A 57,671-nucleotide genomic window follows, 5' to 3' on the forward strand; every position below is an offset into this window, starting at 1 on the left:
TCAGCAGCACCGCGCCGCAAACCAGTGGTGATGTCAGCGTGCTGGCCACCGATGTGGCGGGCAATGACAGTCCGTCCGCGATCACCGCCTATGTGGACAGCACTGGCCCAGTGGCCCCGGCTGCGCCAAGCGTGGTCGCTAACCCAGATGGCACCTTGAGTGTCTCCGGTACCGCCGAGCCGGGCAGCACCGTCACGGTCACCTTCCCGGATGGCAGCACCGCCACCGGGTCGGTGGCCGCCGATGGCAGCTACGGTCCTATCAGCAGCACCGCGCCACAAACCAGTGGTGATGTCAGCGTGCTGGCCACCGATGTGGCGGGCAATGACAGTCCGTCCGCGATCACCGCCTATGTGGACAGCACTGGCCCCGTGGCGCCGGCCGCGCCAAGCGTGGTCGCTAACCCCGATGGCACCTTGACGGTCTCCGGTACCGCTGAGCCTAACAGCACCATCACGGTCACCTTCCCGGATGGCAGCACCGCCACCGGGCCGGTGGCGGCCGACGGCAGCTACGGTCCTATCAGCAGCACCGCGCCACAAACCAGTGGTGATGTCAGCGTATTGGCCACCGATGTGGCCGGCAATGACAGTCCGTCTGCCATTACGGCGTATGTGGACAGCACTGGCCCCGTGGCGCCGGCTGCGCCAAGCGTGGTCGCTAACCCAGACGGTACCTTGACGGTGTCCGGTACTGCCGAGCCTAACAGCACCATCACCGTCACCTTCCCGGATGGCAGCACCGCCACCGGGCCGGTAGCCGCCGATGGCAGCTATGGTCCGATCAGCAGCACCGCGCCACAAACCAGTGGTGATGTCAGCGTGCTGGCCACCGATGTGGCGGGCAATGACAGTCCGTCTGCCATTACGGCGTATGTCGACAGCACTGGCCCAGTGGCCCCGGCCGCGCCAAGCGTGGTCGCTAACCCAGACGGTACCCTGAGCGTCTCCGGTACCGCAGAGCCTAACAGCACCGTCACTGTCACCTTCCCGGACGGCAGCACCGCCACCGGGTCGGTGGCCGCCGATGGCAGCTATGGTCCTATCAGCAGCACCGCGCCACAAACCAGTGGTGATGTCAGCGTGCTGGCTACCGATGTGGCGGGCAATGACAGTCCGTCTGCCATTACGGCGTATGTGGACAGCACTGGCCCAGTGGCGCCAGCTGCGCCAAGCGTGGTCGCTAACCCCGATGGCACCTTGAGTGTCTCCGGTACCGCGGAGCCTGGCAGCACCATCACGGTCACCTTCCCGGACGGCAGCACCGCCACCGGGCCGGTGGCCGCCGATGGCAGCTATGGTCCGATCAGCAGCACCGCGCCACAAACGTCCGGTGATGTCAGCGTGCTGGCCACCGATGTGGCCGGCAATGACAGCCCGTCCGCGGTCACCGCGTATGTGGACAGCACCGCGCCAGTGGTGCCAGCTGCGCCAAGCGTGCTGGTGAATGCCGATGGCACCTTGAGTGTCTCCGGTACCGCCGAGCCTAACAGCACCATCACCGTCACCTTCCCGGATGGCAGCACTGCCACCGGGCCGGTGGCCGCCGACGGCAGCTACGGTCCTATCAGCAGCACCGCGCCACAAACGTCCGGTGATGTCAGCGTGCTGGCCACCGATGTGGCGGGCAATGACAGTCCGTCTGCCATTACGGCGTATGTCGACAGCACTGGCCCCGTGGCGCCAGCCGCGCCAAGCGTGGTCGCTAACCCAGATGGCACCTTGAGTGTCTCCGGTACCGCCGAGCCTAACAGCACCATCACGGTCACCTTCCCGGATGGCAGCACCGCCACCGGACCGGTGGCGGCCGACGGCAGCTACGGTCCTATCAGCAGCACCGCGCCACAAACCAGTGGTGATGTCAGCGTATTGGCCACCGATGTGGCCGGCAATGACAGTCCGTCTGCCATTACGGCGTATGTGGACAGCACTGGCCCCGTGGCGCCGGCTGCGCCAAGCGTGGTCGCTAACCCAGACGGTACCTTGACGGTGTCCGGTACTGCCGAGCCTAACAGCACCATCACCGTCACCTTCCCGGATGGCAGCACCGCCACCGGGCCGGTAGCCGCCGACGGCAGCTATGGTCCTATCAGCAGCACCGCGCCACAGACCAGTGGTGATGTCAGCGTGCTGGCCACCGATGTGGCGGGCAATGACAGTCCGTCCGCGATCACCGCCTATGTGGACAGCACTGGCCCAGTGGCCCCGGCTGCGCCAAGCGTGGTCGCTAACCCAGATGGCACCTTGAGTGTCTCCGGTACCGCCGAGCCGGGCAGCACCGTCACGGTCACCTTCCCGGATGGCAGCACCGCCACCGGGTCGGTGGCCGCCGATGGCAGCTACGGTCCTATCAGCAGCACCGCGCCACAAACCAGTGGTGATGTCAGCGTGCTGGCCACCGATGTGGCCGGCAATGACAGCCCGTCCGCCATCACCGCCTATGTGGACAGCACCGCGCCAGTGGCGCCGGCTGCGCCAAGCGTGGTGGCTAACCCCGATGGCACCTTGAGTGTCTCCGGTACCGCGGAGCCTAACAGCACCATCACCGTCACCTTCCCGGACGGCAGCACCGCCACCGGGCCGGTGGCCGCCGATGGCAGCTATGGTCCTATCAGCAGTACCGCGCCGCAAACCACCGGTGATGTCAGCGTGCTGGCTACCGATGTGGCCGGCAATGACAGCTCGTCTGCCATCACCGCCTATGTGGACAGCACCGCCCCTGTCGCGCCAGCCGCGCCAAGCGTGGTCGCTAACCCCGATGGCACCTTGAGTGTCTCCGGTACCGCCGAGCCGGGCAGCACCATCACCGTCACCTTCCCGGATGGCAGCACCGCCACCGGGTCGGTGGCCGCCGATGGCAGCTACGGGCCGATCAGCAGCACCGCGCCGCAAACCACCGGTGATGTCAGCGTGCTGGCTACCGATGTGGCGGGCAATGACAGTCCGTCCGCGGTCACCGCCTATGTGGACAGCACTGGCCCCGTGGCGCCGGCTGCGCCAAGCGTGGTCGCTAACCCCGATGGCACCTTGAGTGTCTCCGGTACCGCGGAGCCTAACAGCACCATCACCGTCACCTTCCCGGATGGCAGCACCGCCACCGGGCCGGTGGCCGCCGATGGCAGCTATGGTCCGATCAGCAGCACCGCGCCGCAAACCACCGGTGATGTCAGCGTGCTGGCTACCGATGTGGCCGGCAATGACAGCTCGTCTGCCATCACCGCCTATGTGGACAGCACCGCCCCTGTCGCGCCAGCCGCGCCAAGCGTGGTCGCTAACCCAGATGGCACCTTGACGGTCTCCGGTACCGCCGAGCCTAACAGCACCATCACCGTCACCTTCCCGGATGGCAGCACTGGCAGCGCCACCGTGGCCGCCGACGGCAGCTACGGTCCTATCAGCAGCACCGCGCCACAAACGTCCGGTGATGTCAGCGTGCTGGCCACCGATGTGGCCGGCAATGACAGTCCGTCTGCGATCACCGCGTATGTGGACAGCACTGGCCCAGTGGCGCCAGCCGCGCCGAGTGTGTTGGTGAATGCCGATGGCACCTTGAGCGTCTCCGGTACCGCCGAGCCGGGCAGCACCGTCACTGTCACCTTCCCGGATGGCAGCACCGCCACCGGGCCGGTAGCCGCCGATGGCAGCTATGGTCCGATCAGCAGCACCGCGCCGCAAACCAGTGGTGATGTCAGCGTGCTGGCCACCGATGTGGCCGGCAATGACAGCCCGTCCGCGGTCACCGCGTATGTGGACAGCACTGGCCCCGTGGCCCCGGCCGCGCCAAGCGTGGTCGCTAACCCAGACGGTACCTTGACGGTCTCCGGTACCGCCGAGCCGGGCAGCACAATCACCGTCACCTTCCCGGATGGCAGCACCGCCACCGGACCGGTGGCCGCCGACGGCAGCTATGGGCCGATCAGCAGCACCGCGCCACAAACGTCCGGTGATGTCAGCGTGCTGGCCACCGATGTGGCCGGCAATGACAGCCCGTCCGCCATCACCGCCTATGTGGACAGCACCGCGCCAGTGGCGCCGGCTGCGCCAAGCGTGGTCGCTAACCCAGATGGCACCCTGAGTGTCTCCGGTACCGCCGAGCCTAACAGCACCGTGGTCATCACCTTCCCGGATGGCAGTCTTGCAACGGCTCTAGTGGCCGCCGACGGCAGCTACGGGCCGATCAGCAGCACTGCGCCGCAAACCACCGGTGATGTCAGCGTATTGGCCACCGATGTGGCGGGCAATGACAGTCCATCCGCGGTCACGGCGTATGTGGACAGCACCGCGCCAGTGGCGCCAGCCGCGCCGAGTGTGGTGGTTAACCCCGATGGCACCCTGACGGTGTCCGGTACCGCCGAACCGTTCAGCACCGTGACCATTACCTTCCCGGATGGCAGCACCGCCACCGGACCGGTGGCCGCCAATGGCAGCTATGGGCCGATCAATAGCGCCGTTACTCAACCCACAGGGGATGTGACGGCAACCGTTACTGATCTGGCGGGTAATATCAGCGGACCTGGCGTGACCAGTTACATCGATGTTATTCCTCCATCTGCCACGGCAATAATCAGTGCCGTAGTGACAGATACAGGAGAAAGTAGTAGTGACTTTGTAACCAATGCCTCTGCCTTGACGGTACAAGTCACCTTGATAGGCAGTTTGGGGATTGGGGAACGTGTCCAGGTCTCACTGGATAACGGCGTAACATGGCATGATGCCAGTTTCGTTAGTGGCAATCTGTATTCATTTGATAACTCAGCCGAAAACTTGGCGTCGGGTTCATATACCTTCGTGAGCAGAGTGGTTGATGCTGCAGGTAATGCCAGTGCCAGCAGTGATCGGTTGGTGATCATCGATACTCAGGCTCCAGCGACCAGCATTACGATTGATAGTATTAATAGTGATACTGGAAATGGTAGTGACTTTATCACCAGCGATAATACGCTCATGTTACAAGGTAGCCTGGGTGCAGCGCTTAATGCTGATGAAAGTGTACAAATCAGTCTTGATAATGGAGCAACCTGGTTTACAGCTAATGTCAGTGGCACAAGCTGGAGTTATGATAACAGTGCGAGCACATTGCTCGACGGTACCTATGATGTACAGGTTCGTGTCATCGATCTTGCTGGCAATATCGGGCAGAGCGCCAACCAAACAGTCATTGTCGATACGGTAGCTCCAAGCGCAGCAACCACTATTACTCTTGATGCCGTCAGCAGCGATACCGGCAGCGGTAGCAATGATTTCCTCACCAATGACAGTACCCTGATGTTCAGCGGAACGTTGGGTAATGCGTTGGCAACCGATGAGTCTGTGCAGATTAGTCTGGATGGGGGTAATACCTGGCTTAATGCAGACGCCAGCGGTACAACCTGGAGTTACGACAATACTGCAACCTCATTGGTTGATGGTAGCTATGCGCTTCAGGTAAGAGTGATTGATGCTGCAGGTAATGTGGGGCAAACCGCCAACCAGAGCCTGACCATTGATACTCAGGCCCCTTCTTCCAGTGCGACGGTGACGATTAATACTATCGGCCTGGATCTGGGGTTAAGTAATAACGACTTTATTACGCTTGATCGTACCCTGTTGTTTAATGGCAGCCTGGGTGCCAGCTTGGCTAGCGATGAAACTGTGCAGATCAGCATTGATGGTACCAATTGGTTTAACGCATCAGTTAGCGGAACCGATTGGAGCTATGACAATACCGCCAATCCGCTGAGTGATGGCAGTTATAACGTCCAAGTCAGAGTTATTGATACGGCGGGCAATATTGGTCAGACAGCAAGCCAGACGGTGGTGATCGATCGGATTGCGCCTACTGCGACGGTAACCATCAGCGATATCACGTTGGATACCAATAGTAGCAATGACTTTATTACCAGCGCTCAGAATTTGGTCATCAATACCACACTGATTGGCACACTGGGCAGTGGTGAGGTGGTACAAATCTCCCTCGATAATGGTTTGAGCTGGAATATAGCAACCGATATGGGGGGCGGTGTCTACAGTTTCGATAACAGCGCAACGACCTTGGCAGAAGGCACTTACACCTTATTGAGCCGGGTCTCGGATATTGCGGGCAATGTCAGTTCAGCCAGTTCGCAAACGCTGATTATTGATACCACAGCCCCGACTACGAGTAATAGCATCGCCATCACAACCTATACCGATGCCAATGCCCCACTAGTAGGGTCCTTTAACGGTAACACGAGCACCAATGATACGGCTCCAGTATTAAACGGTAGCGTTGATGGGTTGACTCCTGGAGATACTGTACGGATTTATGAGGGTGTAACCCTGTTGGGATTAGCGGTGGTGGTAGGAAACTCCTGGAGTTACCAGCTAAGCGCTTTGACACAAGGTGCCCATAATTACCATGCGGTGATCTCTGATGCTGCGGGCAATGAAGGGACAACATCTGGGGTATTTACCTTCACCGTCGACACCATTGCACCTTCGGCAACGACCACTATCTCCATCGATAGTATCACCACCGATAGTGGCACTGTGGGTGACTTTAATACCAACGATAATACGCTGGTCTTTAGTGGCACTTTAGGTGCAACACTGGCGGGCGATGAAGGTGTTCAGATCAGCCTGGATGGTGGTTTAAGCTGGTTGAATGCCAATGTCAGTGGTACAAGCTGGAGTTTTGATAACAGCGCCAATACCTTGGCCGATAGTAGCTATGGTGTTCAGGTCAGAGTGGTTGATGCTGCGGGGAATATTGGGCAAACCGCCAGCCAGTCAATAACGGTAGATACTCAGGCTCCTAGCAGCAGTACGACTATTAATATTGCTGAGATTTCGTTGGATACCGGTATTAGTGGTAGCGATTTCTTGACCGCCGATAATACGTTGTTCTTCTACGGTACCTTAGGTCAACCTTTGGCTGGGAATGAGCGTGCAGAGATCTCATTCGATAATGGCTTAACTTGGTTTGTGGTAAACACTACCGGCAGCAGTTGGACATACGATAATACCGCCAATATCTTGCCTGATGGCAATTATGATGTTCTCGCGCGTGTGATTGATACTGCCGGGAATATCGGTCAAACCACCAGCAGAACCATGGTAATTGATAGTGCCGGACCTGTTGGCAACTCTATCGAGATCACAACGATCGTGCCAGATAATGGCACCAGTAATAGTGACTATGTGACCGATAGCGGTAATTTGGTCTTTAATGGGTTTATCACAGATCCTTTAGAACCCAATCAGCGTGTTGAAATCAGTTTTGATAATGGGGCGACTTGGTCAACAGCGGTCACAGTTGGTACCAATTGGAGTTATGATAACTCAGCCAATTTATTGGCTGATGGTACCTACAATGTGCAAGCACGCATTATTGATACTGTTGGTAATGTTGAGCAGACCGTTACTGAGATAGTACAGATCGATACCCTGGCACCCGTCAGTGTTGTCAGCATTACCAGTATCAACGCTGATACGGCTGCTATCGGGGACTTTATTACGACTGATAATACCCTTACTTTTAGTGGGCTACTGAGTAGCGCTCTAGGTGTTGGAGAGGGTGTACAGATCACTCTTGATGGCGGAACTACCTGGCACAATGCCACAGTCAGCGGCACCACTTGGAGCTATGACAACACTGGATCCACACTCAGCGACGGTGACTATACAGTGCAGGTTCGTGTTGTAGATGTCGCTGGTAACATCGGCAGCACTGCCAGCCAACTGGTGGTGGTTGATAGCACCCAACCCGCGGCATCTGTGGCTATAACCAGTATTAGCGACGATACAGGCACGAGTATTAGTGACTTTATTACCCGTGATCAAACATTGCTGTTCAATGTGACCCTTACGGGCTCACTGGCGAGTGGCGAAAACGTTCAGGTCTCATTGGATGGCGGTACCACCTGGCATAACGCCTCACTGGTCAGTGGCAATACTTATCAATATGACAACAGTGCAACGACTCTGGCTGAAGGCAGTTACACCATTGAAGCCAGAGTGGTGGATAGTGCAGGCAACAGCAGCACTGTTGCTACCCAAACTGTGATCATTGATGCCTCTGGCCCGACGACTGGCAACAGTATTGCCATTAGCGACTTTTCCGATGATATATTCCCTGCTCAGGGGAATTTTACCAGCGGCGCAAGCACCAATGATACGACCCCATTACTTAACGGTACTGTCAGCGGTCTGCTAGCGGGTGATATTGTTGAGATCTACGAAGGCAGCACGTTGCTGGGTCTGGCAAATGTAAGTGGTGGTAGCTGGAGTTACCAACTTGGCACCCTCAGTGAAGGTAGCCATACCTATCATGCGGTGATTGTTGACAGCAGTGGTAACAGTGGCACCGCGTCAGCCGACTTTAACTTGATAGTCGACACCATTGCACCGAGCGCCAGTAAAACCATCACCATTGGGGCAATCAACAGCGATACCAGTATTGGTAACGACTTTATTACGGCAGACAATACGCTGATCTTCAGCGGTGTATTGGGTAGCGCGCTTGCCAGCGATGAAGGCGTTGAATTCAGTATGGATGGTGGAATAACTTGGCTCACGGCAACCGTCAGTGGGACCACCTGGAGCTATGATAATACGCTGAATGCCATGAGCGATGGTGTCTATAATCTGAAAGCCAGGGTGGTAGATGCGGCAGGCAATGCTGGCGAGACTGCCAACCAGGTTATGGTGCTGGATACTGCGCCCCCAAGTGCTAGCGAAACCATCACCATCGGCAGTATCTCCACAGATACGGGTAGTAGCACTACGGACTTTAACACCAGCGATAATGCCCTGATATTCAGTGGCAACCTAGGGACTACCCTCGCCAGTGGTGATAAAGTGCAGATCAGCCTCGATGGTGGCACTACTTGGCTGGATGCTAACGTCAGTGGAACTACCTGGAGCTACAACAATACCGCCAATACCCTGGCTGACGGCAGCTATAACGTTGTGGCCAGAGTCGTGGATACGGCGGGCAATATCGGCCAGAGCGCAAGCCAGACTGTGGTGATCGATAACAGTATTCCGACCTCAAGTGCGGTCATCAGTGCGATTACCACCGACTCCGGCACCAATGGTGATTTTTTAACCAATGATCAGTCTCTTGTTGTTACTGCAACGCTGACCGGTACGCTGAGTAGCGGTGAGAAGGTCCAGATCAGCTTGGATGGGGGATCGAGTTGGAATGATGCGACTTTAGTCAGCGGTAGCACTTATGCCTATGACAATAGTGGCAATACGCTGGCCTCCGGCACCTACAGCTTTATAGCCAGAGTCATTGATGTCGCAGGCAATGCAACAACAGGTATTAGCCAAACGGTGGTGATCGATGTCACCGCACCAGCTGTGACGGCTATTGCCATCACGGCATTGACGACAGACACTACCTCCGCGTTGGTCACCGGAGCCGGCAGTACCACCAACACTGCAACTGACAGTGATTTTACTACTCGCGATACAGCACTGACCGTGAGTGGTACCTATAGCGGAACATTGACAGGCACAGAAACTCTACAGATCAGTAGTGATAATGGCGCCACCTGGACTAATGTGACCTTCAACAATACCACTCTTACCTGGAGCTATGTGGATCCTGTTGCCAGGACCAGTGCAGTCACCTATCAGGTTCGGGCGATAGATGCTGCAGGTAACGTTTCAAGCGCTACAGCCAGCCAACTGGTGAATGTTGATACGGTTGCACCAACAGACAGTATTATCGCTCCGGTGCTGACAGCAGCTAATGATAGTGGCGTGCTTGGCGATCGCATCACCACCAATACCTCATTGACCTTTAGCAGTGCGAACAGTCGTAATGGCGAAGCGGGTGCCAAATTGTCGCTGGTCAACGACGTCAATGCTGATGGTATTTACTCTGAGGGGATTGATACCATTCTGGCGACCACCACTGTTGCAGGTGATGGCAGTTGGTCTATTACTGCCAGCGGTTTGTCTGGCAACTATCATCTTGCCTTTATGCAGACCGATAACGCAGGCAACCGCACCCGTCTGACTGGCGTCACGGATGTGAGTGTCGTGGCTGCCGACGATGCCACGACCAGTAATACCACTTGGGGGGGCAGCACCGCTGATTTTGTTACCGGTGCAGCAGCAGCCACCCTGAACAGTAACGGTCAGTGGTCGTTCCTGCAAACCGTGGTAGGTACACTGAATGTTGCCATTTACAACGCGACCAACTTGACCACTTATACCTCGACTACACTTACTGGCTCAGGTGGCTTCATTACCAGCGGAACCTTTGCCGACTATCAGAGAAGTGGTTACGCTGGCGTCATAGCGGAAAGTACAGATTTTACGTTTCAAAATTTCTGGAGCACCGCCAATGGCACTAGTTATAGCCGGACGGCACTCTCTGCCGGTCTGGTTTACTATGGTGCGGTGGTCGCCTATGACAAGACCGGTGACGGCTTCTTGGACTTCGCCTTTGGTGATAACTTTGGTGACTCAATCACCTTTGCCACCAATACCAATGGCACTCTGAGCGCCATGAATGGAACGGGTCGCCCTACCGGCATCCCTACAGTCAGTGGTTACGCTGAGGTCTCCAATGTCGATTTGAACAACGATGGTAAGGTGGATATCGTTGAACATACCAACGCCAATGGTAACTTCGCGTTAACTACCTTTATGAATGACCAGACCACAACCAACACCTTCACTCTGACCACCATCGCTGGGGTATTCAACACGCCTTCAGCGGGTAGCAGTGGTGTGCCGATCTCCATGACCTGGGCCGATTTTAACGGTGACGGTTATATGGATCTTTACCTGAATACCGGGCGTAATGTCAGTAATACTGCCGATAGTAACGCTAGCCGTATTTACTGGAATAACGGTAGTGGGGTGTTTGGGACCAGTGCAGGTACGGCGGGAGGATCTGCCACCTACTTCTCTGATACGTTAAAGGGTGGCGCATCACTGGCTATTGACTGGGATCACGATGGCAAGATGGATGTGATTGAACTGCCAGCCTATGGGGTCACCGGTTCGCCGGTCTGGTATCAAAACCAAGGGGCTGGCTTGTTTAAAGCTGGGGCATCACTAACCGGAGCGACCACCTACGGTACGCTTAATGGTGCGCTGTCAGTGGACTATAACTGGGATGGTGCCGTGGATCTGCTGCTGTATCGCAATGGCGGTGCCACGGTGTTTGTCCAGAATACCAATACGGTTGCCAGCGGTAGCAGCTTGCATCTGCGGATCCTTGATCCTAACGGCTTGAATATTTACTACGGTAATACCGTTCAGCTCTATGATCAAACTGGTGCCTTGGTCGCCTCGCACATCATTAACGCGCAAACGTTGATGGTCAATGATAGTACGGCGATCGTCAATTTCTATGGGCTGAATGCCAGCAACACGTATACGGCGGTACTGGTTCGTAGTGTTAATGGCACGTCCACTGATGTCGGTGGTGCGGGAAGCCTCGGCAGCAATACCGTTGAGAATATCAATACCACTTGGGCGGGTCTCACTGCGGGTGATGCCACCCATTCCTACGTACTCTCTGCTGAATCTGGCAGTAACAGCGCAAACGGTGTGTTTGTCGGTACTGGCTATAATGACACCTTCTTTGCCACTGCTGGAACAGATACCTATAACGGTGGTGGCGGTTGGAGCGGTGGCCACTACGCAGCCCCGGTCTGGAGTGCAACGGTGGGTGAAGATACCGTTGATTTCAAACTGGCTGGCAGCACCGGGGTCACCGTTAACCTCAATACCGCTACCGCGCAGAATACCGGCTTCAATACGGCAACATTTACCGGTATTGAAAGCTTGCGAGGTAGCAGTGGTAACGATGACTTCACCGCTAGAACCACAGCGGGTGTTGATAATGTCTTCGAAGGGCGTGGGGGGAATGATACCTTTACTGTGACAGGTGGGGGACATACCACGCTGGTTTACAATATGCTCAATAGTAGCGATGCCACTGGTGGGAATGGCAGTGATACCGTCAATGGCTTCACCGTGGGCAATGTCACCAGTAGCGCCTCGGCAGATATTATTGACCTGACCTCTTTACTGACCAACTACACCGGGACATCTCATGTTTATCTGGATGCCACTACTGGGAAATATGTGCTTGACCTAGCTTCCCAAGGGTTAACCAACTATATCCAGGTCAGTAATGATGGAGTCAATACCATCATCAGAATTGATACCCAAGGCACCGGTAACTTCGCCAGCGGTAATACGTTACTGACCCTCAATGGCGTCGTCACAGATCTGCCAACCTTGCTGGCTAATAACCAACTGTTGCATGCCACCCCAGTCACCGTGTTTGATGTGGTCACCGTTAATAGCCAAAGCACCAGCGATACCACACCGATCATCACCGGTATTTTACCTGTCGCCTTGGCTGCGGGATCCTATCTGGAGGTACGGGTTAATGGTGTGACTTACAGCTCGGCGACGGGAGACGTGGTGGTCGATCCATTGAATCAAACCTGGTATTTGCAAGTCAGTAACAGTAACGCTCTGGCAATCGGCAATTATGAGGTCTCCACGGCAATTGTTGATAGCAGCGGCAGCATTACCGGCTACGATCTCTCCTCTAGCGAGTTGGTGATCACCGCCCCTGCCAGCGTGACCTTCGGTGGTTCCGGTAGTGCCAGCAACAAGGCCACCGCCATGACCATTGGTGAGAACGGTGTCTGGCGTATCTTCTCCAACGATACCGTTTACGACAGTGTCGGCAGCACCAATAGCACATTAGGCAGCTATGCCAGCCAATCCATCACTATCGCTGGCCAGCAGACACAGAGCGTGACCTTTGTGGACTATAACCGCGATGGCTATATGGATATCTACGGCATTGACCAGTCTTTTGCCGATGGCCAAACCTCCTGGACCTATAACGGCACCACTTATACTGGGTTCCAACTGGTGGGTGGCAGCGGAACTAATAGTGCCATTAGCTATTCTTGGTTTGGCGGGGTGATGGCCTACGATAAGACAGGGGATGGTTATGTTGATGTCGTGTATGGCGATAATACACCGGATGATGCTGAAGCTGGAGGCGGTTATGACAGCCAGTTTGTCAGGAACACCGATGGTACCCTGAGTGGTTTTGTCAAGGATCGCAACTATGTCTACACCAACACCGGGGCACCAACTCCGACTAATACCCTGAACGCGCAGCCGGATAAAGAGTTGTCTGGCGTGGATATCAACAATGACGGGACTATCGATATTGTTTACCACAGTTCCGTCGATACCAACTACCTGACCGCTGCCAAAACAACCACCAGCAATAATGCCTACCGTCTGGTGGTAGTGCAGAACAGCGGTAATGGTGCTTTGACCAGTACTCAGGTCATAGACAACGTGTTCTTCAACGAAGAGAGTCTAACAAGTTATACCTCATCAATGACCTGGGCCGACTTTAACGGTGATGGCTATCTTGACCTCTTCCTGGGGCGCGGACGTACCACGTCGGCAGGGGGCGTCGCCGACTCGAATGAGAGCCGTATTCTGTATAACAACGCAGGTACGCTGGTGAGCGCAACGAGCGGAGGCTTTGCCACCACTTATCTGGGGGATACTCTGGCTGGGGGGGCTTCAATCGCCGTAGACTGGGACGGTGACGGGCGTATGGATGCTATCGAACTCCCACGTTTTGACAGTACCGGGACGAATCCTATCAATCTGTATACCAATAACGGTGCAGGGAGCTTTACCAGAACCGCGTTGGTCAACTACGCCTCCGCAAGTACCACCGGGGCATTAGCGCTGGATCTGGACTGGAATGGTTCGCAAGACTTGCTGTACTTTGGTAATACAACGGGCTATATCAGTAACCCCAACGCCATAGCTGCCGGGACCAGTCTGCACTTCCGCTTGTTGGATGCCAATGGGATCAACGCCTTCTATGGCAACACCATCCAGTTGGTTAACTCTTCCGGTGCGGTGGTGGCAACACAGATCATCAACCCACAATCTGGTCTACAGACCAATGAGAGTTCGGCGCTGGTGGATTTCTATGGCCTGAGCAGCAGTGAAACTTACAGTCTGGTTATACTGGGTAATGTCAACGGAGTCTCCTCTGATGTCGGTGGTATCAGTGCGGTGGGCTCAAATACCATTGAGAATGTCAACACTACCTGGGGCGGATTTAAAGCAGGGGAGGCGAACAGCGCTTATGTCCTGACGGCAGAGTCCAGTAGCAATGTCGCGAACGCCAACATTGCCAATGGCATCATCGGTACCGGCTATAACGATACCTTCTTCGCTACCCAGGGTAATGATATTTACAATGGCGGTGGCGGTACCGAAACCATCTCCGAGCAGAAAATCTGGAGCAATACCGGCGGGATGGATATTGTCGACTATAAACTGGCGGGCAGTACCGCGTTAACCATTAACCTGAGCAGCGGGGTAGCGCAGTCAACCGGTTACAATACCGCCACCTTCAAGAATATCGAAGGGCTGGCGGGGGGATCGGGTAATGATACCTTTACCGATAACTCCTCCAATAACCAGTTTGAAGGCCGTGGCGGTAATGACACCTTTAACTTGACCCAAGGAGGAAAAGATACCCTGTTGTATAACATCATTGACAACTTAAGTGGTACCGGTGGCAATGGTAGCGATGTCGTTAACGGTTTCAAGGTTGGGACCTATGAAGCGACCACCAACGCTGACCGTATTGATATCAGTAAGCTAATGGTCGGTTACTCCGCCGATGCAGATGGTCAGGCACACTATATCAACGGTGTTGCTACTATCGATAGCGGCGATAATATCAGTAGTTTCCTGAGTGTGAGCATTTCAGGCAATAACACTCTACTGAGTATTGACCGCGATGGTGCTGGAGGAAGTTATAGCCCAACACTGTTAGTGACCTTTAACGATGTGAATACCGATCTGGCAACATTGTTAGCCAACCACCAGATCATTGTATCGTAGCAAATAAAAAACAGTCTGAGCGGTGCAAGTGCCCGCTCAGACTGTAATCTCATTGATTCAAGGCTGGTCTGGCAGAAATTAGATATAAACATCACAGCATGTTACCCAGACGAAAAATAATACGTCTATGAGTTCCCCGCGACATTATCCGATATCCGTCAATATATACTCCCAAAAAGTAGTCTAAGATTATAGACTGATTCATTGATAAGTGACCTTGCTTGATTGTATGGAAAATGCTCATCTTATTGTGCCAGAGTCTGTATGGCTTTATGCCGAATAGCTTAATATATTGTGGAGGTCGGTAGCGTATTGGTCATCGGGGGATAGCGATTAATAAAAGTAATCCATTCTCACATGGCTTACTGGTTCAGGGCTTAAGTCTGTCTCAGATGAGTTAACGTGAGACTATTTTAAGGCGGCAAGATGAATAATGATGAGTTAGCGGTTTTATACGCTAATGTTCAGCAAGACATACCAGATGACCTTCAGGCGCTGAGGCGGGCATTTTCTTTGCCGAAATTGAGTTATATCGATATTTCACGCCAGGAGCGACTAACAAAAATGATGATTCGCTGGCCATTGTTGTCAGAACTGTCTGAGTTGTCAGCGTCGGCAAACAAAACCGGGAGTGCTTGAGTTATGCCAGTAATTGCGCTGCAAGGGGTGCGTGGTGGTATTGGTACAACGTCAATAACGGCAGCACTGGCTTGGGCATTGCAACAGTTGGGGGAGTCCGTGCTGGCGATTGATCTGTCGCCGGATAATTTACTGCGTTTGCACTTTAATACGCCAGTTGAGCTCAACCGTGGTTGGGCGCGGGCCGAGCTGGAAGGTGTGGCGTGGCAGCAGGGGGCAATGCGTTACTGTGAAAATCTCGACTTTTTGCCCTTTGGCGGTTTGAATTTGGCGGAGCAACGCAGCATTGTTCAACAACAAGCTGAAGCGCAGCAGCGCTGGCGAGACTTTTTAGCGCAAGTGCGCGCTTCGGGCCATTATCGCTGGATCCTGCTGGATATACCTGCCGGGAATACCCCGGTCATTGAACAACAGTTGGCCCTGGCGGATACGGTATTTCAACTCATGAGTCCCGATGCTAATTGTCATGCGCGCCTCTATCAGCAACCGATGCCAGTAGCCTGTCGTTTTCTGGTTAATGGTTACTCCGCAGCCAGCTTGTTACAGCAGGATCTGCATCAGTTGTGGCTGCAAACCCTGGAGGGGCTGTTACCGCTGGTGATCCATCGTGATGAAGCCTTGGCCGAAGCGCTGGCGGTGAAGCAACCACTGGGTGAATATCGGCCAGAAAGTCTGGCGGCCGATGAAGTGTTGACCCTGGCCAACTGGTGTTTGCTTAATCTACAGGATTCGGCGCAATGAGCCGGGTAATGGGCTGGTTGTTGGTGCCGCCGGTTTATCAGCGGATGCAAGGGCGTTATCGCTCTTATCGTCGTGCGGGGTCATCTGCATTCAGCGCGTTTTTTACCACGTTGCTGGTGGCATTAGGCTGGCTGTTATTGCGGTTTGAATCACCCGCTTGGCAAAAAATACGCGCGGCACGGACCTATTGGTTCCCCCATATTTCCCCTTACCGGCCACGCCCGGCAGATATTGTGCGTTATTTGCTGCAGGTGGCGTGGTTGTTAATCATACGTAATAGCCCTTCGACGATGGGGCGTTATGTTTCTTATTTTTCTAATGGTTGGCGTAAGTTGAAACTGCGCTACGCTAATGGATTGCGTCGTTTACCTCGGCACCTGAAGTCTGCTGGGGTAGAAGAGCGTTCGGCGCAGCGTATTAATCGACTGAGCCAACCGGTACGGCGCTGGCTGTTTATTTTTGCCAGCGTGGTAGCTGGGTTGTTAGCCCTACTCTGTATTTCGCAACCTTTCGATTATTTGACCCAGTTGGTGTTTGTCCTCTTACTCTGGGGTATCGCCATGGTGGTGCGGCGGGTACCCGGCCGTTTCCCCAGCCTGATGCTCATTGTCTTATCCCTCACGGTTTCTGGCCGTTATATGTGGTGGCGTTACACCTCTACCTTGAACTGGGATGACCCCCTCAGCCTGATTTGCGGCCTGCTGCTGCTGCTGGCAGAAACCTATGCCTGGATAGTGCTGGTTTTGGGGTATTTCCAGACGATTTGGCCGTTACACCGCCAACCGGTGGCGATGCCGGACGATATCAGCACCTGGCCGACCGTGGATATGATGATCCCCACCTACAACGAAGATTTGAGCGTCGTCAAACCTTCTGTTTATGCGGCGTTAGGTATTGACTGGCCGAAAGAGAAACTGAATATCTACATTCTTGATGACGGCAATCGCCCTGAGTTTAAACAGTTTGCCGAGACGGTCGGGGTGAAGTACATCGCACGTCCTACCCATGAACATGCTAAAGCTGGCAATATCAATCACGCCTTGCGTTATGCCACCGGTGAATTGGTCACCATCTTCGATTGCGATCATGTGCCAACCCGTTCATTTCTACAATTGACGGTGGGGTGGTTCTTTAAGGATAAAAAGTTGGCGATGTTACAAACGCCACACCATTTTTTCTCGCCGGACCCGTTTGAACGCAACTTGGGGCGTTTTCGCCAGACACCCAATGAGGGCACGCTGTTTTACGGTCTAGTGCAGGATGGTAACGACATGTGGGATGCCACTTTTTTCTGTGGTTCTTGCGCCATCTTACGACGTAGCGCCTTGGATGAAATCGGCGGTATCGCCGTTGAAACCGTGACGGAAGATGCGCATACCTCACTGCGCCTGCATCGTAGTGGGCATACCTCAGCTTATATTCGTATTCCGCAAGCGGCGGGGTTGGCGACAGAAAGCCTGTCTGCCCATGTTGGCCAACGTATTCGTTGGGCCCGTGGTATGGTGCAAATTTTCAGGTTGGACAACCCGCTGCTAGGCAAAGGGCTGAAGCTGGTGCAGCGATTATGTTATGTCAACGCGATGTTGCATTTCCTGTCTGGTATCCCACGTTTGATCTTCCTGACCGCGCCTTTGGCGTTTTTGTTATTTCATGCCTATATCATTTTTGCGCCGGCATTGATGATTGTGTTGTATGTGGTCCCCCATATGGTTCATGCCAGCCTGACGAACTCGCGTATTCAGGGGAAATATCGCCACTCTTTCTGGAGTGAAATCTATGAAACCGTGATGGCCTGGTATATCGCCCGGCCAACCACGGTGGCATTGTTTAACCCACATAAAGGTAAATTCAATGTGACGGCTAAAGGCGGGTTAGTGGACCATGACCATGTGGATTGGGAGATCAGCCGCCCGTATCTGATTCTGGTGATGTTTAATTTTGCCGGTCTGCTATTTGGGCTTTGGCGGTTATTTTACGGCCCACCCAACGAGACGATGACGGTGTTTATCAGCTTGGTGTGGGTGGTCTATAACACCATTATTCTGGGTGGTGCCATGGCGGTAGCGGTGGAAGCCAAACAGGTTCGGCAGTCACACCGGGTGGAGTTGAGTATGCCAGCAGCGGTCGTCCGTGCCGATGGGCACCTGTTCCCTTGTACATTGAACGACTATTCGGATGGTGGAGTCGGGGTGAAAATGCGCGTGTCGGACCCGTTTAAAGAGCAGGAGCCGGTCACATTGTTACTCAAACGGGGCCAACAGGAATTCACTTTCCCTTGTGTAGTGACCAGAGCTAATGGCCTGTATGCCGGTTTTCGCCTGTTACCTCTCTCTACGCAACAAAATATCGAATTTATTCAGTGTACTTTTGCCCGTGCTGATACCTGGACACTGTGGCAGGACGAATATCCAGAGGATAAACCGACAAGCAGTTTGCGTGATGTTTTGCTATTGGGACTCCACGGTTATCAGCATATGGCGGATTATGCGCCACCGGTTATTCGCAAAATTTTGGTCGGCTTCACCTCATTGGCTCTGTGGATAATGTCATTTATTCCTCATGGCGTAGAGGGCAGTCGGGTTGCAGCAGAACAGGAAACAGTGGCATAGGTTGTGTGTCCAAACCGCGAGTTTGGCGAACTGACTACAACATTGATGATGATGAGACGATGACAAAAAAAATAAATTGGTTCACCGCATTGGCCTTAGGCATGAGTACATTGTCTCTGGCTGAAACTGTCACTGCACCTACCCTGACGGAGCAACCGCCAGTCACCACGACGGTGGTAGGGGATGCGGCCATCATTCCGATGAGTGCATCCATCACACCTGCACCCAATGTGCCAGTCCGTGATGCGAAACTCTTGTTTGCCGATGTCGCCCCACCGCCGGGAACATTTGCCCTACAAGGGACTCGTCCTGAAGGGCTGATTGAGTTTGGTGTGCGCAGTGATGAAGTGGTTTCACAGGCGATGCTGGATCTGGAGTTTACCCCTTCTCCTACACTGCTTCCGCTGGAGTCGCAGGTAAAAGTCTATCTGAATGATGAGTTGATGGGGGTTGTTGCGATTGCCAAAGAGCAAATGGGTAAGTCTAATCGTATCCAGATGCCTATTGACCCGCGTTATATCACCGATTTTAACCGTATACGCTTAGAGTTTCTCGGCCGTTATCAAGGCTCTTGTAAAAATTTGGCGAATACTTCGTTATGGTTGGATGTGAGTCAAGCTAGCTCGCTGAACCTGCGTTTTCAGACCTTGCCACTGGACAATGAGCTTTCTCATTTCCCGCTACCGTTCTTCGACAGCCGGGATAATCGGCCATTAACCCTGCCGATGGTCTTTGCCAGCCAACCCGATTTGGCGCAACAACGTGCTGCCGGGATCCTCGCCTCCTGGTTTGGTGCCAAGGCGCAGTGGCGCGGTCAATCATTCCCGACGTTGTTTAATCAGTTACCTGATCAGCACGGGATTGTTTTTGCCACCAATCAACAGCGCCCGGATTTCTTGAAAGATTTGCCGGCGGTGAATGGCCCTACGGTGGAGATGATTAATCACCCGGATAATCCTTATGTGAAATTGTTGCTGGTACTGGGGCGTGATGACAATGATTTGATTACGGCGGCGCAAGGCATTGCTCAGGGCAGTATTTTGTTTCGTGGCCAGAGTCTGACGGTGGATAAAGTAGAGCAACTGCTCCCGCGTCAGCCTTATGATGCACCAAACTGGGTGCGAACGGATCGGCCAGTGAAATTCAGTGAATTACAGCAATTTGCAACTCAGCTTCAGACTGCTGGCCTTGAGCCAGGGCCAATCACCCTGTCACTCAGTTTGCCACCTGACCTGTACCTGCTTCAAAGCAGTGGCATTGAGATGCAACTGAAATATCGCTATACACCGCCATCACTTCAAAATGGTTCGCGCCTGGATATCAGTATCAATAACCAATTTGTCCAGTCCTATCCCCTATTATCCGAAAACAAACAGGGTTCGCAGCTATTACGTTTACCACTATCGCAGGGGCTGACTGATAACGCTAAGGAGGTCAGTATCCCGGCACTGAAACTGGGAGCGACCAATCAACTGCGTTTTGACTTCGATTACCTGACGTTGTTGTCCAGTGGTGAAGAAGGTCGTTGTGAAAATTATTCGTTGGTGTTGAACCGTGCGGTGATCGATGGTGACTCAACCATCGACTTTTCTGGTCATCACCACTTTATTGCCATGCCTGACTTACGTGCCTTCGCCAATGGCGGTTTCCCGTTCAGCCGTTTGGCTGATTTATCACAGACCTTGATACTGGTGAACAAACAGCCGCAGCCTGCACAGGTCAGTGCATTGCTTAATGCGTTAGGCAATATCGGGGCGCAAACCGGTTACCCGGCATTGGCCTTTACATTGGCCGATGACTGGTCACAAGCCAAAGATAAGGATGCCGATATTCTGCTGATTGGTACCATTCCACCAGAACTGCGGGATGACAGCAAAATCAATCTGTTGGTGGACGCCACCTTGAGCTGGGTAAAAAGCCCGGTACGTCAGTTACCGCTGTCAGAGATGGCGATACAACAGGGTGATGTGGCAGCTGAGAGCAAAACCACCATTAGTTCATCCAGTGCCATGTCGGCAATTATTGGCGTGCAATCCCCGTTCCATGCTCAACGTAGCATTGTGGCTTTGCTGGCGGACAGCCCGCGCGGTTATGAATTATTAAACAATGCGCTGCTCGACAGTGGCAAACGTGATGCGGTATTGGGTTCGGTGGCGGTGATCCGTGAGTCGGGCGTCAATAGTCTACGTGTCGGCGATATTTACTATGTGGGCCATTTGCCATGGTGGCAGCGCATTTGGTATGCCCTGTCGACACACCCCATATTGCTGGCTGTGATGGCGGCCATTGTGGTGATCATCGTGGCGCTGTTGCTGCGGCGTGGTTTGAGGGCTTTCAGCCGTCGTCGTTTGGCACCTGAAGATAGGGATTGATGGCCATGACGGGAGGTTGCCTGCAACGTCTGCTGTCTGGTGTATTGCTGCTGTGTGCCGTCAACACAGCAACCGCCTGTGAATGGCCGGCCTGGCAGCAATACCGGCAGTTTTATATCAGCGATGATGGGCGGGTGATTGATCCCAGTAGCCCAAATCTGGTGACTACCTCAGAAGGGCAAAGCTACGCCATGTTCTTTGCTCTGGTGGCTAATGATCGGGCAACGTTCGATAAACTGCTGAAATGGACGGAAAACAACCTGTCTGCTGGCTCCCTGACGGCCCATCTGCCGGCCTGGTTGTGGGGGAAGAACGATCAAAATCATTGGCAGGTGTTGGATAGTAATTCCGCGTCGGATGCGGATTTGTGGCTGGCTTATGACCTGCTGGAGGCCGGGCGCTTGTGGAAAAACCATCATTACCAACGTATGGGCAGGTTACTGCTGCAACGGGTTGCTGGTGAAGAGGTGGCAGATATTCCCGGTTTGGGGAAGATGCTGTTACCGGGCAAGGTGGGTTTTGTCGCTGAAGAACGTTGGCGGCTCAATCCCAGTTATTTACCGCCACAACTCCTGGCACGTTTTGCTCGCTTTAATGGGCCCTGGAAAGCGATGAAGAAAAGTAACCAGCGCTTGTTGTTGGAGACTGCGCCACAGGGTTTTTCACCCGATTGGGTGATTTGGCAAGCTGACAAAGGTTGGCAAGCGGATGAGGTTAATCCCAATATGGGCAGTTATAACGCTATCCGCGTTTATCTCTGGGCGGGCATGTTGGCAGATGAAGACCCGCATAAAGTGGCACTAGTGAAACAATTCCAGCCGATGGTGCAGATGACCACCCAGCTTGGTGTGCCACCCGAGGAAACGGATACCGCTACGGGTAAAACCACGGGTTATGGCCCGGTTGGCTTCTCTGCCGCGCTACTCCCGCTGTTAGCCACCCAGCCTGCGGTACTGGCTCAACAACGCCAGCGTCTAGCGGATCCATTACCGAGTGATGCCTACTTTAGTGCTTCTTTGATTCTGTTTGGCCAGGGTTGGGATCAACAACGTTATCGTTTTAATCGTCAGGGTGAACTTCTACCCTCTTGGGGCAGCAAATGCGTAACTACAGACTAGGCTGGCTGAGCCTATTACCGTTAAGCCTGGCCCTATTGCCGCAGGTGCAGAGCGCGGAAACTGTTGCGCCTGAGCAGTGGCTGCTGGAGCAGGTACGTATCGGCGAAGCGAGTAATAAAGATGATTTGGTCAGTCAGTCACTTTACCGTCTTGAGCTGATGGCGCCGGATAATCCGGAGGTGATCGCCGCACGTGTACGTTTGGCATTGCGCCAGGGTAATCAGGCATTGGCGCAGCAATTGCTGACTAAACTGAAACAGGCGGCACCACAATCTGCGGTTTACCACCAGGCAGAAATCAGCCTATTGATGACCCAGCCGGAAATGCGTCAGAAGTTGCAACAGGCGCGTTTGTTGGCCACAGCCGGTCATTTGCAGGAAGCCAAAGCCCAATACGATCAGCTATTTAATGGCCCCCCACCCACACTCGATCTGGCAACGGAGTATTGGCGGCTGGTGGCTAGGTTACCCGGCCAGGAACCCGTGGCGATACAGCAGTTACAGGCACTGGACCAGCAATATCCCAACAATATAACTCTGCGTATGGCGTTGGCGCAGATGCAGTTTAGCCAAGGGCAGGATGCGCAGGCTTATGAGCTATTGCAGCAAGTTGCCGCTGACCCTAATGGGCGTTCTTTCGCTGCCGATTTGTGGTTGGCGAAAGCCAAAGAAATGCCCGTCAGCTCACAGAGTGTGCTGGTGTTAAAACGCTTTATCGAGGTTTTTGCTGGCAGTGAGCAGGCGGTTAGTGCACAACCAGAGTTAGCCCGGCAACAGGCCTTGCTGGCGGACCCTGCCTATCAGGCACGGGTAACCGGTTTGGCGCAGGTGGAGAAAGGCGCCAGTAGCACGGCGATCCCGGAGCTGAAAAAGGCGTTATCCAGCAGCCCCAATGATGCTGAAGTACTGGGTGCTCTGGGGCTGGCTTATTCCCGTGCGGGTGACCGGCCACAAGCTTTGCGCCTGTTTGAGCAGGCGGCGAAAGTAGAGGGTAACAATAATAGCGACAAATGGCAGAGCCTGATCAAGAGCACCCGTTACTGGATAACGGTGGATGAGGGTGACAAGGCACTGAAAGCCAATAATCTGCCGCTGGCACAGCAAAAATATCAGCAGGCACGGCAGATTGATCAGAGTGATAATTATGCGTTGATTGGCTTGGGTGATGTGGCGGTGGCTGAAAAAGACGATAGCCGCGCAGAGCGCTATTATCAGCAGGCGTTGCGTTTGGACCCGGCGAGTGAGAGTGCTATACGGGGGGTGGTTAATATTTATCAACGGCAGTCTCCGCAAAAGGCGTTGGACTATCTTAATCGTCTGCCCCGAGAGCAACAGACCAAGGTGAGTGGCATCTTTGATGAACTGCAATTGGACATGTTGAAACAGCAGGCGGATGAGCTGGTGCAGCAGCAGCAGTGGTCACAGGCGATAGAAAAATATCAGCAAGCCTATCAGAAAGCGCCAGACGATATCTGGCTGACTTACCGCTATGCGCAAGCGCTGCGCCAGATGGGGCAACAGCAGCCAGCCGATACGCTGTTTCACCGCTTAGTACAGCAGCACCCTAATGATCCACAACAGATTTATGCCTATGCGCTCTATTTGTCGAGTAGTGATCGCGATACCCAGGCGTTGGCACATCTGAACAGGTTACCCCAAGCGCAGTGGGACGATAATATGCGCGAAATGGCGCAACGGTTACAGATGCAGACGGTGCTGGATCATGCCGAGAAACTTCGTACCGCCGGTAATGAACCTGCGGCGATGGCCTATCTTAGTCAACAGCCAACAGAGAGTCGCATCAAACTGACCCTGGCAGATTGGGCGCAGCAAAGAGAGGCTTATGATGAAGCGCTGGCGAGTTATCAATGGGTTCTGGAGCGAGACCCCAATAATCCGGATGCTCGCCTGGGTGAAATTGAATCCTATGTGGCGCAAGGCAAACTCAGCCAGGCGCGGCAGAAATTGCAAGCGACTCCACCGATAGCCGATGACTCAATTAATACTCAGCGTCAGGTTGCCAATGCCTGGGCGGCGGTGGGAGAGCCGCAAACCGCACTGGATATTTTTACGCGGCTGAAAACGGCTGCCCAGCAACAGCCAAACGGGCAGGAGAAAGCCTTGCTATACCGTGATGTGGCGCGGCTTGAACAGACTCAGCAGTGGCCAGAAGCGGCAAAACTGGATTACCAGCAGGCGATGGTCGCCAGCGGCATCACGCCAACGGTGCCAGAGGACAATGACAGTTACACGCGTTTGACACGTAGCAATGCCACCGACGATTGGTTAAAACGTGGCATTCGCTCCGATGCAGCCGACCTTTATCGTCAGCAGGATGTTAAGGTCACGCTCGATCATGACTACTGGCATTCAAGCGGGACTGGGGGGATCTCGAATTTTCAGGCACACGACACCATGCTACAGGTGGATATGCCACTGTATGATGGCCGTGCTTTCTTGCGTACCGATATTGTGCAGTTAGGAGCTGGAACTTTTGATACCAATAATGGCAGCCACTTTGAAACCTTTGGTACGTGTAATACCGTAGGTTGCAGCAGTGATCTACGTCAGGACGCTACCGGTACCAGTGTGGCAGCGGGTTGGGAAAACGACCACTGGCAAGCGGATATCGGTACTACCCCACTGGGGTTTGATGTGGTCGATTGGGTGGGCGGTGTCGCCTACAGTGGTGACTGGAATAATATTGGCTGGACGTTGGGCGCATCACGACGGCCGATGGCCAGTTCGTTGCTGGCTTTTGGCGGGACCCGTGATCCTAATACCGGTATTACCTGGGGTGGCGTGCGGGCAACAGGAATCTACTTGAGTGGCAGTTATGACCGGGGTGGCGATCATGGCGTATGGGCGGATGTTAGCGCTCATCAACTCACCGGACAAAATGTGGAGAATAACCAGCGTCAACGCTTGATGGCGGGTTATTACTATAAAGTGATCAATGAAGATAACCGCCGGCTCTCCATTGGGTTGAGTAGCACGTTATTGCACTATCAGAAGGATTTGAGTGGCTACTCTTTGGGGCAAGGGGGCTATTATAGCCCGCAAGAGTCTATGTCATTGTCGGTGCCGATAAATTACCGCCAGCGTACCGAAAACTGGTCATGGGAACTGGGGGGGGGCGTGTCGATTTCCCATACTAAAACCGATGATCAGCGACGTTATCCCTTACAGGGATTGATCCCTGATTCGCTGCCAGATAAAGCGGCGATAGAAAGCGGCAGTACCTCTTCCGGTATCGGTTACACACTGCGGGCAATTATCGAACGCCGCTTGAGCTCTCATTGGACGGCGGGGGCGGGGATTGATATTCAACAGGCAAAAGATTATACACCGAGCCATATGTTGCTCTATTTACGTTACTCGTTTGATGGCTGGCAGGGTGATCTCGATATGCCACCGCAACCACTGACACCTTACGCTGACTTTAAGTAGAATATTGGGTGTGTCATCTAGCGGGTAGTTTTGCTACCCTGTGGTTAATTTACACCCACGTGTATTAATCAGCCGAGCCATTGGGTGCTGCCAATACCATTATCGCTTGGATAATGATTCGGCATGAAATTGAATAGTGGAGAACGGGTTTGCGTGTCAGGCGTTCATTAACAATCAAGCAGATGGCGACGGTGTCGGGTATAGCGCTGGTGACATTTTGCATTTTTATCATCATTCAGCTGTTCCATTTAGTACAGCAGCAGCGGGTTGATTATAGCCAGCAGATGGAAAGTATCGCTGACTCGGTGCATAAACCCTTGGCACAGGCGGTGCTGCGTATGGATATGCCGGAAACCCAAAATTTGCTTAATACACTGCCGCCAATCGGTATTCTCTCTCGGGCAGATATTGTGTTGCCCAATCAGTTTCAGGTTCAACATGCTGATTTCACCGCTCAGCGCCCGGTCCCCGCTCTGGTGATGCGTATTTTTGACTTGCCAATACAGGTCTCAATGCCGCTTTATTCCTCGGAGCCGATTACTGCCAATAGTCAGCCATTAGCTTATCTGGTACTCCAGGTTGATTCATACCGGATGTATCAGTTTATCCTCAGTACGCTGTCTATGATGTTGTCGACTTATCTTTTACTTACCCTAATTTTGTCCGTTGCTATTACCTGGTGTATTAACCGGTTGTTGGTGCACCCGTTGCGTGCCATGGTCCGTGAGTTGGAAAATGTTCCGCAAGAGGCGTTGCTTTACCACCAACTGATGTTACCCGCCCAACATCACGATGATGAGTTAGGGGCGCTGGTGCGTAATTATAATCGCAACCAGCAGGCGATGGTTAAGGCGCATCTGGCGAGTTCCCGCAATGCCATGACATCTGGACTCGATTCATTGTTGTTGACTGCGCCGTTTGAGCAGCGTCGGTTTGCCTTGTTTTTACAATCCCAATGGGATATGCAGACCCAGCAAGTGATCGCTGCGGAAGTTTTTCCCTATTGGTTGCAGGATGACACGGCTATCTTGCCAGCAGCGCTGTTACCATTGGTCGAAGGTCGGGGGATGATAGTTCCCATTGGCAACTGGATGCTGGCTGAATCGTGCCGCATTTTGGCTAACTGGCAAGCCAAGGAGATTAACCTGCCGCTGGCGGTGAAAGTCTCGGCACTGCAGTTACAGCAGCCGGAGTTTGTCCCCCTCCTGAAGCAGCAGTTGACAAAATGTTCAATTAATCCAGGCAAACTGTGGTTGGAAATCACCGCAACGGCGTGTAATAACGATGTTGACGCCACTCAAGCGCAACTGAGCTCTCTGCGTGAGCTGGGGGTGGGGGTGGTACTGGTGGTTATCGATGCGACCAATGTCAGCAGCCTTAAGCATTTGCCATGGGATTCGATTAAAATCGCCGCTGAGGTTATTGCTGGTGTGCCAGAGTATCAGGCAATGACACAGACTGTGAGTCGTGTTGCTGCTGAGTTTCACCAACCGATGATGGCGGAGGGGGTTGCCACTGGGGCGCAACGGGAATGGCTACTGCAACAGGGGATTCGCCGTGGTCAGGGGCCGCTGTTTGGTCAGTTGCTGCCAAAGGAAGAGTTTGAACAGCGCTTTTTTGGTGTAAAAAAACTGTGATCTTGTTGGTAAAAAAGCGGCCAAATCTGTTTTCAATGTGTTAATGCTCACATATATCATAACTTTATATCAACAGAGTCGTTCATTGCCTTTATCCTATCGCCAATTTTAATGGCTCATGTCGAATTTTATCCCCCACTTTATGAAATTTGCTGAACTTGGGTATCTAATTTAGGGAACTTTTTATGGCTGATCTACCACTTAAACCTTCCACCTCTTCACCAGCGATTCGACGAGGCCTGTTTATTCTGGCTGCCGATCTTTTGTTGTTTGTGGTGTTGCTGCAAACTTTGCCATTTAATGCCCAAGAGAATATGGGGCTGGCCTTGTTGGTATTTATCGGTATTTTGTGGCTGACTGAGGCGATACATATCACCATTACTGCGCTCTTGGTACCGATTATGGCGATCGGGATGGGGATCATGAATGTGGATAAGGCACTGGCGTCTTTTGCCAACCCCACCATTTTCCTGTTCTTCGGTGGTTTTGCGCTGGCTACTGCATTGCATATTCAGAAGATTGATCGGTTGATTGCCAATCGGCTGCTGCTGCTAGCTCGTGGCCGGATGTTGGTGGCTGCCTTGATGTTATTTGCTACTACGGCAGCACTTTCCATGTGGATCAGTAATACGGCGACGGCGGCCATGATGTTGCCGCTGGCGATGGGGATTTTGTCGAATCTTGACCGGGAGCGGGAACATAACACTTACGTTTTCCTGTTGTTAGGGATTGCTTACAGCGCCAGTATCGGTGGGCTTGGCACCATGGTTGGCAGCCCACCCAATGCTATTGCTGCCGCCCAGCTTGGGCTGGATTTTATGGGTTGGATGAAGTTTGGTATTCCGGTGATGCTGGTATTGATGCCGCTGATGGTAGGCACGCTCTATCTGATGTTGCGCCCCAGCCTGAACCACCAGTTCAGCATTAGCCTGGAAGAGTTCACCTGGAGCCCGTCACGTAAGATCACCCTGGGTATTTTTTTGCTTACCGTGGTGTGCTGGATTTTTAGTAGCTACATCAGTGCGGTTTTAGGGGGAATAAAACAGTTTGATACCGTGGTTGCGGTCGCGGCAGTGATCCTGATCGGTATCAGTGGGGTTGCCAGTTGGGCGCAAATCCAGCAGAACACCGAATGGGGCGTCTTGATGTTGTTCGGCGGTGGTTTGACGCTGAGTGTGATCTTGAGAGATACCGGTGCCAGTAAAGTAATGGCAGAAGGTATGGCGACTCTGTTTGGCAGCAGCCACTGGTTTATTATTATTCTGGCCGTTGCGGTATTTATTATCTTCCTGACTGAGTTTACCAGCAATACCGCCAGTGCTGCGCTGTTGGTACCGATCTTTGCCACCGTTGCCGAAGCCCTGGGGATGCCCCCAGCACTGTTGACCATTGTGATCGGTATTGGGGCTTCCTGCGCCTTTATGCTACCGGTCGCCACGCCGCCCAATGCCATTGTTTATGGTACCGGGATGATACGCCAGAGTGAGATGGTCAAAGTCGGTTTCTGGCTCAATATTATATGTGTGCTGGTTGTCACCCTGTTCGCCTGGTTCGTCTGGCGTTGAGTTGTCGGGCAGCGCGGATTGCCTGCCCTGATCACAGGACGTACATCGCTGTGCGTCCTTATTATCTTCAGTAGATATCTGTATCAATCGCGGTGTTCCTGCCAAATGTCAGGCCGAGTAATCAGGCAACCTTTCCCACCACTTGAATTACCACAGTGAAAAACTGATTCGTTTCATCTCTTAAAATTTACTAATAACTATTTAGGGTGAACAACAAATTATTTCCATGTTGTTATTGCAGTGTTATTTTTGCGCGTGCGATGAACAGTGTAGACGAGTGAATGCCTACCTATCGCACCGTTTCCCCCCTAAGGATGTTGAAAATGAAAAAACAATTCTATAAAAGCCTTTATTTTCAAGTGTTAACTGCAATTACGTTAGGTGTCTTGCTCGGCCATTTCTACCCTGATCTTGGTGCTCAGATGAAACCGTTGGGTGATGGGTTTGTTAAATTAATTAAAATGATTATCGCCCCAGTGATCTTCTGTACCGTCGTGACTGGTATCGCAGGTATGGAGAGCATGAAAGCGGTGGGCCGTACCGGCGCGATTGCGCTGTTGTACTTTGAAATTGTCAGTACTATTGCGCTATTGATCGGGCTGGTGATTGTGAATGTGGTACAACCGGGGGTGGGAATGAACGTTAACCCCGGTACACTGGATGCCAAATCGGTGGCGGTGTATGTCCAACAGGGGGCCGAACAGGGGATTGTCCCGTTCCTGCTGGATATTATTCCCGGCAGTGTGATTGGTGCGTTTGCCAGTGGCAATATCTTGCAGATATTACTGTTTGCCGTGTTATTCGGTTTTGCACTCCATCACTTGGGTGAAAAGGGGCAACTGATCTTTAACGTGATCGAAAGTTTCTCGCGCGTGATCTTTGGCATCATCAATATGATCATGCGTCTGGCACCGATAGGGGCGTTCGGTGCCATGGCATTCACTATCGGTAAGTATGGTGTGGGCACACTGGTACAACTTGGGCAATTGATCATCTGTTTCTATATTACCTGTGTGCTTTTTGTGGTGGTGGTGCTGGGCTCGATTGCCCGTTACACCGGTTTCAATATCTTCAAATTTATTCGTTATATCAAAGAAGAACTGCTGATTGTGCTGGGAACCTCTTCTTCCGAATCGGTACTCCCCCGCATGTTGGATAAAATGGAGAAGTTGGGGTGCAAGAAATCGGTAGTGGGGTTAGTGATCCCGACTGGTTACTCCTTCAACCTTGATGGCACCTCAATCTACCTGACCATGGCCGCGGTATTTATCGCTCAGGCAACCAATACCCAGATGGATATCATTCATCAGGTGACATTGCTGGTGGTGTTATTGCTCTCTTCCAAGGGGGCGGCGGGCGTCACGGGCAGCGGTTTTATTGTGTTGGCCGCTACTATTTCGGCAGTGGGGCATTTACCCCTGGCGGGTTTGGCGCTGATTCTGGGAATAGACCGTTTTATGTCAGAAGCACGCGCATTGACCAATCTGGTGGGTAATGGTGTGGCGACGGTGGTGGTGGCTAAATGGTGCAAGCAACTTGACCAGCAGCAACTGAATCACGAACTTAACAACCCGGTAGCTCAACCAGAGCCAGTCAAGTCCACTCTCTGATTTTTCCTCGCTAGACCCCGGTTCATTCAAGTTGCAGCTTACCCCCTGCAGCTTGAGTGACAACAAAGTAGAGGTTATTTTTCACATTGCTAAGTAACATCCATCAATATGCGTGGTCTAACAACGTGGTACACTTTGTGCCTTGTGAAATTCAGGGCACAGCGACCCAGGTTATTCGATTGAAATCTGTATAAAAATTTGAAAAGTGATCAAGTAGGGGTTTACATGCAGGGTACCAGAATTCGTCTTTTAGTGGGTGGGCTGTTGTTGGTTGCGGCCAATAGTTGCGCGCTGGCTGAAGCACTACAACCGGATCCCGCCTGGCAGCAAGGGCAATTGGAAAATGGGTTTTCCTGGCAGATCCTTGATACACCACAGCGCCCGAGTGATCGGGTTGAATTGCGGCTGATGGTCAATACCGGCTCGCTGGTGGAGTCTTCCCAACAAGTGGGTTTTGCTCACCTGTTACCGCGTATTGCCGTGACGCGTAGCGAGAGTTTTACCCCGCCTCAGTTACGTTCGTTGTTACAGCAAGGCGTGGATAGTGACAAGCCATTCCCCCCCGCGATTAGTTCTTATGATTTCACCGTTTATAACCTGAGCCTGCCGAATAACCGCCCGGATCTGCTTAAAGAGGCGTTGGCCTGGCTTGCGGATACCACCGGTAAACTAGCGATAGACCAGCAAACTGTGGATGCGGTGATCAATAGCGATATGGATCCCATTGGCACCTACCCGCTGAATCCGCAAGATTCTTGGTGGCGTTATCGGCTGAAAGGTTCAACACTGTTGGCGCATGACCCAGGGCAACCGATTAAGCGGCCCGTAGATATTGAACAACTGAAGACATTTTACCAACAGTGGTATACCCCTGATGCCATGACGCTATACATCGTCGGTAAGGTGGATAGCCGCAGTTTGAGTGAACAGATCAATAAGGCTTTCTCGTCACTTAGTGGCAAACGCGAGACACCTGCCACCATGCCAACGTTAGCTGCGTTACCTGTCGATCCGGTCAGTTTCCCGAGCGATCAGGTGAAGCAGAGTACGCTGTCAATTATGTGGGATACCCCTTGGCATCCTATTCGTGATTCGCAAAGCCTGAATCGTTACTGGCGTAGTGATATCGCCCGTGAAGCCTTGTTCTGGCATATTCAGCAGGTGTTGCAGAAGAACGGGCAGAAAAATATTCAACTAGGGTTTGATTGTCGCGTACTGTATCAACGGGCTCAGTGTGCAATCCATCTCAACTCCCCTAACAGTGACCTGAACAACAGCTTGGCGGTGATTGCCCGCGAATTGGCCAATGTGCGTAAAAATGGTTTCTCTGCGCAGGAATTCACGGCATTGCAGGGGCTGAAGGCGGAACAGCTCAACAAACTGTTTACCACCTATGCGCGCACCGATACTGATGTGTTGATGAACCAACGCTTGCGTTCACAGCAAAGCGGTGTGGTGGATATCCCTCCTGAGCAGTACCAACAGTTGCGCCAGGCGTTTTTGGCTTCATTAACGCTGGAAGCGCTCAATCAGGAACTGAAACTGCAATTGTCGCAAGATGCCACCTTGGTGTTGCTGCAACCCAAGGGGGAGCCGGAAATGAACATGAAGCAGTTGCAGGACATTTACAATGGCATCATGACACCGGGTCAAGTGCCCCATGAAGAGGTCAAACCGGTCGAAGCCGTGAAAGCGACCGCCGCAGAAACCCACCTGCAGTAATCTATACTCATGCAGGCTGCAGGGGATATTCTTGCAGCTTGCATGATGACTAATCGCCATCTTGCCGCTCCTTTCTGCTACAATTTCGCCCCCAATCATCTTGAGCAATAAGTCATCATGCGATTAAACCCCAGCCAACAACACGCAGTGGAGTTCGTTACCGGACCTTGTCTGGTGCTGGCCGGTGCCGGTTCCGGCAAGACGCGTGTGATCACCAATAAAATCGCCCATTTGATCCAGCAATGTGGTTATCAGGCCCGGCAAATTGTGGCGGTGACCTTCACCAACAAAGCCGCGCGGGAGATGAAAGAGCGCGTGGCACACACCATGGCACGCAAAGAGGCCCGTGGCCTGATCATCTCGACGTTCCACACGTTAGGGCTTGAGGTGATCAAACGCGAATATGCCGCTTTGGGGATGAAATCCAACTTCTCGTTGTTTGATGATCAGGATCAGTTGGCGCTATTGAAAGAACTGACTGAGAAATGGCTGGAAAATGACAAAACGCTGGTGGCGCAGCTTATTTCCACCATATCCAACTGGAAGAATGACCTGGTGGACCCGACACAGGCCATGGGGTTGGCTCGCTCTGAGCGTGACAAGTTGTTTGCCCATTGCTATGGGTTGTATGAAACCCATATGAAGGCCTGTAACTTATTGGATTTTGACGATCTGATCCTGCTGCCGACCTTACTGTTACAGCGTAATCAGGAAGTACGCGAACGCTGGCAGAACAGAATCCGTTATCTGTTGGTGGATGAGTATCAGGATACCAACACCAGCCAGTATCAACTGGTGAAATTGCTGGTGGGTAACCGCGCGCGTTTTACCGTGGTGGGGGATGATGACCAGTCTATTTACTCTTGGCGTGGTGCCCGCCCACAAAATCTGGTGTTGCTGAAGGAGGATTTCCCCCAATTGCAGGTGATTAAACTGGAGCAAAACTACCGTTCCAGCGAACGTATCCTGAAAGCTGCCAATATCCTGATTGCCAATAATCCCCATGTGTTTGAAAAACGGCTTTTTTCCGAGTTGGGTTACGGCGAAGAACTGAAAGTGATCACCGCCAACAATGAAGATCATGAGGCGGAACGGGTGGTGGGTGAGCTGATTGCCCACCACTTTATCAAGAAGACCCACTACGGTGATTATGCCATTCTCTATCGAGGCAACCATCAGTCGCGGGTGTTTGAAAAAATGCTGATGCAAAACCGCATCCCGTACAAAATTTCAGGGGGCACTTCCTTCTTCTCGCGCCCCGAGATCAAGGATTTGCTGGCTTATCTGCGCGTGTTGACCAACCCCGATGATGACAGTGCCTTTTTGCGTATCGTCAACACCCCAAAGCGCGAGATTGGGCCGGCAACGCTGCAAAAATTGGGGGAGTGGGCCAACCAGCGCAATAAAAGCCTGTTCAACGCCAGTTTTGATCTCGGCTTGGGCCAACACTTGACTGGCCGTGGTTTGGAATCATTACAGCGCTTTACCCACTGGATGGCAGAAATAGCGCAAAGGGTGGAACGTGAACCACTGGTGGCGGTGCGTGATCTGCTCCGGGGCGTGGATTACGAAAGCTGGCTATTTGAAACATCCCCCAGCCCGAAAGCGGCTGAAATGCGCATGAAAAACGTCAACACGCTGTTTGGCTGGATGAGCGAAATGCTGGAAGGTAGCGAACTGGATGAGCCGATGACCCTGACCCAGGTGGTGACGCGCTTTACCCTGCGCGACATGATGGAGCGGGGGGAAGGTGATGAAGATCTGGATCAGGTACAACTGATGACGCTACATGCCTCCAAGGGGCTGGAATTCCCCTATGTGTTCCTGGTGGGGATGGAAGAGGGGCTGTTACCCCACCAGAGCAGCATTGATGAGGACAATATCGACGAAGAGCGCCGTCTGGCTTATGTCGGCATCACCCGCGCGCAGAAAGAGCTGATTTTTACTTTATGTCGTGAACGCCGCCAATACGGTGAGTTAGTGCGCCCAGAACCCAGCCGTTTCCTGTTGGAATTGCCACAGGATGATCTCGCCTGGGAGAGTGAGCGCAAAGTGCTGAGCCCACAAGAGCGAATGCAGAAAGGGCAAAGCCATTTGGCGAATGTGAAAGCGATGCTGGCGAAGGCCAAAGGGGGATAAAGTCAGGCGATAGTGAGTCAGCTTCTATTCTATCAGGCGATGCAAACTAATCTTGCTCATCCAATAATAGCGGCCAATGGGCATTGCCTTGCCAGCGGCTTTCTTGTTCCAGTGCTTCAGCGCCCAATGGGTGTTGGCCTAACCAGCCATGGGGCAAAATAACATGCAGCTCTTGCTGATTAGCCCGTAAGCGTACCGCAGGTAGGGTGTCGTCGCGGCGGCGGCTGGCAAAGATGATCGCTAGGCGCAGAATGCGACACAGATGCTGTGCCATCTCGGCGGGCACGGCGTTTTGTTGGCTTAACAGTGACAGGTCAAGAGCATCGCACTGGTTTTGCAACAAGGTGGCCAACAGCTTTTTCTGTGCTGGGGTAAAGCCGGGCAAATCAAGGTGGCGCACCAGATAGGCCGCGTGTTGTGGCGCTTGTTTAAAATCGACACTTAGGCCAATTTCATGGAGCAGGCAGGCCGCTTGCAGTAACTCACGGCAGCGAGTATCCAACGGCCATTGGTTGGCAGTCTGCAAACAGAAGTTCGCCGCCAACTGGTTCACGCGCTCACCCTGCTCGATATCCAGCAGATAACGGCGTTGCAAATTGCGCAGTGTCCGGCTGCGAATATCTTTGTCCACCGGTAAATGCAACATGCCGTACACTAAGCCTTCACGCAGTGCACCGCCTGCCAGCATCATGCTTTCAATGTTTAATTCTTGGAAAATAGCCAGCAGGATGGACAGGCCACTGGGGAATACCAGCGCACGCTCTAGCGTCAACCCTTCAATTTCCAGCTCTTCCAATTTGCCACATTGAATGGCGCGCTGTTTTAGTTGGCGTAGTTTGGGTAGGGTAATGCATTCGTCCATTCCCTGGGCAACCATAATTTCTTGCAGTGCCTGCACCGTGCCAGAGGCACCAACACAAATCTGCCAACCATGCTGCCGCAGTTGTGGCGCGATGGGGCGCACCATCTCACGGGCTGCCAACTCCGCCGCTTCAAAGTTATCCCGCTCCAGGTCGCGGTTACTGAAAAAACGCTCAAGCCAGGTAACGCACCCCATCGGCAGGCTATAAAGTTGATCTGCCTGCGCGGCGGTACCCACCACCAGTTCAGTACTGCCGCCGCCAATATCCACCACCAAGCGCTGTTCAGGCCCTCCGGTGGTATGGGCGACCCCGTGATAGATCAACCTTGCTTCTTCTTCGCCGGTGATCACTTGTATTGGGCAGCCGAGAATGGCTTCGGCGGTGTGTAGAAATTCGCTGGCATTGTTTGCCAGGCGCAACGTGGCGGTGGCCACCACGCGCATCTGTTCGCGTGGGATATCTTGTAAGCGTTCGGCAAATAACCGCAGGCACTGCCAGCCACGCTGTATCGCTTCTTGGGAGAGATGGTTGTTTTGGCCCAAGCCCGCCGCCAAGCGCACTTTACGCTTGATACGCGCCACGGTCTGGATACTGCCAGCCACCTCACGCACCACCAACATATGGAAACTGTTAGAACCTAGGTCGATGGCGGCATAGAGGGTGCTGGATGTGGGCATAGTGATTGGTCAGCTTGTGCGTTTACGGTGATTACGTGGCGCATTACCACGGCGGGGTGCACTACCACGGCGCTGGCCATTGCTGCCTCTTGGGCGCATTAGGCGCTTCGGTGCCGGCAAATCACTCATTAACGCCTCACTATTGTATTTACTCACCGGAATGCTGTGGCCGGTATAGGTCTCAATGGCGGGTAGGTTAAGAGCATACTCTTCACAGGCTAGGCTGATGGAGTGACCACTTTCCCCGGCGCGGCCAGTACGGCCAATACGGTGAACATAGTCTTCACAGTCATCCGGCAGATCGTAGTTGAATACATGGGTGACCAACGGGATATGCAAGCCACGGGCTGCTACATCGGTTGCCACCAGGATATCCAGGTTGCCCTTGGTGAAGTCATCAAGAATACGCAGGCGCTTTTTCTGCGCTACATCACCGGTCAATAAACCAACACGGTGACCATCAGCAGCCAGATGGCCCCAGATCTCTTCACAGCGGTGTTTGGTATTGGCGAAAATAATACAGCGATCAGGCCACTCTTCTTCAAGCAGTGTCTGCAACAGGCGCATTTTTTCTTCGTTGGAAGGGTAGAACAGCTCCTCTTTAATGCGGTGACCGGTTTTTTGCTCCGGCTCCACTTCCACATATTCGGCGTTGTTCATTTGTTCAAAGGCCAGTTCACGCACGCGATAGGACAAAGTGGCGGAAAAGAGCATATTCAGCCGTTGATTGACGCTAGGCATGCGGCGGAATAACCAACGAATATCCTTGATAAAGCCCAGATCGTACATCCGGTCAGCTTCATCAAGTACCACAACCTGGATTGCCCCCAGGTCAATATAGTTCTGCTTGGCATAATCAATTAAACGCCCGGTGGTGCCAACCAGGATATCTACCCCGTCTTGCAACACCTTCAACTGCTTATCGTAGCCATCACCCCCATAGGCCAAGCCCAGTTTCAGCCCGCTTGATTGTGACAGGGCTTCAGCATCGGCATGGATCTGTACCGCCAGTTCACGGGTGGGCGCCATGATCAAGGCTCGTGGCTGGTTGGTTTGGCGATCTTCTTTTGCCGGGTGAGTTAACAAATAGTGAAAAGTAGACGCTAAAAATGCCAGCGTCTTTCCGGTACCGGTTTGCGCCTGACCTGCAACGTCGCGCCCACTGAGAGTGAGCGGCAATGCTAACGCCTGAATGGGCGTGCAGTGGTAAAACCCTTTTTTCTCAAGGGCTTCAAGGACTAACGGGTGCAGGGCGAAGTCGGAAAACTTCTGTTCGGTCAAGTGTGTTTTGCTCATAGTGTGTTAGAATATCAGCTAACTGTTGCTTTACGAAAGCATATCCGTTGAAATAAACACGGTGAAATAGACCCAAGTGCATTCAAGCTGTCATCAGAAGGGCAGTATATACTCTGGTGAGCTGACATAAATAGTCAGTGCTCCGGGCGTATACACCTAGCCAACATTGGCAACTTGAATAGAGACGGGTATAAAATCGCCTGAGTTGGTTAATGCTACACCAACAAGGTAGACATGATCCTGTGGAGTAGAATATGAGCGATAAAATTATTCACCTGACTGACGATAGCTTTGATTCTGATGTGCTGAAAGCCGAAGGGCCAATCTTGGTCGATTTCTGGGCTGAATGGTGTGGTCCGTGCAAGATGATTGCCCCGATCCTGGATGAGATTGCTGAAGAATTCGCTGGCAAGCTGACTATTACCAAGCTGAACATTGATCAAAACCCGGCTACCGCCCCGAAGTATGGCATCCGTGGTATTCCTACGCTGTTGTTGTTCAAGAATGGTGAAGTGGCGGCGACTAAAGTGGGTGCGTTGTCCAAGAGTCAGCTCAAAGATTTTCTGAGCGCGAATCTGTAAGCGGGGGGCATACCCAGGTTCCATCAGAGGTTGCAGCCAATAGTGCTGTAGCTGACATGGCGTTGGGTATCTACCCAGTGCAGGCGTCTGGCAGCGGATTTACTGCTAGACGCCCGCCAAGAAGCGTGTTAAGTTTAACCACACTGCATATAGAACTTACCTGAAGTATTAAATCTAAAGAGTCTGAATCTAAGCTTTATGTCGAATCATCGGCCCTGTCATTTGACTGTGAATTTAGCCTACGTTTTGACAATCAAGCGGTTTTGCAAAATCAGTTTTTAAAGCACCTTTGATCATCAACTGCCAGTGCTTATGTCCCGTGTAAGGTGTTTCTTACCTCGATGTTTAATGGTTTTAGTGATCGACTGTGCAGTAACAGGCACGAATATCTAATGCATTTCAAGCTGTAGCAAAGCGGCAACCCAACCACCCTGAATGACTGTGTGAGTGAGTCCTGCCAGTTTGAAAAGCAACGGGTAAAATACGCTGCCATACCATTCACGTTACAAGTTCGAGATATACCCCGAGTTTAAGAACCTCTACTATGAATCTTACCGAATTAAAGAATACGCCGGTTTCTGAGTTGATTACTCTTGGCGAAAATATGGGGCTGGAAAACCTGGCCCGTTTGCGTAAACAGGACATTATCTTCTCTATACTTAAGCAACATGCGAAAAGTGGGGAAGATATCTTCGGCGATGGTGTGTTGGAGATACTGCAGGATGGGTTTGGTTTCCTCCGTTCTGGAGATAGTTCCTACCTCGCAGGCCCTGATGATATCTACGTTTCTCCCAGCCAAATCCGCCGTTTCAATCTCCGCACTGGTGACACCATTTCCGGTAAGATTCGTCCACCTAAAGAAGGTGAGCGCTATTTTGCCTTGTTGAAAGTGAATGAAGTCAACTACGACAAGCCGGAAAACGCCCGCAACAAGATCCTGTTCGAAAACCTGACACCGCTGCATGCTAACTCGCGTTTGCGTATGGAACGTGGCAATGGGTCTACTGAAGATCTCACTGCGCGGGTGCTGGATTTGGCAGCACCGATTGGCCGTGGTCAACGTGGTTTGATTGTCGCGCCACCCAAGGCCGGTAAGACCATGCTGCTGCAGAATATTGCCCAGAGCATTGCTTACAATCACCCCGATTGTGTGTTGATGGTGTTGCTGATCGACGAACGTCCGGAAGAAGTGACCGAGATGCAGCGCCTGGTGAAAGGTGAAGTGATCGCCTCTACGTTTGACGAGCCTGCTTCACGTCACGTACAAGTGGCGGAAATGGTGATCGAGAAGGCCAAGCGCTTGGTAGAACATAAAAAGGATGTGATCATTCTGCTTGATTCCATTACTCGTCTGGCACGCGCCTACAACACCGTGGTACCTGCTTCAGGCAAGGTGTTGACCGGTGGTGTGGATGCCAATGCCTTGCACCGTCCCAAGCGTTTCTTCGGTGCTGCACGTAACGTTGAAGAGGGCGGCAGCCTGACCATCATCGCTACGGCACTGGTTGATACCGGTTCTAAAATGGATGAAGTTATCTACGAAGAGTTTAAAGGTACCGGTAACATGGAACTGCACCTGGCACGTAAAATTGCCGAGAAGCGTGTCTTCCCTGCTATTGATTACAACCGTTCCGGTACCCGTAAAGAAGAGCTGCTTACCACTTCGGAAGAGCTGCAAAAAATGTGGATCCTGCGGAAAATCATTCATCCGATGGGTGAGATTGATGCAATGGAGTTCCTCATTAATAAATTGGCGATGACCAAAACCAATGATGAATTCTTCGATATGATGAAGCGTTCATGATTGGGTGAATAAAAAAGTTGTCGAACGCCATGCCTAGTCATGGCGTTTTTTGCTTTTGGCGGATACGATAAGCAAGAGTAATAACTAAGTGAGCAATCCTGATGACTTACTGAGACTTCGTCTTATTTGCACTTATCACCTTAAGGTGATGAGTGCAAATGTATGAAGACATGTCTATTGTCATAGGAATTGACTGAAAAGGTTGCTGGGTGATGATAGTGGTGCCATTTTTACTCATGCTAAGCTACCTTATCTTTTTTTAGAGATTCGTTAACCGTGAACATACTCACTATGAGTACTGAAATCCTTTTTGTTTTTCTGTTTTCTTTGGCTTTTTTGTTTGTTGCCCGCAAGGTAGCAAAGCGCATTGGTTTGGTTGATAAGCCGAATTATCGGAAACGTCATCAGGGCCTAATCCCGCTGGTTGGGGGGATTTCTGTTTATGCTGGCCTGTGTTTCGCTTTCCTGATCACCGATGTACCGATTGTGCACAGCAAGCTCTACCTCGCTTGTGCGGGTGTGTTGGTGTTCGTTGGGGCGCTGGATGATCGTTTTGATATTAGTGTCAAAATTCGAGCCACCGTGCAGGCCCTGGTTGGAGTGGCGATGATGCTGTTCGCCGACCTCTATCTGCATAGCCTCGGCCAGGTATTTGGTAACTGGGAAATGCTGCTGGGTCCGTTTGGCTACTTGGTGACCCTGTTCGCTGTTTGGGCGGCGATCAACGCCTTTAACATGGTGGACGGCATTGATGGTTTGCTGGGTGGACTCTCCTGTGTGTCATTTGGTGCCATGGGGATTCTGCTCTATCAAAGTGGCAACAATGAGCTCGCCTTTTGGTGCTTTGCCATGCTGGCCGCCATTGTCCCTTATATTTTACTGAATCTGGGTGTTCTTGGCCGCCGCTATAAAGTATTTATGGGGGATGCGGGCAGCACGCTGATTGGTTTTACCGCTATCTGGTTACTGTTGCAAAGTTCGCAAGGGGAAAACCATCCCATTAGGCCAGTGACGGCACTCTGGATTATTGCCATTCCTTTGATGGATATGATTGCCATCATGTATCGTCGCCTGCGCAAGGGGATGAGCCCATTCTCACCTGATCGTCAACACATCCATCACCTGATTATGCGCGCCGGTTTTACGCCGCGTCAGGCCTTTGTTTTGATCACGTTGGCCGCGGCAATCCTGGCAGCGATAGGTATTATCGGCGAACGGCTAAGTTTCATTCCGGAATGGGTGATGTTGGTGCTGTTTTTGCTAGCATTCTTTTTTTATGGCTATTGCATTAAACGTGCGTGGCGTGTTGCTCGTTATATCAAACGTATCAAGCGCCGTATTCGTAATTCAATGCACAACAAGCAAGTACCTTAACCTGAGGCTTTAGGGCAGTGATGATTTCTGAAACAACGTCTGATAAGAGTGCTACGGTGGTCGACAACGAACTGGATATTCGCGGTCTGTGCTCTACCCTGTGGCGCGGTAAAAAATGGATTATTGGTTTTGCGCTGCTGTTTGCTGTGGTCGCACTGCTTGTCTCCTATCTGGTAAAGCAGGAGTGGAGCGCCACCGCAATCACTGACAAGCCAACAGTTAATTCGTTGGGGGGATATTACTCTCAGCGACAATTCCTGCGTAATCTTGATGTGCGCACCATGCCCGCGGTGGCGGGTGAGCAGCCAGGGATTGCCGATGAAGCCTATAATGAATTCATCATGCAGTTGGCCGCCTATGACACACGTCGCGAATTCTGGTTACAAAATGATTATTACAAACAGCGTCAGAAAGGGGATGCACGCGCCGATGCGGCGTTGTTAGATGAGCTGATTAACAATATTCAGTTCACCCCTCGTGATGATAAAAAAGTACTCAATGACAACGTGAAGTTAACGGCAGAAACTGCCGCTGACTCTAATCAATTGTTGCGCCAGTATGTGGATTTTGCCAGCCACCGCGCGGCACAGCATTTGAATGAAGATATTCAGGGCGCTTGGGCTGCGCGTACTACCGCTATGAATGCCCAGGTCAAACGTCAGGAAGCGGTGGCAGATGCGGTTTATCAACGTGAGCTCAAGAGTGTCCAGCAAGCACTGAAAATTGCTGAGCAACAAGGGATTAACCGTGCTCAGACCAATATTCCGGCAGAACAGCTACCTGATTCTGACCTTTTCATGCTGGGTAAACCGACGCTTCAAGCGCGTCTGGAAGGGTTACAGGCATCAGGTCCAACCTATGATCTCGATTATGACCAAAATCGGGCCATGCTGACCACCTTGCATGCTGGCCCGACGCCAGATACTAATTTTCAGACATTCCGCTATCTGCGTACACCAGAAGAGCCGGTGAAACGTGACAGCCCACGCCGGGTATTCTGGTTGATTATGTGGGGGGCGATTGGTAGCTTGGTGGGTGCTGGTGTGGCTTTGGTGCGTCGGCCTCGCAGTTGAGATAAAAGAAAGTTGAAATAAAAGAGCGTTAAAATAAGCATGTCCTAGGGAGTTCAGGCGGCTATTCAGGTTGTTGCAGCTTGAAGGATAGCGGGATTTTATTGACGGACACATCTACCCAAGTTCAATGAAGTTGCAGGTAGGCAGCAAACGAGAGACAAATCGGTCATCACCGATTTGAACAGCACTCGTGCTGGCCCGAAGGGTGAACCTCAGAGATGAGGTTCATTCATCCCGATGAGCTTACATGGGTAAGTGATTCGGGTGCACGAGCGTAGCCCACACCGCTGCAGCTTTATTGATGACGGGGATAAGTGCCCCATTTGCAGGTTTGCCTGCAGTTTACAGACCAAAAGAGATTCGCTGTGAAAGTGTTGACTGTTTTTGGTACCAGGCCGGAAGCCATCAAAATGGCTCCTTTGGTACATGCTCTGGCTCAGGACGAAGCCTTTGAATCTAGAGTCTGCGTTACGGCACAGCATCGTGAGATGTTGGATCAGGTATTGCGGTTGTTTGAAATCGTACCTGATTATGATCTGAATATTATGAAACCGGGCCAGGGGCTGAGTGAAATCACTTGCCGTATCCTGGAAGGGTTAAAAGGCGTGCTGGAAGATTTCAAACCGGATGTGGTGCTGGTTCATGGTGATACGACGACGACCATGAGCACCAGTCTGGCGGCATTTTATCAGCGTATTCCGGTGGGGCATGTCGAGGCAGGATTGCGCACGGGGGATCTCTATTCCCCTTGGCCAGAAGAGGCCAACCGTAAATTAACCGGTCATTTGGCGATGTACCATTTCGCGCCGACGGAAAATTCGCGTCAAAACCTGCTGCGTGAGTCACTGAGTGATGACCATATTATCGTAACTGGTAATACAGTGATTGATGCATTGTTTTGGGTACGTGACCGCGTTATGTCTGACGCTACCCTGCGTAATAGTCTTGAACAGCGCTACCCTTTCCTGGATGCCAATAAGAAGTTGATCCTGGTGACAGGGCACCGCCGTGAAAGTTTTGGTGGCGGTTTTGAGCGTATTTGCAGCGCACTGGCAGAGATCGCGCGCCAGCACCCAGAGGTGCAGGTGGTCTATCCGGTGCACTTGAACCCGAACGTCAGTGAGCCAGTCAACCGCATTTTGAAAGGTATCGAAAACGTCATTCTTATCGACCCGCAAGACTACCTGCCTTTTGTTTATCTGATGACTCACGCTTATCTGATCCTGACCGACTCGGGTGGTATTCAGGAAGAGGCTCCTTCACTGGGTAAACCGGTGTTAGTGATGCGTGATACCACTGAGCGACCGGAAGCGGTGGATGCCGGCACGGTGCAATTGGTAGGAACAGATGTAGCCAGAATTGTTGATGCGGTTACCCGGTTACTGACAGATGACAACGCCTATCATGCCATGAGCCGGGCGCATAACCCTTACGGTGACGGGCATGCCTGCCAGCGTATCCTCGAAGCTTTAAAGAATCATCAGGTGACACTATGAGTTTTAACACGATTTCAGTTATTGGCTTGGGTTATATCGGCTTGCCAACAGCGGCGGCGTTTGCTTCCCGCAAGAAAAAAGTGGTGGGTGTAGATGTTAACCAACATGCGGTGGATACCATTAACCGTGGTGCGATCCATATTGTCGAACCCGATCTGGACCGCGTAGTGAAGACGGCGGTTGAAGGGGGTTACTTACAAGCGGTGAATAAACCCCTGCCCGCAGATGCGTTTCTGATTGCGGTACCCACGCCATTTAAAGGGGATCATGAGCCCGATTTAGCCTATGTGGAAGCCGCGGCGAAATCACTGGCGCCGGTACTGAAAAAAGGCGATTTGGTGATCCTGGAGTCTACTTCCCCGGTGGGTGCGACTGAGCAGGTGGCATTGTGGCTGGCGCAGGCGCGCAGTGACCTCAGTTTCCCTCAGGATGCCGGTGAACAAGCCGATGTTAACATTGCCTATTGTCCAGAGCGTGTGTTGCCCGGGCAGGTGATGGTGGAACTGATCCAGAATGACCGCGTGATCGGCGGGATGACGCCGAAGTGCTCTGAGCGTGCGAGTGAGTTGTACAAAATCTTCTTGGAAGGTGAGTGTGTAATCACTAACTCTCGTACCGCCGAAATGTGTAAATTGACGGAAAACAGTTTCCGCGACGTTAACATTGCTTTTGCCAACGAACTTTCACTGATCTGTGCTGATCAGGGCATCAATGTATGGGAGCTGATCCGCTTGGCTAACCGCCATCCGCGGGTTAATATTTTGCAGCCTGGTCCTGGTGTCGGTGGGCACTGTATCGCCGTTGACCCTTGGTTTATCGTGGCGCAGAACCCGCAGCAGGCCCGTTTGATCCATACTGCCCGGTTGGTTAACGATGGTAAGCCACTCTGGGTGGTTGATCGCGTCAAGACGGCGGTGGCAGATTGTCTGGCAGCCACCAACAAGCGCGCCAATGAAGTAAAAATTGCCTGTTTTGGTCTGGCGTTCAAACCGAATATTGATGATTTGCGTGAAAGCCCAGCGGTTGAAGTGGCTCATCTGATTGCTGACTGGCATGTGGGTGAAACGTTAGTCGTAGAGCCCAATGTGGAGCAATTGCCAAAATCTTTGGCCGGTCATGTGACTTTGAAAACCCTTGCCGAGGCTTTGCAGCAGGCAGATATTGTCGTGATGTTGGTTGATCACAAAGAGTTCAAGGCGATTAAACCGCAAGAGGTTAAACAGTCTTGGATCGTTGATACTAAAGGAGTTTGGCGTTGAAACGTATTCTGGTTACCGGCGGGGCCGGTTTTATCGGCTCTGCCGTAGTAAGACACATTATTAATGGTACGGCAGATAGCGTAGTGGTGGTGGATAAGCTAACGTATGCCGGTAATCTGGATTCATTGGCGGTAGTGGCGGATGATGCGCGCTATGCTTTTGAACAGGTGGATATCTGTGACCGGCCTGCACTTGACCGGGTGTTTGCGCAATACCAACCCGATTTAGTGATGCACCTGGCGGCAGAAAGCCATGTGGACCGTTCTATTGATGGCCCAGCCGCGTTTATCGAAACCAACGTAGTGGGTACTTACACTTTGTTGGAAGCGGCCCGCCATTATTGGCAAGGTCTGGCGGAAGAGAAAAAACCGGCTTTCCGTTTCCACCATATCTCTACCGATGAAGTGTATGGTGATCTGCATGGTACGGACGACTTGTTTACCGAAACCACGCCTTATGCACCAAGCAGCCCTTACTCTGCCTCTAAAGCATCCAGCGACCATCTGGTGCGTGCCTGGTTGCGTACTTATGGTTTGCCCACTGTGGTCACCAATTGTTCCAATAATTATGGCCCTTACCATTTTCCTGAGAAGCTGATCCCATTGGTGATCCTAAACGCGATTGCGGGTAAACCCTTGCCGGTTTATGGCAATGGCGCACAGGTGCGTGACTGGTTGTATGTGGAAGACCATGCCCGGGCGTTGTATCAGGTGGTCAAAGAGGGTGTAGTAGGGGAAACCTACAATATCGGTGGGCATAACGAACGTAAGAATCTCGAGGTGGTGCACACGATTTGCGATCTATTGGAAGAGTTGGCACCGAACAAACCACAAGGTGTGGCTAAATATCGCGATTTGATCACTTACGTCAAAGATCGTCCCGGCCATGATATGCGCTATGCCATTGATGCCAGCAAGATCGAACGTGAGTTGGGTTGGCGCCCACAGGAAACCTTTGAAAGCGGTATCCGCAAAACGGTCTCTTGGTATCTGAACAACGAAACCTGGTGGCGTCGGGTACAAGACGGCTCCTATGCTGGGGAACGTTTAGGGCTGAGCCAGTAACCTCCTCCTCGTTTTTCAAGCAATCTTGTGGTTGGTTGTATTACCTGGCCCATTGATGGGCTAGGTCATTAAGCTGATTACAGTTTAATAACCTATGACTAAAAGGACTTTCGCAGTGCGAAGGTGAGTCAAGGAGTCAAGATGAAAGGTATTGTTCTTGCTGGCGGTTCGGGAACGCGTTTGCACCCGATTACGCGCGGTGTCTCCAAGCAGTTGCTGCCTATCTATGATAAGCCGATGATCTATTATCCAATCTCGGTGCTGATGCTGGCCGGGATCCGCGATATTCTGATTATCTCTACCCCTGAAGATCTGCCTTCGTTCCGCCGTTTACTCGGTAGTGGTGCGGAGTTTGGCATCAACCTGAGTTACGCCGAACAGCCTAGCCCAGACGGACTGGCGCAAGCCTTTCTGATCGGTGAAGAGTTTATCGCTGGGGAACCGAGCTGCCTGGTGTTGGGTGATAACATTTATTTTGGCCAGGCCTTTAGCCCGAAACTGAAAAACGTGGTCAATAACTTGCATGGTGCCACGGTATTTGGTTATCAGGTGATGGACCCAGAGCGCTTTGGTGTGGTGGAGTTTGATGACCAGTTCCGTGCGCTGTCAATTGAAGAGAAACCCCTCGAGCCTAAATCCAACTGGGCGGTCACTGGCCTCTATTTTTATGATAATCAGGTGGTGGACTTCGCCAAGCAGGTGAAACCTTCGCCCCGTGGCGAGTTGGAAATCACCACCATCAACCAGATGTATCTGGAGCGCGGGCAATTAAGTGTTGAGCTGCTAGGCCGAGGCTTTGCCTGGCTTGATACCGGTACTCATGACAGTCTGATCGAAGCCAGTACCTTTGTACAAACTGTGGAAAAGCGCCAAGGGTTTAAGGTCGCCTGTCTGGAAGAGATCGCTTGGCGTAATGGTTGGCTGGATGATGAAGGTGTCAAACGTGCTGCATTGGTGTTAGCCAAAACCGGCTATGGCAAATATTTGCTGGATTTACTCCATGTCCGTCCACGCCAATATTGAGCCTTTGGGCTGGGAAAGCGAATTTTTCCATATCAACAGTGCCAAACTGGATTTTTCTGAGGTGGCACCGCCGCTGGTGCCCGCTGAGCTGGATGCTTATGCCCTGGTTCAGGCTAAAATTCCGGCGTCGCGTCTTGATTTAGCCGATGGGCTGGCCGGTTTGGGTTTTCGGTTGGCGGAGGGCGAAGTTGATCTGGTGCTAGAAGTTGGCATGGAAAGTGCTTCATTATTACCGGCAGTGCGCATGGCTCAAGTGGAGGATATTCCCTTGCTGCGCCAGGCAGCGACGAACGTATTTGCTGCCAGCCGTTTCCGTACCCCTTGGTACGGGGAGCAAGACAGTGGGCGGTTTTACGCCACCTGGATTGAGAAAGCGGTGTTGGGTACCTTTGATCATCAGTGCTTATTGGTGCTGGGAGAGGGGGGCGAACCAGAAGGATTTGTCAGCCTGCGTGATATTGGCCAACAACAGGCCCGTATTGGTTTGCTGGCGGCATTTCCGCATCAACAAGGAAAGGGGACCGGTTCACGGCTAATGGTAGCTGCGATCAATTGGTGCCAGCAGCAACGGCTGCCGCGCCTGTGGGTTGCGACTCAAATAAGTAATACCGCCGCGTTACGGCTCTATCAACGGCACGGTGCCGCTATACAAAGCACCGCGTATTGGTTCTATAGAGGTTTACATGATTCCATTTAATGCACCACCGGTTGTTGGCACTGAACTTGATTATATGCAGGCAGCGATGAGCAGCGGCAAGCTGTGTGGCGATGGTGGTTTTACTCGTCGTTGCCAGCAATGGATGGAACAACATTTCGTCAGCCCGAAAGTATTGCTGACCCCTTCTTGTACTGCATCACTGGAGATGGCAGCCATACTGCTGAATATCCAACCTGGTGATGAAGTGATCATGCCAAGCTACACCTTTGTGTCGACAGCTAATGCGTTTGTACTGCGTGGTGCAGTGCCAGTATTTGTTGATTTGCGTCCAGACACCATGAACATCGATGAAACCAAGATCGAAGCAGCGATCACTGACAAGACCCGCGCCATTGTCCCTATGCACTATGCCGGTGTGGCTTGTGAGATGGACACCATTATGGCGCTGGCGAAGAAATACAACCTGTTTGTGGTAGAAGATGCCGCGCAGGGGGTGATGTCGACATACAAAGGTAAAGCGCTGGGGACTATTGGGCATATTGGTTGCTTCAGTTTCCATGAAACCAAGAACTACACCGCCGGTGGTGAAGGTGGTGCAACCCTGATTAACGATCCTGTGTTGATTGATCGTGCGGAAGTGATCCGTGAGAAAGGCACCAACCGTAGCCAGTTTTTCCGTGGTCAGGTAGATAAATACACTTGGCGTGATATCGGTTCCAGCTATTTGATGTCAGACCTACAGGCGGCTTATCTGTGGGCACAACTGGAAGCGGCTGAAGAGATTAATCAGCGTCGCCTCAAGCTGTGGCATAACTATTATGATGCATTCAAACCTTTGGCAGACGCCGGGCGCATTGTGTTACCGAGCGTGCCAGAAGATTGTGTGCAGAATGCCCATATGTTCTATATCAAACTGCAAGATATGCAGCAGCGTACCGCGTTTATCAATTATCTGAAAGAAGCAGAGATCATGTCGGTATTCCACTATCTCCCACTGCATAGCTGCCCGGCGGGTGAGATGTTTGGTCGCATGGCGGGTGAAGATCGTTTCACTACTCAAGAGAGCGAACGCCTGGCGCGCCTGCCACTGTTCTACAACATGACTGATGTTAACCAACGCACGGTAATCAATACTATCCAGAGTTTCTTCGCCTGATATGTCACTGGCAAAAGCATCAATCTGGACTGCCGGGTCCACGCTGATAAAAATAGGCGTGGGTTTGGTGGTGATTAAAATGCTGGCGGTGACCTTTGGCCCCAGTGGTGTCGGGTTGGCGGGTAACTACCGCCAACTGATTACCGTGCTGGGAGTGCTGTCCGGAGCCGGTATTTTTAACGGCATCACCAAGTATGTTGCCGAATATCACCATGATCCCCAGCGCTTAAAAAAAGCGGTGGGGACGGCATCGACGATTGTGCTGGGCTTTTCAACGTTACTCGCGCTGATATTTCTGTTGGCCGCCGAGCCTATCAGCCGTGCGTTGTTCGATCATACTAAGTATGTGAATGTCGTGCGCGCGGTGGCATTTATCCAGATGGGGATCGCTTACGCCAACCTGTTTTTGGCGATCATTAAAGGCTACCGCGATGCCATGGGTAATGCCCTGGCGGTGATCGCCGGTAGCTTTATTGGTGTGCTGGCGTTCACTTTATGCCTCTGGGTGGGCGGATATGCCGGCGCCTTGACCGGGTTGGCCCTGGTCCCCGCGTTGGTGGTGTTGCCTGCTGGCTTTATGCTTTGGCGGCGTAAGGCGCTGCCGCTGCATTATCTGGCTCTGGCCTGGGATAAAGCTTTGGCGAGCCACCTGGGCAAATTTACCATTATGGCGTTGATCACCTCGGTGACCCTGCCGGTGGCTTATGTGATGATGCGTAACCTGCTGGCAGCGCACTACAGTTGGGATGACGTGGGGATTTGGCAAGGGGTGAGTAGTATCTCTGATGCTTACTTGCAGTTTATTACCGCCTCTTTTACGGTTTATTTGTTGCCGACATTGTCGCGCTTGCAGGAAAAGCACGCCATTTCGCAGGAAATTATCCGTTCACTGAAGTTTGTCTTGCCTGCGGTGGCCGCCGCCAGCTTTACCGTCTGGCTGTTACGTGATTTTGCCATCTGGTTACTGTTCTCACCCCAGTTCATCGCTATGCGTGATCTGTTTGCCTGGCAACTGGTGGGGGATGTGTTGAAAGTGGGCGCTTACGTTTTCGGTTATCTGGTGATTGCCAAAGCGTCACTGCGTTTCTATATTCTGGCAGAAGTCACCCAGTTTATATTGCTGACGCTGTTTTCCCACTGGCTAATCCCATTGCATGGTCCGTTGGGTGCAACACAGGCTTATATGGCAACCTATATAGTGTATTTCGCGCTCTGTAGCGGCGTATTTATTCTTTATCGTAGACGAGTATGATGACACTGATCCACGTACTGGGCTCTGATATCCCCCATCATAATCAGACGGTGCTGCGCTTTTTCAATGATGTGCTGGCAGAGCGTCTACCCTCTGAACAGGTCCGCCATTTTATGGTGGCAGCCAAAGATGCCGACGCATTGGGGCATTATCCCAAGTTGGATATCGAGGTTTTGCCGGATAAGAAAAGCCTGGCTGCGGCGGTGATTGCCCGCGCTCAAGCCAGCCGTGATAACCGTTTCTTTTTCCATGGGCAATTTAATGCCGCGCTGTGGTTAGCATTGCTCAGTGGCAAGATTAAAGCACATCAGGTGAGCTGGCATATCTGGGGAGCCGACCTGTATGAAAATGCCACTCACTGGAAATTCCGTCTGTTCTACCTGCTACGGCGTATTGCCCAAGGGCGCGTGCACCATGTCTTTGCGACGCGGGGAGATTTAAATCACTACCGGCAACGCCATGGGCGGGTTCCTGGCTCGTTGCTCTATTTCCCTACGCGGATGGACCCAAGCTTGACGGGGATTGAGGTCAACAAAAAGAGTACCGGACCGATGACCATTCTGCTGGGCAACTCCGGTGATAAAACTAATCGCCATATCGAAGCGCTACAGGCTATCCATCAGCAATTTGGCGCGGATGTGCAGGTGATTATCCCCATGGGATATCCCGCCAATAATCAGGCCTATATTGAGCAAGTGCGTGCCGTTGGGGTGAAATTGTTTGGTGAACAGCATCTACAACTGCTGACTCAACAGGTGGCGTTTGATGATTATCTCAATATCTTGCGTGAATGCGATCTCGGTTACTTTATCTTTGACCGCCAGCAAGGTATAGGTACGTTATGTCTGCTTATTCAGTTTGGCGTGCCGTTTGTATTGAGCCGTAACAACCCGTTCTGGCAGGATTTGGCTGAACAGCATTTGCCAGTACTGTTTTATGGTGACCCGTTGAATGAAACCGTCATCCGTGAGGCGCAACGCCAACTGGCCACCTTGGATAAACAAGCCATTGCCTTTTTTAATCCGAACTATGTTGATGGCTGGCAGCAGGCTCTGGCGCTGGCAGCAGGAGAAAACCCATGACCCTGGCGCAGTTTGGTGGGTTGTTTGTCGTCTATTTGATTGGCGCGCTGTTTGTACTGTTCCTGACGTATCAGGAGTTTCGGCGTGTACGATTTAATTTCAACGTCTTTTTTTCTCTGCTCTATCTGTTGACGTTTTACTTCGGTTTTCCACTGACTTGCCTGCTGGTTTTCCAGTTTGATGTGGCGGTGGTCCCGGTAGAATATCTGCTGTATGCCATTCTTTCCGCAACCAGCTTTTATGCGATTTACTACGTTAGCTACAAGACGCGGTTGCGTAAACGCAGCAAACAACAGTCGCATAAGCCGCTGTTTACCATGAACCGTGTGGAAACCAACCTGACCTGGATACTATTGGCCTTGGTGGCCATGGGCACCGTTGGCATCTTCTTTATGCAGAACGGCTTTCTGTTGTTCAAGCTCAATTCCTATAGCCAGATTTTCTCCAGCGATGTGGCGGGAGTAGCGCTTAAGCGTTTTTTCTATTTTTTCATCCCGGCGATGCTGGTGGTCTATTTCCTTAAACAGGATCTGCGCGCCTGGTTTGCTTTCCTGTTGGCGACAGTTGCCTTTGGTATTCTGACCTACGTGGTGGTGGGGGGGACCCGCGCCAACATCATTATCGCTTTCTCATTGTTCCTGTTTATCGGCATTGTGCGTGGCTGGATTTCGTTGTGGATGCTGGTGGCGGCCGGGGTGTTCGGTATTGTCGGTATGTTCTGGCTGGCGTTGAAACGCTACAGCCTGGATGTCCGTGGTGCGGAGGCACTCTATACTTTCCTTTACCTGACACGAGATACCTTCTCACCCTGGGAAAACTTGGCATTATTATTGCAAAATTACGACAAGATTGATTTTCAGGGGCTGGCACCGATTGCCCGTGATTTTTACGTTTTCATTCCTGCTTGGCTATGGCCTGGGCGGCCGGACTTGGTGCTGAATACCGCCAACTACTTTACCTGGGAAGTGCTGGATAACCATTCCGGGTTGGCGATCTCCCCGACCTTGATTGGGTCACTGGTGGTGATGGGCGGTTGGTTGTTTATCCCGCTGGGTGCCGTGGCGGTGGGGCTGATTATCAAGTGGTTTGACTGGTTGTATGAGCTGGGCAGAAATGAGCAGAACCGCTATAAAGCGGCTATTTTGCAGGGGTTCTGTTTTGGTGCGGTGTTCAATATCATCGTGTTGGCGCGTGAGGGGGTAGATTCCTTTGTCTCGCGCGTGGTGTTCTTCTGTATTATTTTTGGTGCTTGTCTGGTATTGGCAAAATTACTGTACTGGCTGTTTGATGCTGCTGGGCTGATTAAAGCCCGTGTGATGCGTAAGCGTAGGTTGGCGGCGACTGCCAACTCTCTTCTGCAAAGGAAAGAGTAACAATGGAAGCAAACATTTCGGTTCCTAACTATGAGCTACGTGGTTTTAGCTTATGGGGATTTCGTGATATGGCACAGTGTATGGATTTTTTGTTTGAGGGTGGCCAGGTTAAGCAAGGCACTCTGGTGGCGATGAATGCTGAAAAAATCCTGAATGCGGAAACCGATCCGGCACTGCATGGACTGCTTGACCAAGCAGAATATAAATACGCAGATGGTATCAGTATCGTGCGTTCGATCCGCCGTAAATATCCTGGTGCGCAGGTTTCCCGCGTGGCGGGGGCGGATTTGTGGGAAGCCATGATGCAACGGGCCGGGCAGGAGGACACACCGGTGTTTCTGGTCGGGGGGAAACCAGGAGTATTGGCGGAAACCGAGCAAAAGCTACGCACCCAGTGGAACGTTAATTTGGTGGGGAGCCAGGACGGTTACTTCAAGCCGGAACAGCGGGAAGCGCTGTTCGAACGCATTCGTGACAGTGGCGCGGCGATTGTCACTGTGGCTATGGGGTCGCCAAAACAGGAGATCCTGATGCGTGACTGCCGTGAGGTGCATCCACAAGCGTTGTATATGGGCGTAGGCGGTACTTACGACGTGTTTACTGGTCATGTAAAGCGTGCCCCTAAGGTTTGGCAAAATCTTGGTTTGGAGTGGCTTTACCGCTTGCTCAGCCAACCAAGCCGTATTCGCCGTCAGTTGCGGTTGCTGAAATTTGTCGGTTATTACTATAGCGGCAAGATGTGAGCCCCTATTGGGCTTACCTCTTGTTTGCGGTTGTTTGCGGGTACGATGTGGGGAACCCAGGCAGCTAAAAAAGCCTTGAAGGGGCCTTTCTGCGGGTTGAGTGAACAAAGCGTAATCAAACGCACCATTTCTGAGAAAAAGCACTAGACAGGAAGGGTTTAAAACCGTAGTATCCCCACCCGCAACGGCGCTACGCGCCCGTAGCTCAGCTGGATAGAGCGCTGCCCTCCGGAGGCAGAGGTCTCAGGTTCGAATCCTGTCGGGCGCGCCATTAATTTTGTGCGCAGGAGCTGCGGTGGTATGATTACCGCGTGAAGTAAAGTAACAATGGTGGCTATAGCTCAGTTGGTAGAGCCCTGGATTGTGATTCCAGTTGTCGTGGGTTCGAGTCCCATTAGCCACCCCATTTTACAGAGTATGACTAACGTAAAATGATGAATTAAAAGCTGTTTTGTGACTGTGCGAAGGTGGCGGAATTGGTAGACGCGCTAGCTTCAGGTGTTAGTGTTCTTACGGACGTGAGGGTTCAAGTCCCTCTCTTCGCACCACACAAAATGTCTAATAAATTTTAAGATTTACATAGACATAAGCTTAAAAATTCACTAGTATCAGCAACATCAAATCGGCGAGTAGCGCAGCTTGGTAGCGCAACTGGTTTGGGACCAGTGGGTCGGAGGTTCGAATCCTCTCTCGCCGACCAAATTCGAAAAAACCTGCTTTTTAGCAGGTTTTTTTTCGTCTGTCGTTTAAGAGGATGAGACAAAACTGCCGGTAGCCTGAGGGATCCCCACAATTTTGTTCATCGATACATTCCCTAGAGAGGAGCAGGTATTCTCTCCAATAATTTTCGGAAGCGATTTACTCAAGGATTAGAGATAACAATGGTCTGAAACCTAATCTGACGGCTTAGCGTAGGTTTTAGCCTCATTGGACTTCAAACCCCGGGAAAGTCCATTCCCAGTCAAAATTATTGACCTGTTTAGTAGATTGGCGCATAATGATAGTGGGTGTTTTTTAACCGAATTTGAATGCTACTAGCTACTACTATTAGGTGACTTTATGGGTGAAATTATTCGAAGCGAGTATCCGGAACTGGATGGTGTGCTTTGGGATTATCACGCCAAGAAAATTCCGGCAGACTTGGCTTTTCATATGTATGAAGAGCGCTGGGGCTTTATTGATAAGAAGCGTATAGCCCCAAAAGAACTTCATCTCATTGATGAACTTACTGAAATTTACGGTAATGGTCTTTTCATGGCCGCATAAAGAGAATGTTGCGTGATTCAGTATAAGATACCACATCATAAAGTAATCAGGTCGGCGTTGGATAATTTCAACGCCGATTTTTTAGTTACAAACGCCATCTTCTTTGGCGGCGGCACCCGGATTGCTCTTGAGATCAATGAGTACAGAGAGTCTGTTGATGTCGATTTTTTGTGCCCTAATAAGGACTCATATCGAGCTGTGCGAGAGCAAGTAACATCTGATTCCCTAGGGTTGCTTGTAAAGAAAGAGTTCAACTATGCAAGAGAGATCAGCTTTGACCGATACGCAGTCAGGACGTTTCTGGATCTACAGGGAGTAAAAGTCAAACTTGAGATTGTTAGCTTCGACAACTATCAGTTGGTAGCAGATCCTCGCAATATTTTTCCTGTACCTTACATAGATAGAGAGACTTGTTTTTATACTAAATTACTTGCAAATACTGATAGATGCTTAGTTGGTCAATGCAAGGATATATTTGATATTATTGCGATGTATGAAGCTTGGGGGGACATACCTAAACGCGCACTTAGCAAGGCCGAAGAACACTATGGCTCCACTGTTTTAAAAAAACTAATTCTCGCCTTACAGCATATACAAGCGAATAAAGATAAATATTATCAAATAGCAGATAATTTGCAGATTAATACCGACTATGCAAACCTGCTCATAGAGAAATCAGCCGAATATCTGCTTATCAACCTATTGGGATTGTAAACGGTTGAAACTCAAATCTCGCTTACAACACCATTAAATTTGAATATTAGCTCGGTAGCTGTTCTACAAACTCACTCAGAATATCTTTTATCGACTTCCCTTGTTGGGTCGTGTAAATTTTTAGTTTTGCATGGTTTTCTGCACTTATATCAAGGTGTACGCGCCACACATGCTTGCGAGAGAGTAATTTGTTCACGCCAAAAATCAGCACGCTGTTGTGATTTCATCCTATCACCTCTGTATTAAATGAACGCAGAGGCAGTGTTGCGCAGTCAATGGATAAAAAACAGATGCTGATTTAAGGCCGCTTACAGAAGATGAGACAAAACGGCAGCGATTCTGGGGGATCAAATTATCTGTTTTGTGATGTGGTAGATGCCATCATTTTCACGTTTACCCACACCAATGACGGTGACCGTGTTCAACTTGATAAACTAGTCAACAACCCTGCAGTTTCATTGGTGACGGGTTTATACCTAAAATCAATCCTTTTCAAGTAGGCCATTGGGGATAAATTCTAATCTGTCTCCTTTTGTCTGTTATCTCTGGGTTTGCTGTCGCCAGTTTGAGACAGCTAATACAATGACTTTAAACAATAAAATAAATTTTCAATTATATCGTCGTTTTAAGGAGACAAGCGGGGCACATTTGAGAATACCCGATAAACCGATTATTTTGGGGGAAGTTGGGGTTGAAATAAAAAAACATTAAAATTCATAAAGATAAATAATTTTATTTTAATCAGCACTCATTTTTCATAAGTTGGCATGACAAGTGCATTGTCTATTACGTAGATGCTCATTCCATTTCTTATGTTTGCCTTAGGCTTCATAAACCCAGGAATGATGCAGAGCCGATTTTAGGGTGCCTATTGTCCACCAGAACGATGAAAACGTTGCTTGCAACGACTCCATCACACTCCGGGCATAACGTTGAGTGAGGCACCGACTCAGTTGTCCTAGACCTGATTGCTTCTTTTAGACACTTACCTGATGGCAAGTGTCTTTTTTTTGTCCTGCAGTCAGAGCAAAAAAAAAGCTCAGCATTTGAGTGCTGAGCCATTCATTAGAGACCGACAGATTGATTACTCGCCGTTTTGCTTCAACGTCAGTATTAATCCTTCGCGGCGCATTTGCGCAGCTTCATCGGCTTGGTGTAGTTTATCTAGGGCATCGGCCAACCAGGAGTAATCATGCGCATCAGGGCGCTGTTGCAATGCAGCGCGGAATGCGTCACTGGCCTGCTGCCATTCACCCTCTTTCAACAGTAACTGGCCTAATGTGCTGTTGAGTAATGGGGTCGCATCATGCAGTTTTATCTGCTGGCGCAAGGCTTTCTGCAACTGTTGCGGATGGTCAGATTTGAGGCGTGGGATCAGTAACACTAATCGGTCATCATACTGACGTTTCAGGCCACTGAGTACAATCTCTTGTGCCAGCTCATGATCATCACACTCAATCAGGTGTTCTACCATGGCGACCTGCAGTGAGACATCATGGCGTATTTTACGACTCTGATCTTTCCACCAACACTTCAGCCCATCGCTCCCTTCATCTGCCATTGCCTGATTCATTAGACCGATATAAGCCTGTTGTTCTAGAGCCTGAATCTCTTCTTCGCTATGCAGCTTGATCTTGCTCATCGAAGGTAGAATGTCCAACAGAGACGTATAAGCGCCAGTGCTTAGATAAGCCTGCTCAGCGAGTCGCAACACTTCCGGGTGACGGGGGGCCAGATCCAGCAGACGGTCAACACCGTGCCGTGCTGCGTGGTTTTCCCCCTGAGCCAACTGGAGACGTACACGAGTAATATCTACGGGCAGTTGATCGGTATCGGCGGCCTCTGCGGCACGTTCCAGATACTGATTGGTACGGAACTGATCCCCACGTTGTTGGGCGGCTTCTGCGGCCAACAGGTAGTTCACTACCGGTTGTTCAGCGTGATCGGCATTGCGGGTCAGCAGTTTTTCAACCTGCTTGTAATCACCTTCTGCCAGCTTGAGCAATGCGGCTTTGGTTTGTTTGCGAGCACGGCTGCGTTTGCGGCCAACGAACCAGCCGCGTGTACGGGCACCGGTATGGAAAATACGGCGTAATATCCATTCAATGACAAACAGCACCAAGAATAGCAGGATCACCATAATCACCAGACCGGTGAGGCTGGTTTCAATATTGTAATTGTCAGTTTGGATCAGCACGTAACCTTGGTGACCGGCCAACATTGGCCCCACCACGACACTGGCAATTAGCACCAGGAATAGGAATAGCACGCGTAACATAGCTTATCCCTCCTGATGAGTAGCAGGTGCTTGGCTCAACAGATTACGCACCTCGGTCTGCATCAGTTTTTCCAGTAGAGGCTGGCTTTTGAGCTGACTCGGTACATCCATTGAAATTGATTGCTGGAGCAGACT

The 57,671-nt window shown here is 51.7% G+C and carries 32 protein-coding genes and 4 tRNA genes (1 of these 36 running past the window's edge); 32 read left to right on the forward strand and 4 right to left on the reverse strand.

All coding sequences use genetic code 11. From position 1 onward, the window contains the following. Positions 1 to 38 precede the first annotated feature (38 nt). From AC2A06_RS14955 to rep, 12 genes are all read left to right on the forward strand, one after another. Positions 39 to 14,903 (forward strand): beta strand repeat-containing protein, encoded by a 14,865-nt coding sequence (locus tag AC2A06_RS14955; protein ID WP_484380797.1) that lies wholly within the window; start codon positions 39 to 41, stop codon positions 14,901 to 14,903. 426 nt (positions 14,904 to 15,329) lie between these two features. Then, positions 15,330 to 15,542, forward strand: a complete 213-nt coding sequence (gene bcsR, locus AC2A06_RS14960; RefSeq protein ID WP_484380798.1) for a cellulose biosynthesis protein BcsR — start codon at positions 15,330 to 15,332, stop codon at positions 15,540 to 15,542. Positions 15,543 to 15,545: 3 nt separating this feature from the next. Then, positions 15,546 to 16,283, forward strand: a complete 738-nt coding sequence (bcsQ, locus tag AC2A06_RS14965) for a cellulose biosynthesis protein BcsQ (RefSeq protein ID WP_484380799.1) — start codon at positions 15,546 to 15,548, stop codon at positions 16,281 to 16,283. Continuing rightward, positions 16,280 to 18,892 (forward strand): UDP-forming cellulose synthase catalytic subunit, encoded by a 2,613-nt coding sequence (gene bcsA, locus AC2A06_RS14970; RefSeq protein ID WP_484380800.1) that lies wholly within the window; start codon positions 16,280 to 16,282, stop codon positions 18,890 to 18,892. The genes bcsQ and bcsA overlap by 4 nt, the downstream gene beginning before the upstream one ends. A 59-nt stretch (positions 18,893 to 18,951) precedes the next feature. Further along, positions 18,952 to 21,264: a cellulose biosynthesis cyclic di-GMP-binding regulatory protein BcsB gene (bcsB, locus tag AC2A06_RS14975; RefSeq protein ID WP_484380801.1), complete on the forward strand. Its 2,313-nt coding sequence runs from the start codon at positions 18,952 to 18,954 to the stop codon at positions 21,262 to 21,264. Beyond that, positions 21,264 to 22,382 carry a cellulose synthase complex periplasmic endoglucanase BcsZ gene (gene bcsZ / locus AC2A06_RS14980; RefSeq protein ID WP_484380802.1) on the forward strand — a complete coding sequence of 373 codons (1,119 nt, stop codon included), beginning with the start codon at positions 21,264 to 21,266 and terminating at the stop codon, positions 22,380 to 22,382. The genes bcsB and bcsZ overlap by 1 nt, the downstream gene beginning before the upstream one ends. Next, the gene (gene bcsC, locus AC2A06_RS14985; protein ID WP_484380803.1) at positions 22,364 to 25,831 is read left to right on the forward strand and encodes a cellulose synthase complex outer membrane protein BcsC; all 3,468 of its coding nucleotides are present in this window, start codon (positions 22,364 to 22,366) and stop codon (positions 25,829 to 25,831) included. The genes bcsZ and bcsC overlap by 19 nt, the downstream gene beginning before the upstream one ends. Positions 25,832 to 25,980: 149 nt before the next feature. Further along, positions 25,981 to 27,468, forward strand: a complete 1,488-nt coding sequence (locus AC2A06_RS14990; protein ID WP_484380804.1) for an EAL domain-containing protein — start codon at positions 25,981 to 25,983, stop codon at positions 27,466 to 27,468. A gap of 185 nt (positions 27,469 to 27,653) precedes the next feature. After that, the gene (locus AC2A06_RS14995) at positions 27,654 to 29,033 is read left to right on the forward strand and encodes an SLC13 family permease (RefSeq protein WP_023490489.1); all 1,380 of its coding nucleotides are present in this window, start codon (positions 27,654 to 27,656) and stop codon (positions 29,031 to 29,033) included. 323 nt (positions 29,034 to 29,356) lie between these two features. Further along, entirely contained in the window at positions 29,357 to 30,643 is a 1,287-nt protein-coding gene (locus AC2A06_RS15000) for a dicarboxylate/amino acid:cation symporter (RefSeq protein ID WP_023490488.1), read from the forward strand. A 225-nt stretch (positions 30,644 to 30,868) separates the two neighbouring features. Next, complete coding sequence (locus AC2A06_RS15005) at positions 30,869 to 32,365, forward strand: M16 family metallopeptidase (RefSeq protein ID WP_484380805.1); 1,497 nt, start codon at positions 30,869 to 30,871, stop codon at positions 32,363 to 32,365. Positions 32,366 to 32,482: 117 nt separating this feature from the next. Further along, entirely contained in the window at positions 32,483 to 34,504 is a 2,022-nt protein-coding gene (gene rep / locus AC2A06_RS15010; protein WP_484380806.1) for a DNA helicase Rep, read from the forward strand. 46 nt (positions 34,505 to 34,550) lie between these two features. On the opposite strand, the gene ppx is transcribed toward rep, so the two are convergent. Both ppx and rhlB read right to left on the reverse strand, forming a co-directional pair. After that, positions 34,551 to 36,044: an exopolyphosphatase gene (gene ppx / locus AC2A06_RS15015; protein WP_484380807.1), complete on the reverse strand. Its 1,494-nt coding sequence runs from the start codon at positions 36,042 to 36,044 to the stop codon at positions 34,551 to 34,553. Between the two features lie 9 nt (positions 36,045 to 36,053). Next, positions 36,054 to 37,340 (reverse strand): ATP-dependent RNA helicase RhlB, encoded by a 1,287-nt coding sequence (gene rhlB / locus AC2A06_RS15020; RefSeq protein ID WP_023490484.1) that lies wholly within the window; start codon positions 37,338 to 37,340, stop codon positions 36,054 to 36,056. A gap of 254 nt (positions 37,341 to 37,594) precedes the next feature. Here rhlB and trxA point away from each other — a divergent pair, with 254 nt between their 5' ends. The 20 genes from trxA (at position 37,595) to AC2A06_RS15120 (ending at position 55,258) form a co-directional block, all read left to right on the forward strand. Beyond that, positions 37,595 to 37,921, forward strand: coding sequence for a thioredoxin TrxA (gene trxA, locus AC2A06_RS15025; protein WP_023492843.1), 327 nt, complete (start codon positions 37,595 to 37,597; stop codon positions 37,919 to 37,921). A 544-nt stretch (positions 37,922 to 38,465) separates the two neighbouring features. Continuing rightward, on the forward strand, positions 38,466 to 39,725 hold the full coding sequence (gene rho / locus AC2A06_RS15030) for a transcription termination factor Rho (protein ID WP_021181558.1): 1,260 nt from the start codon (positions 38,466 to 38,468) through the stop codon (positions 39,723 to 39,725). Positions 39,726 to 40,001: 276 nt separating this feature from the next. After that, positions 40,002 to 41,099, forward strand: coding sequence for a UDP-N-acetylglucosamine--undecaprenyl-phosphate N-acetylglucosaminephosphotransferase (wecA, locus tag AC2A06_RS15035; protein WP_152554885.1), 1,098 nt, complete (start codon positions 40,002 to 40,004; stop codon positions 41,097 to 41,099). Positions 41,100 to 41,119: 20 nt separating this feature from the next. Further along, the gene (gene wzzE, locus AC2A06_RS15040; RefSeq protein WP_023489389.1) at positions 41,120 to 42,172 is read left to right on the forward strand and encodes an ECA polysaccharide chain length modulation protein; all 1,053 of its coding nucleotides are present in this window, start codon (positions 41,120 to 41,122) and stop codon (positions 42,170 to 42,172) included. Between the two features lie 365 nt (positions 42,173 to 42,537). Continuing rightward, positions 42,538 to 43,668, forward strand: coding sequence for a non-hydrolyzing UDP-N-acetylglucosamine 2-epimerase (wecB, locus tag AC2A06_RS15045; RefSeq protein WP_473196310.1), 1,131 nt, complete (start codon positions 42,538 to 42,540; stop codon positions 43,666 to 43,668). Further along, positions 43,665 to 44,927: a UDP-N-acetyl-D-mannosamine dehydrogenase gene (gene wecC / locus AC2A06_RS15050; protein ID WP_484380808.1), complete on the forward strand. Its 1,263-nt coding sequence runs from the start codon at positions 43,665 to 43,667 to the stop codon at positions 44,925 to 44,927. The genes wecB and wecC overlap by 4 nt, the downstream gene beginning before the upstream one ends. Beyond that, on the forward strand, positions 44,924 to 45,991 hold the full coding sequence (gene rffG, locus AC2A06_RS15055; RefSeq protein ID WP_023489392.1) for a dTDP-glucose 4,6-dehydratase: 1,068 nt from the start codon (positions 44,924 to 44,926) through the stop codon (positions 45,989 to 45,991). The genes wecC and rffG overlap by 4 nt, the downstream gene beginning before the upstream one ends. Positions 45,992 to 46,132: 141 nt before the next feature. Then, a complete protein-coding gene (gene rfbA, locus AC2A06_RS15060) occupies positions 46,133 to 47,014 on the forward strand; it encodes a glucose-1-phosphate thymidylyltransferase RfbA (RefSeq protein ID WP_484380809.1) in 882 nt (293 codons plus the stop codon). After that, positions 46,992 to 47,711 carry a dTDP-4-amino-4,6-dideoxy-D-galactose acyltransferase gene (gene rffC, locus AC2A06_RS15065; protein WP_484380810.1) on the forward strand — a complete coding sequence of 240 codons (720 nt, stop codon included), beginning with the start codon at positions 46,992 to 46,994 and terminating at the stop codon, positions 47,709 to 47,711. Before rfbA ends, rffC begins: the two co-directional genes overlap by 23 nt. Continuing rightward, entirely contained in the window at positions 47,698 to 48,828 is a 1,131-nt protein-coding gene (gene rffA / locus AC2A06_RS15070; RefSeq protein ID WP_023489395.1) for a dTDP-4-amino-4,6-dideoxygalactose transaminase, read from the forward strand. Before rffC ends, rffA begins: the two co-directional genes overlap by 14 nt. Before the next feature lies 1 nt (position 48,829). Further along, positions 48,830 to 50,080 carry a lipid III flippase WzxE gene (wzxE, locus tag AC2A06_RS15075; RefSeq protein WP_484380811.1) on the forward strand — a complete coding sequence of 417 codons (1,251 nt, stop codon included), beginning with the start codon at positions 48,830 to 48,832 and terminating at the stop codon, positions 50,078 to 50,080. Next, positions 50,077 to 51,162, forward strand: coding sequence for a TDP-N-acetylfucosamine:lipid II N-acetylfucosaminyltransferase (locus tag AC2A06_RS15080; protein ID WP_484380812.1), 1,086 nt, complete (start codon positions 50,077 to 50,079; stop codon positions 51,160 to 51,162). The genes wzxE and AC2A06_RS15080 overlap by 4 nt, the downstream gene beginning before the upstream one ends. Beyond that, positions 51,159 to 52,535: an ECA oligosaccharide polymerase gene (gene wzyE / locus AC2A06_RS15085; protein ID WP_484380813.1), complete on the forward strand. Its 1,377-nt coding sequence runs from the start codon at positions 51,159 to 51,161 to the stop codon at positions 52,533 to 52,535. The genes AC2A06_RS15080 and wzyE overlap by 4 nt, the downstream gene beginning before the upstream one ends. A 2-nt stretch (positions 52,536 to 52,537) precedes the next feature. Then, the gene (wecG, locus tag AC2A06_RS15090; RefSeq protein ID WP_484380814.1) at positions 52,538 to 53,278 is read left to right on the forward strand and encodes a lipopolysaccharide N-acetylmannosaminouronosyltransferase; all 741 of its coding nucleotides are present in this window, start codon (positions 52,538 to 52,540) and stop codon (positions 53,276 to 53,278) included. Positions 53,279 to 53,472: 194 nt separating this feature from the next. Next, positions 53,473 to 53,549, forward strand: a tRNA-Arg gene (locus AC2A06_RS15095). A gap of 59 nt (positions 53,550 to 53,608) precedes the next feature. Continuing rightward, a tRNA-His gene (locus tag AC2A06_RS15100) sits at positions 53,609 to 53,684 on the forward strand. Between the two features lie 55 nt (positions 53,685 to 53,739). Continuing rightward, positions 53,740 to 53,826 (forward strand) — tRNA-Leu (locus AC2A06_RS15105). A gap of 75 nt (positions 53,827 to 53,901) precedes the next feature. Further along, positions 53,902 to 53,978 (forward strand) — tRNA-Pro (locus tag AC2A06_RS15110). Between the two features lie 359 nt (positions 53,979 to 54,337). Continuing rightward, positions 54,338 to 54,544, forward strand: coding sequence for a hypothetical protein (locus tag AC2A06_RS15115; RefSeq protein WP_484380815.1), 207 nt, complete (start codon positions 54,338 to 54,340; stop codon positions 54,542 to 54,544). Between the two features lie 12 nt (positions 54,545 to 54,556). Next, positions 54,557 to 55,258, forward strand: a complete 702-nt coding sequence (locus AC2A06_RS15120) for a nucleotidyl transferase AbiEii/AbiGii toxin family protein (protein WP_484380816.1) — start codon at positions 54,557 to 54,559, stop codon at positions 55,256 to 55,258. Positions 55,259 to 56,342: 1,084 nt separating this feature from the next. On the opposite strand, the gene hemY is transcribed toward AC2A06_RS15120, so the two are convergent. Continuing rightward, complete coding sequence (hemY, locus tag AC2A06_RS15125; RefSeq protein WP_484380817.1) at positions 56,343 to 57,536, reverse strand: protoheme IX biogenesis protein HemY; 1,194 nt, start codon at positions 57,534 to 57,536, stop codon at positions 56,343 to 56,345. 3 nt (positions 57,537 to 57,539) lie between these two features. Next, a protein-coding gene (gene hemX, locus AC2A06_RS15130) for a uroporphyrinogen-III C-methyltransferase (RefSeq protein ID WP_484380818.1) crosses the window boundary here: on the reverse strand, positions 57,540 to 57,671 show its end. It continues 996 nt past the right edge of the window; 132 of the gene's 1,128 nt are visible here — the last part of the coding sequence; its start codon lies beyond the right edge, outside the window; its stop codon occupies positions 57,540 to 57,542.

Source organism: Serratia sp. HNCC26DJ244 (assembly GCF_057180565.1).

Excerpts from the sequence above, each read along its gene's own strand:
- AC2A06_RS15000 (WP_023490488.1), top strand. The coding sequence starts at position 29,357 with ATGAAAAAACAATTCTATAAAAGCCTTTATTTTCAAGTGTTAACTGCA.
- rho (WP_021181558.1), top strand. The coding sequence starts at position 38,466 with ATGAATCTTACCGAATTAAAGAATACGCCGGTTTCTGAGTTGATTACT.
- bcsB (WP_484380801.1), top strand. The coding sequence starts at position 18,952 with ATGACAAAAAAAATAAATTGGTTCACCGCATTGGCCTTAGGCATGAGT.
- ppx (WP_484380807.1), bottom strand. The coding sequence starts at position 36,044 with ATGCCCACATCCAGCACCCTCTATGCCGCCATCGACCTAGGTTCTAAC.
- wzzE (WP_023489389.1), top strand. The coding sequence starts at position 41,120 with ATGATTTCTGAAACAACGTCTGATAAGAGTGCTACGGTGGTCGACAAC.
- bcsZ (WP_484380802.1), top strand. The coding sequence starts at position 21,264 with ATGGCCATGACGGGAGGTTGCCTGCAACGTCTGCTGTCTGGTGTATTG.
- wecC (WP_484380808.1), top strand. The coding sequence starts at position 43,665 with ATGAGTTTTAACACGATTTCAGTTATTGGCTTGGGTTATATCGGCTTG.
- rep (WP_484380806.1), top strand. The coding sequence starts at position 32,483 with ATGCGATTAAACCCCAGCCAACAACACGCAGTGGAGTTCGTTACCGGA.
- AC2A06_RS15005 (WP_484380805.1), top strand. The coding sequence starts at position 30,869 with ATGCAGGGTACCAGAATTCGTCTTTTAGTGGGTGGGCTGTTGTTGGTT.
- bcsA (WP_484380800.1), top strand. The coding sequence starts at position 16,280 with ATGAGCCGGGTAATGGGCTGGTTGTTGGTGCCGCCGGTTTATCAGCGG.
- AC2A06_RS15115 (WP_484380815.1), top strand. The coding sequence starts at position 54,338 with ATGGGTGAAATTATTCGAAGCGAGTATCCGGAACTGGATGGTGTGCTT.
- wecG (WP_484380814.1), top strand. The coding sequence starts at position 52,538 with ATGGAAGCAAACATTTCGGTTCCTAACTATGAGCTACGTGGTTTTAGC.
- rffA (WP_023489395.1), top strand. The coding sequence starts at position 47,698 with ATGATTCCATTTAATGCACCACCGGTTGTTGGCACTGAACTTGATTAT.
- wzxE (WP_484380811.1), top strand. The coding sequence starts at position 48,830 with ATGTCACTGGCAAAAGCATCAATCTGGACTGCCGGGTCCACGCTGATA.
- bcsC (WP_484380803.1), top strand. The coding sequence starts at position 22,364 with ATGCGTAACTACAGACTAGGCTGGCTGAGCCTATTACCGTTAAGCCTG.
- rhlB (WP_023490484.1), bottom strand. The coding sequence starts at position 37,340 with ATGAGCAAAACACACTTGACCGAACAGAAGTTTTCCGACTTCGCCCTG.
- bcsR (WP_484380798.1), top strand. The coding sequence starts at position 15,330 with ATGAATAATGATGAGTTAGCGGTTTTATACGCTAATGTTCAGCAAGAC.
- trxA (WP_023492843.1), top strand. The coding sequence starts at position 37,595 with ATGAGCGATAAAATTATTCACCTGACTGACGATAGCTTTGATTCTGAT.
- hemY (WP_484380817.1), bottom strand. The coding sequence starts at position 57,536 with ATGTTACGCGTGCTATTCCTATTCCTGGTGCTAATTGCCAGTGTCGTG.
- AC2A06_RS15080 (WP_484380812.1), top strand. The coding sequence starts at position 50,077 with ATGATGACACTGATCCACGTACTGGGCTCTGATATCCCCCATCATAAT.
- rffC (WP_484380810.1), top strand. The coding sequence starts at position 46,992 with ATGTCCGTCCACGCCAATATTGAGCCTTTGGGCTGGGAAAGCGAATTT.
- AC2A06_RS14995 (WP_023490489.1), top strand. The coding sequence starts at position 27,654 with ATGGCTGATCTACCACTTAAACCTTCCACCTCTTCACCAGCGATTCGA.
- rfbA (WP_484380809.1), top strand. The coding sequence starts at position 46,133 with ATGAAAGGTATTGTTCTTGCTGGCGGTTCGGGAACGCGTTTGCACCCG.
- bcsQ (WP_484380799.1), top strand. The coding sequence starts at position 15,546 with ATGCCAGTAATTGCGCTGCAAGGGGTGCGTGGTGGTATTGGTACAACG.
- wzyE (WP_484380813.1), top strand. The coding sequence starts at position 51,159 with ATGACCCTGGCGCAGTTTGGTGGGTTGTTTGTCGTCTATTTGATTGGC.